Source organism: Streptomyces venetus, assembly GCF_039540295.1.
GTDB lineage: Bacteria > Actinomycetota > Actinomycetes > Streptomycetales > Streptomycetaceae > Streptomyces > Streptomyces venetus.
In genome coordinates, this window is the sequence record NZ_BAABET010000005.1 from 395,136 (window position 1) to 452,468 (window position 57,333).

General features: G+C 71.8%; 48 protein-coding genes and 2 pseudogenes (1 of these 50 cut by a window edge). 18 read left to right on the top strand and 32 right to left on the bottom strand.

The window, feature by feature from the left end; all coding sequences use genetic code 11:
- Window positions 1-453: 453 nt before the first annotated feature.
- Window positions 454-930, top strand: coding sequence for an HIT family protein (locus tag ABEA82_RS18895; RefSeq protein ID WP_345662719.1), 477 nt, complete (start codon window positions 454-456; stop codon window positions 928-930).
- Window positions 931-994: 64 nt separating this feature from the next.
- On the opposite strand, the gene ABEA82_RS18900 is transcribed toward ABEA82_RS18895, so the two are convergent.
- Entirely contained in the window at window positions 995-2,095 is a 1,101-nt protein-coding gene (locus ABEA82_RS18900) for a citrate synthase 2 (protein ID WP_345662720.1), read from the bottom strand.
- Between the two features lie 286 nt (window positions 2,096-2,381).
- Here ABEA82_RS18900 and pdxH point away from each other — a divergent pair, with 286 nt between their 5' ends.
- Window positions 2,382-3,050, top strand: a complete 669-nt coding sequence (pdxH, locus tag ABEA82_RS18905) for a pyridoxamine 5'-phosphate oxidase (RefSeq protein ID WP_345662721.1) — start codon at window positions 2,382-2,384, stop codon at window positions 3,048-3,050.
- Window positions 3,051-3,089: 39 nt separating this feature from the next.
- Here the strand turns inward: pdxH and ABEA82_RS18910 are convergent, their stop codons facing one another.
- From ABEA82_RS18910 to ABEA82_RS18945, 8 genes are read right to left on the bottom strand one after another with little or no spacing between them, the layout of a single operon-like run.
- Window positions 3,090-3,701 (bottom strand): TetR/AcrR family transcriptional regulator, encoded by a 612-nt coding sequence (locus tag ABEA82_RS18910; RefSeq protein WP_345662722.1) that lies wholly within the window; start codon window positions 3,699-3,701, stop codon window positions 3,090-3,092.
- Window positions 3,689-4,423, bottom strand: a complete 735-nt coding sequence (locus ABEA82_RS18915; protein ID WP_345662723.1) for an enoyl-CoA hydratase family protein — start codon at window positions 4,421-4,423, stop codon at window positions 3,689-3,691. The genes ABEA82_RS18910 and ABEA82_RS18915 overlap by 13 nt, the downstream gene beginning before the upstream one ends.
- Window positions 4,420-5,988, bottom strand: coding sequence for a 4-coumarate--CoA ligase family protein (locus ABEA82_RS18920; protein ID WP_345662724.1), 1,569 nt, complete (start codon window positions 5,986-5,988; stop codon window positions 4,420-4,422). Before ABEA82_RS18920 ends, ABEA82_RS18915 begins: the two co-directional genes overlap by 4 nt.
- Window positions 5,989-6,013: 25 nt before the next feature.
- Complete coding sequence (locus ABEA82_RS18925; RefSeq protein ID WP_345662725.1) at window positions 6,014-7,150, bottom strand: acyl-CoA dehydrogenase family protein; 1,137 nt, start codon at window positions 7,148-7,150, stop codon at window positions 6,014-6,016.
- A gap of 42 nt (window positions 7,151-7,192) precedes the next feature.
- Window positions 7,193-9,043, bottom strand: coding sequence for an acetyl/propionyl/methylcrotonyl-CoA carboxylase subunit alpha (locus ABEA82_RS18930; RefSeq protein ID WP_345662726.1), 1,851 nt, complete (start codon window positions 9,041-9,043; stop codon window positions 7,193-7,195).
- 8 nt (window positions 9,044-9,051) lie between these two features.
- Window positions 9,052-10,650: an acyl-CoA carboxylase subunit beta gene (locus ABEA82_RS18935; RefSeq protein WP_345662727.1), complete on the bottom strand. Its 1,599-nt coding sequence runs from the start codon at window positions 10,648-10,650 to the stop codon at window positions 9,052-9,054.
- A complete protein-coding gene (locus ABEA82_RS18940; RefSeq protein ID WP_345662728.1) occupies window positions 10,647-12,314 on the bottom strand; it encodes an acyclic terpene utilization AtuA family protein in 1,668 nt (555 codons plus the stop codon). Before ABEA82_RS18940 ends, ABEA82_RS18935 begins: the two co-directional genes overlap by 4 nt.
- Complete coding sequence (locus ABEA82_RS18945; protein ID WP_345662729.1) at window positions 12,311-13,105, bottom strand: TIGR03084 family metal-binding protein; 795 nt, start codon at window positions 13,103-13,105, stop codon at window positions 12,311-12,313. Before ABEA82_RS18945 ends, ABEA82_RS18940 begins: the two co-directional genes overlap by 4 nt.
- Window positions 13,106-13,379: 274 nt before the next feature.
- Here ABEA82_RS18945 and ABEA82_RS18950 point away from each other — a divergent pair, with 274 nt between their 5' ends.
- Window positions 13,380-14,327 (top strand): aldo/keto reductase, encoded by a 948-nt coding sequence (locus ABEA82_RS18950; RefSeq protein ID WP_345662730.1) that lies wholly within the window; start codon window positions 13,380-13,382, stop codon window positions 14,325-14,327.
- Between the two features lie 24 nt (window positions 14,328-14,351).
- Here the strand turns inward: ABEA82_RS18950 and ABEA82_RS18955 are convergent, their stop codons facing one another.
- Window positions 14,352-14,810 (bottom strand): TIGR03618 family F420-dependent PPOX class oxidoreductase, encoded by a 459-nt coding sequence (locus tag ABEA82_RS18955; RefSeq protein ID WP_345662731.1) that lies wholly within the window; start codon window positions 14,808-14,810, stop codon window positions 14,352-14,354.
- 168 nt (window positions 14,811-14,978) lie between these two features.
- On the opposite strand from ABEA82_RS18955, the gene ABEA82_RS18960 reads away from it, so the two are divergent.
- The gene (locus tag ABEA82_RS18960) at window positions 14,979-15,359 is read left to right on the top strand and encodes a VOC family protein (protein WP_345662732.1); all 381 of its coding nucleotides are present in this window, start codon (window positions 14,979-14,981) and stop codon (window positions 15,357-15,359) included.
- Window positions 15,360-15,419: 60 nt separating this feature from the next.
- Here the strand turns inward: ABEA82_RS18960 and ABEA82_RS18965 are convergent, their stop codons facing one another.
- From ABEA82_RS18965 to ABEA82_RS18995, 7 genes are all read right to left on the bottom strand, one after another.
- Entirely contained in the window at window positions 15,420-16,397 is a 978-nt protein-coding gene (locus tag ABEA82_RS18965) for an EamA family transporter (protein ID WP_345662733.1), read from the bottom strand.
- Between the two features lie 176 nt (window positions 16,398-16,573).
- A complete protein-coding gene (locus ABEA82_RS18970) occupies window positions 16,574-17,710 on the bottom strand; it encodes a lipid II:glycine glycyltransferase FemX (protein WP_345662936.1) in 1,137 nt (378 codons plus the stop codon).
- Window positions 17,711-17,837: 127 nt separating this feature from the next.
- Window positions 17,838-20,717, bottom strand: a complete 2,880-nt coding sequence (locus ABEA82_RS18975) for an FAD-binding and (Fe-S)-binding domain-containing protein (protein WP_345662734.1) — start codon at window positions 20,715-20,717, stop codon at window positions 17,838-17,840.
- Window positions 20,718-20,740: 23 nt separating this feature from the next.
- On the bottom strand, window positions 20,741-21,583 hold the full coding sequence (locus tag ABEA82_RS18980) for a carbohydrate ABC transporter permease (protein ID WP_345662735.1): 843 nt from the start codon (window positions 21,581-21,583) through the stop codon (window positions 20,741-20,743).
- 6 nt (window positions 21,584-21,589) lie between these two features.
- Window positions 21,590-22,591, bottom strand: a complete 1,002-nt coding sequence (locus tag ABEA82_RS18985) for a carbohydrate ABC transporter permease (protein WP_345662736.1) — start codon at window positions 22,589-22,591, stop codon at window positions 21,590-21,592.
- Between the two features lie 101 nt (window positions 22,592-22,692).
- Window positions 22,693-24,036 (bottom strand): ABC transporter substrate-binding protein, encoded by a 1,344-nt coding sequence (locus ABEA82_RS18990; protein WP_345662737.1) that lies wholly within the window; start codon window positions 24,034-24,036, stop codon window positions 22,693-22,695.
- Window positions 24,037-24,115: 79 nt separating this feature from the next.
- Window positions 24,116-25,135 (bottom strand): LacI family DNA-binding transcriptional regulator, encoded by a 1,020-nt coding sequence (locus ABEA82_RS18995; protein WP_345662738.1) that lies wholly within the window; start codon window positions 25,133-25,135, stop codon window positions 24,116-24,118.
- Window positions 25,136-25,345: 210 nt separating this feature from the next.
- Between ABEA82_RS18995 and ABEA82_RS19000 the strand changes: the two genes are divergently transcribed.
- Complete coding sequence (locus ABEA82_RS19000; RefSeq protein ID WP_345662739.1) at window positions 25,346-26,695, top strand: glycoside hydrolase family protein; 1,350 nt, start codon at window positions 25,346-25,348, stop codon at window positions 26,693-26,695.
- A 74-nt stretch (window positions 26,696-26,769) separates the two neighbouring features.
- Complete coding sequence (gene serC / locus ABEA82_RS19005; RefSeq protein WP_345662740.1) at window positions 26,770-27,888, top strand: phosphoserine transaminase; 1,119 nt, start codon at window positions 26,770-26,772, stop codon at window positions 27,886-27,888.
- Between the two features lie 94 nt (window positions 27,889-27,982).
- Here serC and ABEA82_RS19010 read toward each other — a convergent pair whose 3' ends face one another.
- The 4 genes and pseudogenes from ABEA82_RS19010 to ABEA82_RS19025 form a co-directional block, all read right to left on the bottom strand.
- On the bottom strand, window positions 27,983-29,587 hold the full coding sequence (locus ABEA82_RS19010) for an alpha/beta hydrolase (protein ID WP_345662741.1): 1,605 nt from the start codon (window positions 29,585-29,587) through the stop codon (window positions 27,983-27,985).
- Between the two features lie 240 nt (window positions 29,588-29,827).
- Complete coding sequence (locus ABEA82_RS19015) at window positions 29,828-31,357, bottom strand: cellulase family glycosylhydrolase (protein ID WP_345662742.1); 1,530 nt, start codon at window positions 31,355-31,357, stop codon at window positions 29,828-29,830.
- Between the two features lie 156 nt (window positions 31,358-31,513).
- Window positions 31,514-31,699: pseudogene (locus ABEA82_RS19020) on the bottom strand (ABC transporter permease); the annotation flags it as partial.
- Between the two features lie 39 nt (window positions 31,700-31,738).
- Entirely contained in the window at window positions 31,739-32,716 is a 978-nt protein-coding gene (locus ABEA82_RS19025; protein WP_345662743.1) for a WD40 repeat domain-containing protein, read from the bottom strand.
- Between the two features lie 114 nt (window positions 32,717-32,830).
- Here ABEA82_RS19025 and ABEA82_RS19030 point away from each other — a divergent pair, with 114 nt between their 5' ends.
- Complete coding sequence (locus tag ABEA82_RS19030; RefSeq protein WP_345662744.1) at window positions 32,831-33,505, top strand: SGNH/GDSL hydrolase family protein; 675 nt, start codon at window positions 32,831-32,833, stop codon at window positions 33,503-33,505.
- Here the strand turns inward: ABEA82_RS19030 and ABEA82_RS19035 are convergent.
- Entirely contained in the window at window positions 33,493-34,251 is a 759-nt protein-coding gene (locus ABEA82_RS19035) for an aminoglycoside adenylyltransferase family protein (RefSeq protein ID WP_425588535.1), read from the bottom strand. The two genes, ABEA82_RS19030 and ABEA82_RS19035, sit on opposite strands and share 13 nt — an antisense overlap.
- Before the next feature lie 48 nt (window positions 34,252-34,299).
- Here ABEA82_RS19035 and ABEA82_RS19040 point away from each other — a divergent pair, with 48 nt between their 5' ends.
- A complete protein-coding gene (locus tag ABEA82_RS19040; RefSeq protein WP_345662745.1) occupies window positions 34,300-35,292 on the top strand; it encodes an aldo/keto reductase in 993 nt (330 codons plus the stop codon).
- 237 nt (window positions 35,293-35,529) lie between these two features.
- Here the strand turns inward: ABEA82_RS19040 and thpR are convergent, their stop codons facing one another.
- Window positions 35,530-36,102: an RNA 2',3'-cyclic phosphodiesterase gene (gene thpR / locus ABEA82_RS19045; protein ID WP_345662746.1), complete on the bottom strand. Its 573-nt coding sequence runs from the start codon at window positions 36,100-36,102 to the stop codon at window positions 35,530-35,532.
- Between the two features lie 219 nt (window positions 36,103-36,321).
- Here thpR and ABEA82_RS19050 point away from each other — a divergent pair.
- Window positions 36,322-36,784 (top strand): annotated as a pseudogene (locus ABEA82_RS19050) (Uma2 family endonuclease).
- 6 nt (window positions 36,785-36,790) lie between these two features.
- Here ABEA82_RS19050 and ABEA82_RS19055 read toward each other — a convergent pair.
- Window positions 36,791-38,173, bottom strand: coding sequence for an MFS transporter (locus ABEA82_RS19055; protein ID WP_345662747.1), 1,383 nt, complete (start codon window positions 38,171-38,173; stop codon window positions 36,791-36,793).
- A gap of 27 nt (window positions 38,174-38,200) precedes the next feature.
- A complete protein-coding gene (locus ABEA82_RS19060) occupies window positions 38,201-38,638 on the bottom strand; it encodes a MarR family winged helix-turn-helix transcriptional regulator (RefSeq protein WP_345662748.1) in 438 nt (145 codons plus the stop codon).
- 154 nt (window positions 38,639-38,792) lie between these two features.
- Here ABEA82_RS19060 and ABEA82_RS19065 point away from each other — a divergent pair, with 154 nt between their 5' ends.
- Window positions 38,793-38,975, top strand: coding sequence for a ribbon-helix-helix protein, CopG family (locus ABEA82_RS19065; RefSeq protein ID WP_345662749.1), 183 nt, complete (start codon window positions 38,793-38,795; stop codon window positions 38,973-38,975).
- Window positions 38,976-38,988: 13 nt separating this feature from the next.
- Here the strand turns inward: ABEA82_RS19065 and ABEA82_RS19070 are convergent, their stop codons facing one another.
- On the bottom strand, window positions 38,989-40,440 hold the full coding sequence (locus ABEA82_RS19070) for an NCS2 family permease (RefSeq protein WP_345662750.1): 1,452 nt from the start codon (window positions 40,438-40,440) through the stop codon (window positions 38,989-38,991).
- A gap of 117 nt (window positions 40,441-40,557) precedes the next feature.
- Between ABEA82_RS19070 and ABEA82_RS19075 the strand changes: the two genes are divergently transcribed.
- Together ABEA82_RS19075 and ABEA82_RS19080 are read left to right on the top strand one after the other, a co-directional pair.
- Window positions 40,558-40,842 carry a DUF2530 domain-containing protein gene (locus ABEA82_RS19075; RefSeq protein WP_345662751.1) on the top strand — a complete coding sequence of 95 codons (285 nt, stop codon included), beginning with the start codon at window positions 40,558-40,560 and terminating at the stop codon, window positions 40,840-40,842.
- Window positions 40,843-41,356: 514 nt separating this feature from the next.
- Window positions 41,357-43,750: an HAD-IC family P-type ATPase gene (locus tag ABEA82_RS19080; RefSeq protein ID WP_345662752.1), complete on the top strand. Its 2,394-nt coding sequence runs from the start codon at window positions 41,357-41,359 to the stop codon at window positions 43,748-43,750.
- A 25-nt stretch (window positions 43,751-43,775) separates the two neighbouring features.
- Here ABEA82_RS19080 and ABEA82_RS19085 read toward each other — a convergent pair whose 3' ends face one another.
- The 3 genes from ABEA82_RS19085 to ABEA82_RS19095 form a co-directional block, all read right to left on the bottom strand.
- A complete protein-coding gene (locus ABEA82_RS19085; protein WP_345662753.1) occupies window positions 43,776-44,534 on the bottom strand; it encodes a calcium-binding protein in 759 nt (252 codons plus the stop codon).
- Window positions 44,535-44,692: 158 nt separating this feature from the next.
- Window positions 44,693-47,839 carry a sacsin N-terminal ATP-binding-like domain-containing protein gene (locus ABEA82_RS19090; RefSeq protein ID WP_345662754.1) on the bottom strand — a complete coding sequence of 1,049 codons (3,147 nt, stop codon included), beginning with the start codon at window positions 47,837-47,839 and terminating at the stop codon, window positions 44,693-44,695.
- Between the two features lie 103 nt (window positions 47,840-47,942).
- The gene (locus tag ABEA82_RS19095) at window positions 47,943-48,869 is read right to left on the bottom strand and encodes a DUF3027 domain-containing protein (RefSeq protein WP_345662755.1); all 927 of its coding nucleotides are present in this window, start codon (window positions 48,867-48,869) and stop codon (window positions 47,943-47,945) included.
- A gap of 252 nt (window positions 48,870-49,121) precedes the next feature.
- On the opposite strand from ABEA82_RS19095, the gene ABEA82_RS19100 reads away from it, so the two are divergent.
- From ABEA82_RS19100 to ABEA82_RS19115, 4 genes are all read left to right on the top strand, one after another.
- Entirely contained in the window at window positions 49,122-50,555 is a 1,434-nt protein-coding gene (locus ABEA82_RS19100) for an MFS transporter (RefSeq protein WP_345662756.1), read from the top strand.
- Between the two features lie 111 nt (window positions 50,556-50,666).
- Window positions 50,667-51,164 (top strand): DUF2771 domain-containing protein, encoded by a 498-nt coding sequence (locus ABEA82_RS19105; protein WP_345662757.1) that lies wholly within the window; start codon window positions 50,667-50,669, stop codon window positions 51,162-51,164.
- Window positions 51,134-51,967, top strand: coding sequence for a futalosine hydrolase (locus ABEA82_RS19110; protein ID WP_345662939.1), 834 nt, complete (start codon window positions 51,134-51,136; stop codon window positions 51,965-51,967). The genes ABEA82_RS19105 and ABEA82_RS19110 overlap by 31 nt, the downstream gene beginning before the upstream one ends.
- A complete protein-coding gene (locus ABEA82_RS19115) occupies window positions 51,957-52,805 on the top strand; it encodes a 1,4-dihydroxy-6-naphtoate synthase (protein WP_345662758.1) in 849 nt (282 codons plus the stop codon). Before ABEA82_RS19110 ends, ABEA82_RS19115 begins: the two co-directional genes overlap by 11 nt.
- Before the next feature lie 17 nt (window positions 52,806-52,822).
- Here ABEA82_RS19115 and ABEA82_RS19120 read toward each other — a convergent pair whose 3' ends face one another.
- Window positions 52,823-53,206, bottom strand: a complete 384-nt coding sequence (locus ABEA82_RS19120) for a cold-shock protein (protein ID WP_003991106.1) — start codon at window positions 53,204-53,206, stop codon at window positions 52,823-52,825.
- Window positions 53,207-53,369: 163 nt separating this feature from the next.
- Here ABEA82_RS19120 and ABEA82_RS19125 point away from each other — a divergent pair, with 163 nt between their 5' ends.
- Window positions 53,370-53,618, top strand: coding sequence for a hypothetical protein (locus tag ABEA82_RS19125; RefSeq protein WP_039932946.1), 249 nt, complete (start codon window positions 53,370-53,372; stop codon window positions 53,616-53,618).
- Here the strand turns inward: ABEA82_RS19125 and ABEA82_RS19130 are convergent.
- On the bottom strand, window positions 53,597-54,211 hold the full coding sequence (locus ABEA82_RS19130) for an HAD family hydrolase (RefSeq protein ID WP_345662759.1): 615 nt from the start codon (window positions 54,209-54,211) through the stop codon (window positions 53,597-53,599). The two genes, ABEA82_RS19125 and ABEA82_RS19130, sit on opposite strands and share 22 nt — an antisense overlap.
- Window positions 54,212-54,443: 232 nt before the next feature.
- Entirely contained in the window at window positions 54,444-55,484 is a 1,041-nt protein-coding gene (locus ABEA82_RS19135; protein WP_345662760.1) for a hypothetical protein, read from the bottom strand.
- 201 nt (window positions 55,485-55,685) lie between these two features.
- Here ABEA82_RS19135 and ABEA82_RS19140 point away from each other — a divergent pair, with 201 nt between their 5' ends.
- A protein-coding gene (locus ABEA82_RS19140) for a helicase-associated domain-containing protein (protein ID WP_345662761.1) crosses the window boundary here: on the top strand, window positions 55,686-57,333 show its 5' portion. 890 nt of this gene lie beyond the right edge of the window; the window shows 1,648 of its 2,538 coding nt (coding positions 1-1,648); it begins with the start codon at window positions 55,686-55,688; its stop codon lies beyond the right edge, outside the window.

A 57,333-nucleotide genomic window follows, 5' to 3' on the forward strand; every position in this document is an offset into this window, starting at 1 on the left:
GTGACCCAGCGCACACCGAGTTCCCACAACATTGAAAGAATCGTTGTACGGAGCGATCCCCACGTCAACGTCCCGGACCCCGCTCCCCGCCCCCGCTGCCCCGCCGCGCGTACACCTCGCTGTTTCGCAGCCGGACCGCTGAGAATCGCCCGCCGCTGCGTCGGGGAGTCACGATCTCAAAAAAACGGTTGATGCGAGGCCCAACGGCTTCCTAAGGTTCCAGGTACACGAGAAGGGAGGTGGTTCGGCAGATGTATGAGAACCGGACGCGTGAGGTGGCTGCGGGCTAGCGGCCCGACACCACACACAGTGCGGTGCCGGACCAGCGCGTGAGCGAAACGCGCAGCCGGCCCAATCTCCAGCAGTCACCCGACCCGCGAGCCGCCGGTACGTCCGGCCGGCCCTCCTCCGGAGGACCAGGCTCGCGGGTCGTCTGCGTTTCCAGGGGGGGCGATGGCGGCGGACGAATGGCGCGAGGACCGGATCGGCAGCGCCCTGCGGGGTGAGAATCCTGCGGTGGTGCGGAGGCTGGACGCCGGGTTCGCGGTGATCGGGGATGTGCAGTTCCTGCCCGGTTACTCGGTGCTGCTGACGGACGACCCCGATGTCCAGCGGTTGTCCGAGTTGCCGCGGAGCAGGCGGCTGGCGTTCCTGGCCGACATGGACCGGCTGGGAGAGGCCGTGGAGCGGGCCTGCCGGCGGGTGGAGACCGGGTTCCGGCGGGTCAATCTGGAGATTCTTGGGAACGCCGACGGGTTTCTGCACGCGCATGTGTGGCCGCGGTACAACTGGGAGTCGGAGGACCTCGTGCGGCTGCCGGTGTGGCTCTATCCGCGGGAGTGGTGGAGCGAGGAGCGGTATGCGCTCGGGCCTCGGCACGACCGGATGCGGGAGGCTCTCGGGGAGGAGCTGGACCGACTCGCGGGGTGAGGGCCGTGCGGGCGGCAGCGTGCGATGCCTGGGGGCTTCGCGCGCTGCCGCCCGGGGGATGGGATCAGTGGGAGATGTCCTCGTAGCCCTCGATCTCGCGGGGGTCGCGGGAGCCGGGGCCGGTGTAGCGGGCCGAGGGGCGGACCAGGCGGCCGGTGCGCTTCTGTTCGAGGATGTGGGCGGACCAGCCGGCCGTGCGGGCGCAGGTGAACATGGACGTGAACATGTGGGCCGGGACCTCGGCGAAGTCCAGGACGATGGCCGCCCAGAACTCGACGTTCGTCGCGAGGACGCGGTCGGGGCGGCGGGCGTGGAGCTCGGCCAGGGCCGCCTTCTCCAGGGCCTCGGCGACCTCGAAGCGGGGGGCGCCGAGTTCGCGGGCGGTGCGGCGCAGGACCCGGGCGCGGGGGTCCTCGGCGCGGTAGACGCGGTGGCCGAAGCCCATGAGGCGTTCGCCCTTGTCGAGCGCGTTCTTCACGTAGGCCTCGGCGTCGCCCGTGCGTTCGATCTCCTCGATCATGCCGAGGACCCGGGAGGGGGCGCCGCCGTGGAGCGGGCCGGACATGGCGCCGACGGCTCCGGAGAGCGCCGCCGCCACGTCCGCGCCGGTCGAGGCGATCACGCGTGCGGTGAAGGTGGACGCGTTCATGCCGTGCTCGGCGGCGCTGGTCCAGTAGGCGTCGACCGCCGCCACGTGCTTCGGGTCCGGTTCGCCGCGCCAGCGGATCATGAAGCGTTCGACGACGGAGTGGGCCTTGTCGATCTCGCGCTGCGGGACCATGGGCAGGCCCTGGCCGCGGGCCGACTGGGCCACGTAGGACAGGGCCATGACGGCGGCTCGTGCCAGGTCCTCGCGGGCTTCTTCGGCGTCGATGTCCAGGAGGGGTTTCAGGCCCCAGACGGGGGCGAGCATGGCCAGGGCCGACTGGACGTCGACGCGGATGTCGCCGGAGTGCACGGGGATCGGGAACGGCTCGGCGGGCGGCAGTCCGGGATTGAAGGCGCCGTCGACGAGCAGGCCCCAGACGTTGCCGAAGGAGACGTGGCCGACGAGGTCCTCGATGTCGACGCCCCGGTACCGGAGTGCGCCGCCTTCCTTATCCGGTTCGGCGATCTCCGTCTCGAACGCGACGACTCCTTCGAGTCCGGGTACGAAGTCGGACATCAGGCGGCTCCTCGTGATGTAAGTGACAGATGGTGTTGATGTGGGGTGAGACGTACGAACCATGTGTCAGTCAGCTTGCGAAGCGGGCTGCCGTCCGCTGGCTCCACGGTCGTGTGCGCGACTCGCGGTCCTGGCCGGTCTCCCCCTGTGATGCCCCGTTCGGTCGGCGGTCACCCAACCGGAACAGCACGAGAACGATATCCCTGAGTGCCATCGTTGGGGAGGGTTCGCGGCACTCAGTGCCACTCAGTGACGAAGGACACCGTCCATACGGCAAGATGACCGGGTGACCGACCGCGACGCCGTCCCCTTCGATCTGGCCTCGATGCGCAAGCAGTACCGGGCCGAGGGGCTCTCCGAGACCGAGCTGGCCGCCACCCCTGTCGAACAGTTCGCGCGCTGGTTCAAACAGGCCGCCACGGACGGCGGACTGTTCGAGCCGAACGCCATGGTCGTCTCGACGGCCGACGCCGAGGGGCGGCCCAGCGCCCGTACGGTGCTGCTGAAGCACTTCGACGAGCAGGGCTTCGTCTTCTACACGAACTACGACTCCCGCAAGGCGCGTGACCTGGGAGAGAACCCGTACGTCTCGCTGCTGTTCCCCTGGCACCCGATGGCCCGGCAGGTCATCGTGACCGGGATCGCGCGGCGTACCGGGCGGGACGAGACGGCGGCGTACTTCCGCACCCGCCCGCACGGCTCGCAGCTCGGCGCGTGGGCCAGTGCCCAGTCCTCGGTGATCGCCACGCGCGCCGACATCGACGGGGCGTACGCCGAGCTGGCCGCGCGCTATCCGGAGGGCGAGCAGGTGCCGGTGCCGCCGAACTGGGGCGGTTTCCGGGTGGCCCCGCGGTCCGTGGAGTTCTGGCAGGGCCGCGAGAACCGGCTGCACGACCGGTTGCGGTACACGGAGCGGTCCGACGGGAGCTGGCGGGTGGAGCGGCTCAGCCCCTGACCGCCGGAGTTCCGCCCGCCAGGCAGCGGTCGCGCGTGGTCAGCCCAGCGCCTCCTCCAGTACCCACGCCCACTGTGCCACCACCCGTTCCCGGCGGGCGGCGTCGTCGGTGAGGAGGTTGGCGAGGCCCAGGCCGCGGGCCATGTCGAGGAGGCCCTGGACGGTTTCGCGGACGCCGGGGAGGGTCTCGTCGGCGGCGAGGAGGTCGACCGCTATGCGGTGGGTCTCGCGGCCCACGCGGGATTCGAGTTCGGTGACGCGGGGGCGGAGCTGGTCCTCGTTGGAGGCGGCGACCCACAGGTGCAGGGCGGCGCGGAAGAGGGGGCCGGTGTAGAGGTCGACCAGGGCCGCGACGACGGCGCGGCGGCCTCCGGCCGCGCCCTGCGGGAACAGGGCGCGCAGGGCGGTGGAGCGTTCCTCGGCGACGTACTCGACGGCCGCGGTGAAGAGGTCCTCGCGGGTCGGGAAGTGGTGCTGGGCGGCGCCGCGGGAGACGCCGGCGCGTTCGGCGACGACGGAGACGGTGGAGCCGGCCCAGCCGTGTTCCGCGAGGCAGGACACGGCCGCTTCCAGGAGCCGCTGCCGGGTGGCCCTGCTGCGGTCCTGCTTGGGCACTCTCTCCGCCCGGTCCGCCGTACTCACACCACCCATGCCGGATCCCGTCGTTCGAGGAAGGCCGTCATCCCCTCGCGGGCCTGCGGGGAGGAGAACAGCCGGGCCGAGAGCGCGGTGAGGTCCGCCGCGTCCCGGTCGAAGGCTTCCAGCACCCTAGCCGTGAGCAGCCGTTTCGTCTCGGCCAGGGCGTCGGGGGCCGCTCTGCGCAGGCCGTCGAGGATGGGGGCCAGGGTCTCGTCCACGTCGTCGCCGTGGGTGGTGAGCAGGCCGGTCGTGGTGGCCGCGGGCGCGTCGAAGCGTTCGCCGGTGAGGTAGTAGCGGGCCAGGGCGCGTGGGTCCGTGCGCGGGAGGAGGGGGAGGGAGATGACCGCGGGGGCGACGCCGATGCGGACCTCGGTGAAGGCGAAGGTGGCCTCGGTGGCGGCGGCCGCGATGTCGCAGGCGGCCAGGAGGCCGAGGCCGCCGGCGCGGACGTGGCCGGTGATCCGGGCGACGACCGGTTTGGGCAGTTCGACGATCTGCCGCAGCAGGCCGGTCAGTGCCTCGGGGGGTGGGGGGTCCCGGAGGTCGGCACCCGCGCTGAAGGTGTTGCCGGTGTGGGTGAGGACGATCGCGCGGACGCCGGTGTCCTTGGCGGCGTCGGTGAGCGCGTCGGCCAGTTCGCCGACCAGGGCCGCGGAGAGGGCGTTGCGGTTGTCCGGTGAGTCGAGCGTCAGGGTTTCCACGGCACGCTCGCGTGTGCGGGTCACCAGGGTCATGCGCGCTCCCTGAGCTGTCGGCGGAGGATCTTGCCGGAGGCCGCCCGGGGGACGCCGTCGATGAAGGTGACGTGGCGGATCCGTTTGTAGGGGGCGACGCGTTCGGCGACGTACATCATGATCTCGGCCTCGGTGAGGCCGGTGGCGGTCGGCTGGCGGACCACGTAGGCGTGCGGGACCTCGTTGCCGTCGTCGTTGTACCTGCCGATGACGGCGGCGTCGGCGATGCCCGGGTGGGTGAGGAGGAGGGCTTCCAGTTCGGCGGGGGCCACTTGAAAGCCCTTGTACTTGATGAGTTCCTTGACGCGGTCGACGACGAACAGCCAGCCGTCCTCGTCGACGTGCCCGACGTCGCCGGTGTGCAGCCAGCCGTCGCCGTCGATCATGGCGGTGGTGGCGTCGGGGCGGCCGAGGTAGCCCTTCATGACCTGGGGGCCGCGGATGAGGATCTCGCCGGACTCGCCGGCGGGCAGGTCCTTGCCGGGGTCGTCGAGGGAGACGATGCGCATCTCGGTGCCGGCGATGAGCTTGCCGACGGTTCCGGGCGGTGCGTGGCGCATGGCGTCCAGGGGGACGACGTGGGTGCCGGGCGAGAGTTCCGTCATGCCGTAGGCCTGGCCGACGGGGGGCAGGCCGAGCCGTGCGGAGCAGGCGGCGGCGAGGCGGGCGTCCAGGGGTGCGGCGGCGCTGACGATGTACTTCAGGGACGACAGGTCGTACTGGGCGACGGCCGGGTGTTTGGCGAGGGCCAGCACGATCGGCGGGGCCACGTACAGGGCGGTGATGCGGTGGTTCTGGACGGCGGCGAGGAACTGTTCCAGGTCGAAGCGGGGCAGGACGACGACCGTGGCGCCCTGCCTGAGCGGTGCGTTCATCAGCGCCGTAAGGCCGTATATGTGAAAAAAGGGAAGAACTGCCAGGACGCGGTCGCCCGGGCCGGCGGGTATCGCCGGGTGGAGCTGGGCGAGGTTGGTGGCGATCTGCCGGTGCGTGAGCATCACGCCCTTGGGGGTGCCGGTGGTCCCGGAGGAGTACGGGAGGGCCGCGACGTCCGTGGCGGGGTCGATGGCGATCCTCGGCTCGGGGGCCGCGGAGGCCAGCATGTCGATGAGCGAGCGGTGGCCGGGCGCGCTGTCGCACACGAAGATCTCTTGTACGCCGCCCGCGAGTTCGGCGGCCCGGCGGGCCGTTTCCAGCAGGGGTGAGACGGTGACGATCCAGCGGGCCGCCGAGTCCGTCAGCTGTGTGGCGAACTCCTGGGCGGTGGCGAGCGGGTGCACGGTGGTGACGGTGGCACCCGCGCGTGTGGCGGCGTAGAACGCGGTCGGGAAGGCGATGGTGTTGGGGCTGTGCAGGGCGAGGACGTCGCCCTTGCGCACACCCGCCTCGGCGAGGGCGGCGGCGATACGCCGGTGGAACCGGTCCACCTGCTCGTAGGAGAGGGTGGTGCCGTCGGTGCCGTCGATCAGGGCCGGGGTGTCGCCGAACGCTCCGGCCCGGCCCAGGACGGCGTCGTGGATGGGCAGGTCGACGGGCGGGACGTCTGCGTACTCGCTGCGGAACACGGTTCCTCCTCGCGCGCGGGCCGTCTCAGTACGACTTGGGCAGGCCAAGGGTCTGGTGGGAGACGTAGTTGAGAATCATCTCCCGGCTCACCGGGGCGATACGAGCCACGCGCGCGGCCGTTATCAGCCGGGCGAGGCCGAACTCGCGGGTGAGGCCGTTGCCGCCGAGGGTGTGCACGGCCTGGTCCACGGCCTTCACACAGGCCTCCCCGGCCGCGTACTTCGCCATGTTGGCGGCCTCCCCGGCTCCCGTGTCGTCGCCCGCGTCGTACAGGTGGGCGGCCTTCTGCATCATCAGGCGGGCGAGTTCGAGGTCGATGTGCGCCTGGGCGAGGGGGTGGGCGATGGCCTGGTGGGCGCCGATGGGAGTGTTCCAGACCTGCCGGTCGCGGGCGTACTCGACGGCTTTCGCGAGGGCGTGGCGGCCCATGCCGATCGCGAAGGCGGCCGTCATGATGCGCTCGGGGTTGAGGCCGGCGAAGAGCTGGAGCAGGCCGGCGTCCTCGTCGCCGACGAGTGCGTCGGAGGGCAGCCGTACGTCGTCGAGGGTCAGCTCGAACTGCTTCTCCGCGGCGGCGAGTTCCATGTCGATGGCGTGGCGGGTGAAGCCGGGTGCGTCGCGCGGGACGATGAACAGGCAGGGTTTGAGGGTGCCGGTGCGGGCGTCTTCGGTGCGGCCGACGATGAGGGTGGCGTCCGCTATGTCGACGCCGGAGATGAAGACCTTGCGGCCGGTGAGGATCCAGTCTCCGGTGTCCTGGTCGCGGCGGGCGGTGGTGGTGATGCGGTGGCTGTTGGAGCCGGCGTCGGGTTCGGTGATGCCGAAGGCCATGGTGCGGGTCCCGTCCGCGAAGCCCGGGAGCCAGTGCTGTTTCTGTTCTTCCGTACCGAAGCGGGCGATGACCGTGCCGCAGATGGCGGGTGAGACGACCATCATCAGGAGCGGGCAGCCGGCCGCGCCCAGTTCTTCGAGCACGAGGGAGAGTTCGGTGATTCCGCCGCCTCCACCACCGTATGCCTCCGGCAGGTTGACGCCGAGGTAGCCGAGCTTTCCTGCCTCGGACCAGAGTGTTTCGCGGTCGTAGGTGGGGCCGTGGCGTTTGCCGAGTGCCGCTACGGCTGTTCGGAGAGCCTTGTGTTCGTCGGTTTCGATCGTGACCATGTGACTCCTTCGTCGTGGCTGGTCGCGCAGTTCCCCGCGCCCCTAAGGGGTCTCTGTCACCACTGCCAGGAGCGCGCCCGGCTCCACCTGTTGGCCTGGTGCCGCGCGCAGTTCGGTCAGGGTTCCCGTCACGGGGGCTGTGATCTTGTGTTGCATCTTCATCGCCTCCAGCCAGAGGAGGGGGTCTCCCGCCTTCACGGGGGTTCCTGCCGTCAGTCCTTCGGCCACTCGGACGACCGTGCCGGGCATGGGGGCCAGGAGGGAGCCCGGGGCGTGCTGGGTGGTGGGGTCGGGGAATCGGGGCAGGGCTGTCAGGGCGGTGGTGTTGACGTAGAGCTGGTCGCCGTGGCGGGACACCTCGAACCTTCGCCGTACGCCGTCCACTTCGAGGATGACCAGACCGGCGTCGGCGTGTACGACGCTCACCCCGTCCGCCTCCAGGCCCGTGCGGGTGTACCGGTAGTGGACCTCGTGTTCCTCGCCTGCCATCTCGTAGCGCTTGACCTGCGGCTGCGAGGGGACGTTGCGCCAGCCGCCGAAGCGGGAGCGGGGGCCGGTGTGGGCGTCGGCGAGGGCCGCGGCGAGTGGGGCGTGCGGGTCGGTGGCGGGGGTGGTCAGGTCCGGCAGGTGGCGCTCGTAGAAGCCGGTGTCCATGCGGGCCGTGATGAACTCCGGGTGGCGCAGGGAGCGGATCAGGAGGTCGCGGTTGGTGACGGGGCCGTGGATGACGGCCCGTTCCAGTGCGGTGGCGAGTTTGCGGACGGCTTCCGTGCGCGTGGGGGCGTGCGCCACGACCTTGGCGAGCATGGGGTCGTAGTGGACGCCGATGTCGTCGCCGTCGGTGTAGCCGGTGTCCAGGCGGACGCCGTCCGGTACGGCCAGGCGGTGCAGGCGGCCGGTCTGCGGGGACCAGTCGCGGGAGGGGTCCTCGGCGTAGAGGCGGGCCTCGACGGCGTGGCCACGCGCGCGTGGGGGGTCGGCGGCGAGGGTGTGGCCTTCGGCGACGCGGATCTGTTCCGCGACGAGGTCGAGCCCGAAGACGGCTTCCGTGACGGGGTGTTCGACCTGGAGGCGGGTGTTCATCTCCAGGAAGTGGGCCTTGCCGTCGGCGGCGAGGAACTCGACCGTGCCGGCGCCCACGTAGTCGACGGCCCGGGCGGCCCGTACGGCGAGGGCGCGCACCTCGTCGTCGAGTTCCGGGGAGAGGCCGGGGGCGGGGGCCTCCTCGATCACCTTCTGGTGGCGGCGCTGGAGGGAGCAGTCGCGGGTGCCCAGCGGCCAGACGGTGCCGTGGGTGTCGGCGAGGATCTGCACCTCGACGTGGCGGCCGTTCTCGACGTACGGCTCGACGAAGACCTCGCCGTCGCCGAAGGCGCTCGCGGCCTCGGCGCGGGCGGCGGCCAGTTCGGTGTCCAGGTCCGCGAGGCGGCGTACGACGCGCATGCCGCGTCCGCCGCCGCCCGCCGCCGCCTTCACCAGCACGGGCAGGTCGGCCTCGGTGACGTCGGTGAGGGGCTGGATGCCCATGAGCTGCTTGGCGCGGGTCTTGGAGGCCATGGCCTCGATCGCGCCCGGGGGCGGGCCGATCCAGACCAGGCCCGCGTCCTGGACGGCCCGGGCGAAGTCGGCGTTCTCGGAGAGGAAGCCGTAGCCGGGGTGCACGGCGTCCGCGCCGGCGGCGACGGCGGCCTTCACGATCAGGTCGCCGCGCAGGTAGGTGTCGGCGGGCGCGGCCCCCGGCAGTCGTACGCTCGCGTCGGCCACGCGCGCGTGGAGGGCGCCCGCGTCGGCGTCCGAGTGCACGGCGACGGTGCGGATGCCCAGGTCACGGCAGGTTCGGAAGACGCGGCACGCGATCTCGCCGCGGCCCGCGACCAGCAGGGTGGAAATCATCTGTCGCCTCACATCCGGAAGACGCCGAAGCCGCCGCGCGCGCCCTCGTAGGGGGCGGTGTGGATCGCGGACAGGCACAGGCCGAGGACGGTTCGGGTGTCGCGCGGGTCGATGACGCCGTCGTCGTAGAGCCGCCCGGACAGGAACATCGGCAGGGACTCGGACTCGATCTGCTGCTCCACCATGGCGCGCAGCGCGGCGTCGCCCTCCTCGTCGTACGGCTGCCCCTTGGCGGCCGCCGACTGGCGGGCGACGATCGAGAGCACGCCGGCGAGCTGCTGGGGGCCCATGACGGCGGACTTGGCGCTGGGCCAGGCGAACAGGAAGCGGGGGTCGTAGGCGCGGCCGCACATGCCGTAGTGGCCGGCGCCGTAGGAGGCGCCCATGAGGACGGAGAGGTGGGGGACGCGGCTGTTGCTGACCGCGTTGATCATCATCGCGCCGTGTTTGATGATGCCGCCCTGCTCGTACTCCTTGCCGACCATGTAGCCGGTGGTGTTGTGCAGGAAGAGCAGGGGGATGTCGCGCTGGTTGGCGAGCTGGATGAACTGGGCGGCCTTCTGCGACTCCTCGCTGAACAGCACGCCTCGGGCGTTCGCCAGCACGCCGACGGGATAGCCGTGGAGCGTGGCCCAGCCGGTGGTCAGGCTCGTCCCGTACAGCGGTTTGAACTCGTCGAAGTCGGAGGCGTCGACGATACGGGCGACGACCTCGCGCGGGTCGAAGGGGCTCTTGAGGTCGCCGGGGACGAGGCCCAGCAGCTCCTCCGCGTCGTACTTGGGCGGCTCGGCGGGCCCCGGATCCTCGTACGCCTTGCGGTGGTTGAGGCGGGCGACCACGCGCCGGGCCTGGCGGAGCGCGTCGTGCTCGTCGACGGCGAAGTGGTCGGCGAGGCCGGACACGCGCGCGTGCATCTCGGCGCCGCCCAGGGACTCGTCGTCGCTCTCCTCCCCGGTGGCCATCTTCACCAGCGGCGGGCCGCCGAGGAACACCTTGGCCCGCTCCTTGACCATGATCACGTGGTCGGACATGCCGGGGACGTAGGCGCCTCCGGCGGTGGAGTTGCCGAAGACGACCGCGAGGGTGGGGATGCCGGCGGCGGACAGCCGGGTCAGGTCGCGGAAGACGGCGCCGCCCGGGATGAAGATCTCCTTCTGCGACGGCAGGTCGGCGCCGCCCGACTCCACCAGGCTGATGCAGGGCAGCCGGTTGGTGAGCGCGATGTCGTTGGCGCGCAGGGCCTTCTTCAGCGACCAGGGGTTGCTCGCTCCGCCGCGCACGGTGGGATCGTTGGCGGTGATCAGGCATTCGACGCCCTCGACGACGCCGATGCCGGTGACGAGGGAGGCGCCGACGGTGTGGTCGCTGCCCCAGGCGGCCAGCGGGGACAGCTCCAGGAAGGGCGTGTCCGCATCGAGGAGCAGCTCGATGCGCTCGCGGGCGAGGAGCTTGCCGCGCCCCCGGTGCCGTTCGACGTACTTCTCGCCGCCGCCGGCGAGGGCCTTGGCGTGTTCGGCGTCCAGCTCGGCCAGCTTGGCGAGCATCGCCTCGCGGTTGGCCCGGTACTCGGGGCCGCCGGTGTCGAGCGCGGAGGTCAGGACGGTCACAGGAGGGCCTCCGGTAGGTCCAGGTGGCGGGAGCGCAGCCATTCGCCGAGGGCCTTGGCCTGCGGATCGAAGCGGTGCTGCGCGGCGACACCGGCGCCGAGGATGCCCTCGACGACGAAGTTGAGGGCGCGCAGGTCGGGCAGGACGTGCCGGGTCACCTTCAGCCCGCGGCTCTCGGGTATCAGCTCCCGGAACCGGTCGGCCGTCAGCCCGTGTGCGAGCCAGCGCCAGGCGTCGTCCGAGCGCGCCCACACACCGACGTTGGCGTCGCCGCCCTTGTCCCCGCTGCGGGCACCGGCGACGAGGCCGAGGGGGGCGTGCCGGGTGGGCCCGGGTGGCAGCGGCTCGGGCAGCGGCGGCTCCGGCACCTCCTCCAGTACGGCGGTGTCATGGGCCGGCGGTACGGAGATCCGGCGTCCGTCATCGAGGACCGCCACATGGTCGACGGCCCCATGGGGGACGTACACATCCTCGAAGACCCCATAGGGCGAGCCCTTTCCGGGTGGCGCCAGCACATGGAAGCCGGGGTAGCTGGCGAGTGCCAGCTCCACGGCCGCCCCGCTCAGCGCCCGCCCGACGACCTCCTGGTCCGGGTCGCGTACGACGAGCCGGAGCAGCGCGCTCGCCGTCTCCTCGCTGGGGGCGTCCGGCCGGTCGGTACGGACCAGTTCGAAGCGCACGTCGGCGGCCTTGCCGAGGGCGGGTTCCAGCTGCTCGCGCACCAGGGCGGCCTTGGCCTCGATGTCGAGGCCGGTGAGCACGAAGACGACCTCGTTGCGGTAGCCGCCGAGCTTGCTGAGGCCGACCTTGAGCGTCGGGGGCGGGGCCTCGCCGCGCACCCCCTCGATCCGGACGCGGTCGGGGCCGTCCTGGGTGAGCCGGACCGTGTCGAGCCGGGCCGTGACGTCGGGGCCGGCGTACCGGGCGCCCTGGGTCTCGTAGAGGAGCTGGGCGGTCACGGTCCCGACGTCGACGAAGCCGCCGGTGCCGGGGTGCTTGGTGATGACGCAGCCGCCGTCCTCGTGGAGCTCGGCGAGCGGGAAGCCGGGGCGGCGCACGTCGCCGTCCCGGAAGAAGGCGTAGTTGCCGCCGGTGGCCTGCGCCCCGCACTCCAGCACGTGCCCGGCGACGACGGCCCCCGCGAGCCGGTCGTGGTCGCCGGGCTGCCATCCGAAATGGGCGGCGGCGGGCCCGGTGACCAGGGCGGCGTCCGTCACGCGTCCGGTGACGACGACGTCCGCGCCCTCGCGCAGGCAGGCCGCGATGCCGAAGCCGCCGAGGTAGGCGTGGGCGGCCAGGGAGCCGGGGTGGGCGGCGGTGAGGTCGTCGCCCTCGACGTGGGCCACGCGTACCGGGATGCCGAGCCGGTCGGCCAGGGCGCGTACGGCGTCGGCGAGTCCGGCGGGGTTGAGTCCGCCGGCGTTGGTGACGATCCTGACGCCCCGTTCCCGGGCCAGTCCCAGGCAGTCCTCCAACTGCCGCAGGAAGGTACGGGCGTATCCGGCGGTGGGGTCCTTCAGCCGGTCCCGGCCGAGGATGAGCATGGTCAGCTCGGCGAGGTAGTCGCCGGTGAGGACGTCCAGCTCTCCGCCGGTGAGCATCTCGCGCAGGGCGTCGAAGCGGTCGCCGTAGAAGCCGGAGGCGTTGCCTATGCGGAGGGTCACGCCGTCCCTCCCCCCGGCTTGCGGCCGCTTCCCGGCGGTCCCGCGAACGCCTGGGCGATGTCCAGCCAGCGGTCGGCGTCGGGCCCTTCGGCGTGCAGGGCGAGGTCGGAGCGGTGGGCGCGCTGGGTGACGAGGAGGCAGAAGTCGAGGGCGGGGCCGGTGACCCGCTGCGGGGCGTCCTCGGGACCGTAGACCCACGAGTCGCCCGAGGGCCCGTGGAGTTCGACGCGGAAGGGGTCGGCGGGCGGGGTCAGCCCGTGTGCCCCGTAGGCGAAGTCCCGGGACCGCACCCCGAGCCAGGCCACATGCCGCAGCCGGTCGGTGGGTGGGCGCACCACACCCAGGGCGTCGGCCACGTCCTGGCCGTGGGCCCAGGTCTCCATGAGTCGGGCCGTCGCCATGGAGGCGGCCGACATGGGTGGGCCGTACCAGGGGAAGCGCGCCTTGGGCGGGGCGGCCCGCAGCGCCCTCTCCAGCGCCGCACGCCCGTCACGCCACCGCGCGAGCAGCTCGGCGGGCGGCAGTCCGGCGTCCTCCTCGGCGCCCTCGTCGACGAAGGAACCCGGTGCCGTAAGGGCCTTCTCGACCAGGGCGTGGAAGCCCTCGGCGTCCGTGACGGCGAGCAAGGCCGAGCGGTCCGTCCAGGCGAGGTGGGCGATCTGGTGGGCCACGGTCCAGCCGGGCGCGGGCGTCGCGAGCGCCCAGTGCTCCGCGCTCGACCCGGCCACGAGGCGGTCGAGTTCCTCGCTCTCCTCGCGCAGATCGTCGATCACGGTCGTCGGATCGGACACGGGCGCTCCCCTCGGGGCACGGCGGTGTGCGGGGTGATGAAGGGTGGTGCGGCGTGCTGAGGAGCATGGCAGTGGCGCCAGAAACAATCAAGCGTGCTTGCATGAAAACTCATGCGGACGCAGGAGCTGCGCAGCTCGTGGGGCTCGCCGGAACCTCCCGCGCCGGTCGAGGACGAACAACCTCCTTGCCTTGGAGCGCACTTCAATTGCCAGGATGCCCAGCGCGCACCGCGCGTCCGCGCCGTGCGTCATTCGTCAGGGAGGGACCTGCGCCATGCCCGAGGTGAACTTCGCGCTGGGAACGATGAAATTCGGCACCACGGTGGACGCCGCCACGTCCTTACACCTGCTCGACCGGTTCGCGGACGCCGGCGGGACGATCCTCGACACGGCCGACTGCTACGCCTTCTGGTCCGACGCGGACAACCGCGGCGGTCAGAGCGAGGAGGTCATCGGGCGGTGGCTGGCCCGCCGTCCCGGCCGGCGCGACCAGATGTTCCTCAGCACCAAGGTGGGTGCCCAGCCCGTCGGCCCCGGCGACTGGCCGGCCAACCGTGAGGGCCTGTCGGCACGGGCGGTCAAGGCCGCTGTCGAGGGCAGTCTGCGACGGCTGGGAACCGACCGGATCGACCTGTACTGGGCCCATATGGAGGACCGCGCGGTCCCTCTGGCCGAGTCCGCCGAGGCGTTCGGCGCACTCGTCTCCGACGGGACGGTGGGCCGGCTGGGCTGCTCCAACCACCCGGTGTGGCGCGTGGAGCGGGCCCGGCAGACCGCCAGGGACAACGGCTGGGCCGGATACACCGCGCTCCAGCTGCGCCACTCCTACCTCCAGCCCCGCCCCGGCGTACCCGTGCCGGGTCAGGACCATCGGTTCGGCTGGGTGACCGAGGAAGTCATCGACTACGTGGACAGCGAACCGGACCTGTCCCTGTGGGTGTACACCGCTCTGTTGCACGGTCTCTACAGCCGCCCGGACCAGCCGCTGCCCGATGCCTACGACCACCCCGGCACCTCCCGGCGGCTCGCGGCCCTGGACAAGGTGGCCGGGGATCTCGGGGTGAGCCGGAACCAGGTCGTGTTGTCCTGGCTGACCGGCGGTGAGCCGGCCGCCACCCCGATCGTCGGTGTCAGCACACCGGAGCAACTCGACGAAGCACTCGCCGGGGCTCGTCTGCGGCTGCCCGCCGAGCACCGGCGCCTGCTCGACGAGACCGTCTGACAGCCGGGCACCGGTCGTCGAGTGCTACCCGTCGATGTCGAGGGCCGTCCCGTACAGCCGGTCCACCTTCAGCCGGACGACCACCCGGCGTTCGGCGACCAGCTGCTCCAGGAACGCGTCCTCGTCCTCCGGCCGCGCCTCCTCCGGGACGATCCCGAGCAGTTCCCGCCCGACCTCGTCACCGGGAACCGTCGTGACGTCGGAGACCTCGGCCTCGCCCTCCGCGACGGCGAACGACCAGACGTTCCCGCCCTGCACGTGCAGGGCGGCTTTCGGGTCGTGCCGCAGCTGCCTGACCTTGACGCGGTCGGCTGTCGTCGAGAACCGTACGACGCGCGCCTCGGGGTCCCAGCTGTAGAGCATGGTGGTCAGATGGGGACGCCCGTTCCGCTTGACGGTGGCGAGGGTGCCGAACCGCTGCGCGCCGAGCAGCTGGGAGAGGGCTTCGTCGGACAGGGGGCGGGGGCCCGGAGCTTGAGTCATGAGCAGGGCAACTCGGTTGCCGGCTCGGATATTTCGACGACGCGCCCCTTCGCGTCGTGTGCTCCGGGCGCCCGGGGAAATTCCGTGGCCCACGCCCGCCCCGCCCAGTACGGTCTCGAGGGTGTGCCCGCTGCCGGGCCGTTCCCACACTGAGAGTAGGTTTCGTCGATGGCATGTCGGATCAGTGAACTCGTGCTCGGATGCCGCGACCCTCAGATGCTGGCGCGGTTCTGGTGCGAGGTCCTGGACTTCGTGGTGCTCGACAGCGAGGGGAACGAGTACTTCGAGATCGGGCCGCGCGAAGGGTTCGGCGGCCCGCAGCCGACGATCATCCTCAGCCGCAGGGACGAGCCGGAGCCCGGGAAGGCCCGGCTGCACATCGATGTCAACGCCACCGACCGTGATCAGGACGCCGAGCTCGAACGCCTCCTGAAGCTCGGGGCGCGCCCGGCCGACATCGGCCAGACGGGCGAGGAGCAGTGGCACGTTCTCGCCGACCCCGAGGGCAACGAGTTCTGCCTGCTCAAGGCCCGCCTCAACCCGCTCTGACGGTTCTGTCCCGGCGCGGCAGAGCCTCAGGGGCCGCAGGGCCCCTGAACCTCAGGGGCCCTAGCCCTCCAGGCCCGTGCCCTCCAGGGCCGCCGTCTTCTTGCGGCCGCCGCCCACCTGGGTCCGCACCGCGCCCATGCTCGCCGCGATGACCAGGGCGATGGCGGCGGCCTGCATGGCCGTGAGGGCCTGGTCGAGGACGAGGAAGCCGGCCGTCGCGGCGATGGCCGGTTCGAGGCTCATCAGGATCGCGAAGGTGGAGGCGGGCAGGCGGCGCAGGGCGAGGAGTTCGAGGGTGTAGGGCAGTACCGAGGACAGCAGGGCCACGGCCGCACCCAGCCCCAGCGTCACCGGGTCGACCAGCTTCGTCCCCGACTCGGCGATGCCCAGGGGCAGGAAGAGCACCGCGCCCACCGCCATCGCCAGGGCCAGGCCGTCCGCCTGCGGGAAGCGACGCCCCGTACGGGCGCTGAAGACGATGTATGCCGCCCACATGGCGCCGGCGCCCAGGGCGAAGGCCGCCCCTGCGGGGTCGAGGCTGCTGAAGCCTCCGCCGCCGAGGAGGAAGACACCGGCGAGGGCGAGCGCCGCCCAGACGACGTTGATCGCGCGGCGGGACGCCAGAACCGAGAGGGCGAGCGGGCCGAGAACCTCCAGGGTGACCGCGGGACCCAGCGGGATGCGGTCGACGGCCTGGTAGAAGAGGCCGTTCATCCCGGCCATGGTGATGCCGAAGACGACGACCGTGCCCCAGTCGGTGCGCGAGTGGCCGCGCAGCCGAGGACGGCAGACCAGCAGCAGGACGACCGCCGCCACGAACAGGCGCAGCGCCACCACCCCGAGGGCGCCGGCCCGCGGCATCAGCGTCACCGCCAGCGCGCCGCCGAACTGCACCGAGATCCCGCCCGCGAGCACCAGGCCCACAGGCCCGAGGGACCCCGGTGACCCGAGGGGGCCGAGGCGGCGTGACGCACCGGCCGATGCCGGGGCGACGGAGGTCGCGGGCTGGGACGTGGTGGCGCTGCCGGGGGTGGTCACGGGGCGGTCCTGTGCTCGGTTCGGATGCGTACTCGGTTCAGATGCGTGCTTGGTTCACATGCGCACGTACACCGTGTTGCACGATGACGTGCATCCAGATGTACTGTCAAGTCCAGAGTAATGGACTCGGTCAGGTGCGTAAACCGTTTATGCCACTGTCTCGGAATGCGGGCTTCTCAGCGCCGCGCCAGGTACAGGTTCAGCGCCTTGTAGAGCAGCCGGTTGAGCGGGAAGTCCCATTCGCCGAGGTACTCGACGGCCTCGCCGCCGGTGCCGACCTTGAACCGGAGCAGGCCCAGCAGGTGACTGGACTCCTCCAGGGTGTCGGTGATGCCGCGCAGGTCGTAGACGGCGGCGCCGAGTTCATGCGCGTCGCTCATCATGCGCCACTGCACGGCGCTGCTCGCCTGGACCTCGCGTCGGCGGCCGGTGGAGGCGCCGTAGGAGTACCAGACGTGGTCGCCGACGGTCAGCATGGTCGCGGCGGCGAGCACCTCGCCGTCGTGGGACGCGAGATAGAGCCGCATGCGGTCCGGGTGCTCGGCGGTGAGCGCGTGCCACATGCGCTGGAAGTAGGGAAGCGGGCGCGGGAGGAAGCGGTCCCGCTCGGCGGTCTCGGTGTACAGCTCGTGGAAGGCCGGCAGGTCCTCGTAGTCGCCGCGTACGACCTTCACCCCGGCCTTCTCCGCCTTGCCGATGTTGCGCCGCCACTGCTGGTTCAGACCGCCGCGGATGTCGTCCAGCGAGCGTCCGGCGAACGGCACCTGGAAGACGTACCGGGGCTGTCCCGCGGCGAAGCCGTCCTCACCGCCGGGTTCGGCCCGCCGCCAGCCCATCCGGCGCAGGGCGTCGGCGACCTGGTCCGCGCCGGGTTCGCACGCCGTCGGCCGGACGTCACTCAGCCGCCGGGCCGACGGATCCGCGATCCCGGCCTTGACCGCCTCGGCGTCCCAGCGGCGCGCCACCACCGGCGGGCCCGTACGGACCGCGAAGACACCGCGCCGCCGCAGATGTTCGAGCATCGGCCGCAGCAGAAGATCCAGGCCGGGCGAGTGCCAGTCGATCAGCGGGCCCTCGGGCAGGTAGGCGAGGTACCGCCGCAGGCCGGGCAGGCTCGGTCCGGGCAGCGGGCGCAGCAGGGCCAGGCCCGCGCCGACGAGCTGCCCGCTCTCGTCGAACCAGCCCAGGCTCTCCGCCCTCCAGTCGGGCTTCACCTCGCCCCAGGACGGCACCTGGGTGTGGCTGGCGGAGGGGCGGGCGTTGACGAACGCGAGGTGCTCGTCGCGGGGGATCGGCTGGACGCGGACGTTCATGGGCGGCATGGGTGGCATGGGTGACATGGGCGGCTCCTTCGCTCGGCTGGTGCGCAGAGCCTAGGAGCGGCTCCGGCCCTCCTCCGGCCGAGACACTCGCGTCCGCCCGTCCGGTGGCCCGAACGCCTCAAGCGTCCGGCCGCCCCGCCTCCAACGCGTCCGCGAGCACCTCCGCCAGGTGCCTCCCGCGCACGCCCGCCAGCTGCTCCAGCTGCGTACGGCAGGAGTAGCCGTCCGCCAGGACCACCGTGCCGTCCGGGGCGTCCCGTACCGACGGGAGGAGCTGGTCCTCCGCGCACGCGGCGGACACCTCGTAGTGGCCCTTCTCGAAGCCGAAGTTCCCCGCGAGCCCGCAGCAGCCGCCGCTGAGTTCACCGCTGAGGTGAGCGGACCCGCGCAGCCGGCGGTCGGCGGCGTCGCCCAGCACCGCGTGCTGGTGGCAGTGGGTCTGACCGGCCACCGGGCGGTCCACACGCGGCGGTGTCCAGTCCGGCGCGTGGCGTTCCAGCGCCTGGGCGAAGGTGAGGACCTTCGCGGCGAGGCGGGCCGCGCGCGGGTCGTCGTGCAGCAGCTCGGGGACGTCGGTGCGCAGGGCCGCGGCGCAGCTCGGCTCCAGCACCACCACCGGGGCGCCGGTCTCCAGCACCGGCTCCATCAGGTCCAGCGTGCGGCGCATGACGGCCCGGGCCTGGTCCAGCTGGCCCGTCGACACGTACGTCAGCCCGCAGCAGACCCGGCCCCGGCCCCGCAGCAGGGACAGCGGGTCGAGGGCGACCGTCCTGCCGTCGCCCACCGGCGGTTTCGCCAGACGCAGGGTCGGCGGCAGCGCCACCCGCAGCCCGGCCGCCTCCAGCACCCGCACGGCGGCCTGCCCGACGGAGGGCGAGAGATGCTCGGTGAAGGTGTCGGGCCACAGGATCACCAGGTCCCCGCGAGGCCCCTCCCCCGTGCCCCGCCGCCGCTCCCACCACCTGCTGAACGTCCGCGTCGCCACCCGCGGGATCTCCCGCTCGGGCGCGATGCCACCCAGCCGTTTCGCCGTCCACGCGAGGGGGCGTGTCCGGGCGAGCAGGTTGACCAGCGCCGCCGTGCGTGTGCGGGAGACGGCACGGAGCCACTGCGGCAGCCGGCCCATCGCGTAGTGCGCGGCCGGGCGGCGGCGGCCGGCGTAGTGGTGGTGGAGGAACTCCGCCTTGTACGTGGCCATGTCGACCTCGACCGGGCAGTCCGACCGGCAGCCCTTGCAGGACAGGCACAGGTCCAGGGCGTCGCGCACCTCGGTCGAGCGCCAGCCGTCGGCCACGACCTCACCGGCGAGCATCTCGTGCAGCAGCCGGGCCCGCCCGCGCGTGGAGTGCTGCTCCTCTCCGGTCGCCCGGAAGGACGGGCACATGACGGCGGAGCCCGACACCGAGGTCGTACGGCACTTGGCGACGCCCACGCAGCGCCGCACCGCCGCCGAGAAGTCACCACCGTCGGCGGGGTAGCCGAAGGCGACGTCGACCGGCTCGCGCGGCAGGACGGAGAAGCGGAGGCCGGCGTCGAGCGGCGCGGGGCGTACGAGCATCCCGGGGTTCAGCAGGTCGTCCGGGTCCCACACCCCCTTCACCCGCTCGAAGAGGCCGACCATCTCCGGCCCGTACATCCTGGGCAGCAGTTCCGCCCGCGCCTGCCCGTCCCCGTGCTCCCCGGACAGGGAACCGCCGTGCGCCACCACCAGCTCCGCGAGCTCCTCCGAGAAGCGGCGGAAACGGGCGACACCCGGCTCCGTCAGCAGGTCGAAGTCGATCCGCACGTGGATGCAGCCGTCCCCGAAGTGCCCGTACGGCGTGCCGCGCAGCCCGTGCGCGGTGAGCAGCCCCCTGAAGTCCCGCAGATACGCCCCGAGCCGGGCGGGCGGCACCGCGCAGTCCTCCCACCCCGGCCACGCCTCTGTGCCGTCGGGCATCCGCGTCGCCGTACCGCTCGCGTCCTCCCGGATCCGCCACAGCGCCCGCTGCCCCGCCGGGTCGGTGACCACGAGGGCGTCCACGACGTCGGCCGCCCGCACGATCGCCTCCGCACGCGCGCGTGCCTCCCCGGCCGACTCCCCGCCGGTCTCCACGAACAGCCAGGCACCGCCCCGCGGCAGCGCCGCAGCGGACGGCACCAGGTCCGCCGCCATGCCCTCCACCGTCAGCGGCCCGAACGGCAGCAGCCCGGCGGCGGCCTCCGCCGCCGCGCTCTCGTCGGTGTACGCCAGCACGGCCAGCGCACGCGCGCGTGGCGCCTCGACCAGGCGTACGACGGCCCCCGTCAGGACGCCGAGCGTGCCCTCGGAGCCGCAGAAGGAGCGGGCCACGTCGGCGCCGTTCTCCGGCAGCAGGGCGTCCAGCGCGTAACCGGAGATGCGGCGGGGCAGGTCCGGGAAGCCGGTGCGCAGGCGCGCCAGTTCCCCCTCGGCCAGGGCCCGCAGCCCGTCCGGCGCCCCGGCCCAGTCCTGCCCGAGTCGCAGGCGCTCGCCGCGTGCGGTGACGACGTCCAGTTCCCGCACGCTGTCCGCGGTCGTCCCCCACGCCACGGAGTGCGAGCCGCAGGAGTTGTTGCCGATCATGCCGCCGAGCGTGCAACGGCTGTGGGTGGAGGGGTCGGGGCCGAACCGCAGGCCGTGCGGGGCGGCGGCGTCCTGGAGCCGGTCGAGGACGAGGCCGGGCTGAACGACGGCGGTGCGGGTGTCCGGATCGAGCGACAGCAGCCGGTTCATGTGCCGGGTGAAGTCCAGGACGACACCGGTGCCGGTGGCCTGCCCGGCAATGGAGGTGCCTCCGCCCCGGGCGACCACGGGCACGCCGTGCTCCCGGCACACCGCCAGCGCCGCCGCCACGTCGTCGGCGTCGCGCGGAGCGACCACGCCCGCCGGGACCCGCCGGTAGTTGGACGCGTCCATGGTCGTCAGCGCCCGGGACGTGACGTCGAACCCGACCTCGCCCCGGACGACGGCACGCAGCCGCGCTTCGAGTTCCGTCATGCGTCCAGCATGCCCCCGGGGCCTCAGCCCTTGACCGCTGAGCTGGCCACACCCTCGACGAACCAGCGCTGGAAGAACGCGAAGACGACCAGCACGGGCAGCACCAGCAGCACGCCGAAGGCGAGGATCTGGCCCCAGTCCGGGGGCTGCTGTCCCTGGAAGACGCTCATCTCCAGCGGGAGGGGACGCACCGACGGGTCGGACACCATCAGCACCGGCCACAGGAAGGAGCCCCACTGGATGAGGAAGGTGAGGATCGCGACCGAGGCGAACACGGGCCGGGACATCGGCACGATGATCGCGAAGAAGGTGCGCCAGGGCCCCGCGCCGTCCAGCCGGGCCGCCTCCTCGATGCTCGTCGGGATCTTCCGGAAGAAGGTGTGGAACTGGTAGACGGCGAAGGCGTTGGCGACGAACGGCAGCGCCTGGATGAAGATCGTGTTGCGCTGCCCGTTGAACATGTAGAACAGCGGCACCGCCACCGACTCGAACGGGATCAGCATCAGCAGCAGGACGAGGGTGAACACCGCGTTCTGCCCCCGCCACTTCAGCCGGGTCAGCCCGTACGCCGCCATCGAGTTGACGATCAGCCCGCCCGCGACGACCACGAACGCGAGCAGCACCGACACGCCCATGAACTGCCAGAAGTAGCCGGTGCTGTCGGAGTTCAGGCTGTCGAGGACGGCGGTGTAGTTGTCGAAGGAGAGGTGGGTGGGCAGGAAGCCGGACAGGCCGTTCAGGACCTCGTCGGACGGCTTGAGGCTGCCGAGGAAGAGGTAGAGCGCGGGGAGGGCGAAGACGAACGCCAGGACGCTCAGGACGGTGTAGTCGAGGACGCGGCGTACGGGCGTACGGGTCATGGCCATGGTGGGTCAGTCCTCGTTGTCGGGCCGGACGACGCGGCGCTGGACGATCGTCAGGGCGACGACGATCAGGAAGAACACCACCGTGATGGCCGAGGCCTGGCCGATGTTGTTCTGGTCGAAGGCCGTGGTGACGGCCTGGTACATCACGGTGCGGGTGGCGTCCTCGTCCAGGCCGCCGCCGCGGATGAGGATGTACACCTGGTCGAAGACCCGGAAGGACAGCACCGAGGTCAGCATCGCGACGAACACCAGGGTGCCCCGGATGCCGGGCAGGGTGACGTGCCGGAACTGCTGCCAGCGCGACGCCCGGTCCAGCTGGGATGCCTCGTAGAGCTCGCCCGGGATCTGCTGGAGCCCGGCCAGCAGGATGACCATCTGGAAGCCGACACCCTGCCACACCGACAGCACGATGATCGAGCCCATCGCGGTGAGGCCGTCGCCGAGCCAGTCGAAGGCACCCCAGTTTCCGAAACTCACCGCGTCCAGCAGGGAGTTGAGCATGCCCTGCTCGCTGCGGGCGAGGATCAGCCGCCAGATCACGGCGACCAGCGCCATCGGGAAGACCACCGGCATGAAGAAGAAGGACCGGAACACGCCGATGGCCTTCAGCTTGCGGTTGAGCAGGATCGCCAGCGCCAGCGCCAGACCCGTCTGGAGCGGTACGACGACGACGGCGAAGGTCAGGTTGTTCAGCAGTGCCCGCAGGAACGGGCCGGACAGGTCGGGGTCGGTGAACAGCCGTCGGTAGTGCTCCACGCCGAAGAAGGCGGGCTCCAGCGGCGATCCGAGGCGGACGTTGTAGAAGGAGAGCACCACGGCGTAGCCGAACGGGATGCCGACGAAGGCGAGCAGACCGACGACCGCCGGGGCGGACATCAGCAGCCCGTGCAGCCAGTCGCGGTTGCCGCGCGAGCCACGCACGGGTTTCGCGGAGGGCGCGGACGACGCGGCCTGCGCCCGGCCAGGGGCCGCGGGGTGCGCGGAGTGCGCGGGTTCCACGGTTTTCACGGGGGGGTCCTCTTCCCGGCGGGGCGGGCTCGGCCGGTGCGGGGCCGCGTCGTCGCGCGGCAGGTCACCGACGGCCCGCCCGGGCCGATGCGTCCTGCGGGTTACGGGATCTCGTAGCCGGCGTTGTCGGTGAAGTCCCGGTCGATGGCGCGGGCGGCCTTCTGCAGGGCTTCCTTGGGGTCGGCACCGCCGTAGATCGAGTTCAGGGCCGTGTTGAACTTCGCCGTGACCGTGGGGTATCCGGCGGTCACGGGGCGGGTGACGGCGACGCAGGATGCGCTGATGTCGCTGTCGCCGCACGGCTTGGCCAGCTGGTCGGCGAAGAGCTGGAGCGGGCCGCCCTTCTTGTACAGCTCGCTCTTGGCGAGGGCCGACTTGGTGGCGGGCACCGCGCCGTTGGCCTTCGTCATCGCGCCGACGTTCTCGTCGTTCAGCAGGTAGTCCAGGAAGGTGCCGGCGGCCTTGCCGTTCTTGCTGTCGGCGCCGATGCCCCAGGCCCACGAACCCTGGCCGGTCTTGGGGCCGTTGCCGAAGTCCGGCAGCGGCAGGACGGCGAGGTCATCGCCGAGCGCCTCGCTGTAGGCGGGGTAGTTCCAGTGGCCGACCCAGCTCAGCGCCACCTTGCCCTTGGCGAAGGCGTTGCCGTCGGTGTTGGCGTCGACGTACGGCTTCCAGGACTGGAAGGTCTTCAGCGCGGAGACGGCCTTCGGGCTGTCCAGGGTGCCCTCCGCCTTGCCGTCCTTCAGCAGGCCGCCGCCGGCCGACCAGACGATCGGGGAGAAGCCGAAGGTGCCCCACTCGGAGGCCAGGCCGTACTGCTCCGATATGTCGAGGACCTTGCCGTCGGAGTCCTTGCCCTTCAGCGCCGCGAGGGCCTTGCCGAACTCCTCGGCCGTCCAGGCGTCGTCCAGGCTCGTCGGGTACTTCACGCCGGCCGCGTCCAGCAGCTTCTTGTTGGCGTACATGCCGAGCCCGGCGTCGAACATGCCCAGGCCGTAGTGCTTGCCGTCGATCTCGCCCTGCGCCTTGATCGCGTCGGTGGCGTTGTCGAGGGTCTTGGCGGAGACGTGGCCGTCGACCGGGGCGAGCTTGCTGTTGTAGACGAAGTTGGCCATCGTCGGCCCGTCGAACTCCAGCACGTCCGGCAGTTCGGAGGCGTCGGTGGTGGTGATGGTCTTCGTGTAGTCCTTCTCGGGGATGAGCTTCAGCTCGGCCTTGATGGCGCTCTGCGAGGAGTTGAAGGACTTCACCGCGTTCTGTAGCGCGGTCGCCTCGCTCGCCTGGCCCTGGTGGGCCCAGACGCTGATGGTGCCCTTGCCGCTGCCCTGTTCGGCGGAGGTGTCCTTGCCGCCGCCACCCCCGCCGCAGGCGGCCAGCGCGGCCAGGGGAAGCAGGGCGAGGGCGGTCAGGCCCGTACGACGGTGTTTTCTGTGGCCGTTGATCATGGAGGTGCCTCCGTGCGGGTGTGCGGGGACGGGGTGAGAGGTCAGAGGAGGGGGATCGCAGAGGGGGAGGGCGAGGGGGCTACCGCTGCCGGCCGCTGTGCGGAGGAGCGGTGGTCTCGCGGAGGACGAAACGGATGGGCATCTCGACGGGGTGCGGCGGCCCGGCGTCCGGATCGTCCAGCCTGGTCAGGAGCAGCCGGGCCGCCTCCCGGCCCTGGGCCGCGACCGGCTGGGCCACGGTGGTCAGCCCGACCACCTCGGACAGCTCGTGATCGTCGAAACCGACGACGGACACGTCCTCCGGAACCCTCAGCCGGTGCCTGCGCAGGGCGCGCAGGGCGCCCATCGCCATCTCGTCGGACTGGGCGAACACGGCGGTCGGCGGATGGCGCAGCGCCAGCAGCTCGGTCATGGCCCGCTCGCCGCCCTCGACCGTGTAACCGCCGTCCGCCTCCAGGGCGGGATCGAGTTCGATCCCGGCGTCGGCCAGCACGTCCAGGTAGCCCTGCCGGCGGTCCAGGGGCGTGGTCCAGTGCAGCGGCTCGCTGGCCCCGGAGATCATGCCGATCCGCCGGTGGCCGAGGTTCACCAGATGCCGTACGGCGCTTTCCGCCCCGCCCCGGTCGTCGATGCCGACCACCGTGAAGCCGGGCCGGGCGCCGCCGACCGTGGTCGCCAGCGGCACGTCGAGGGACCGCAGGGCGGCGGCCTCCTCCAGGTCCGGGATCAGCAGGGACAGCACGGCGTCGACCCGCTTGCGGATCGGCAGCTTGGTGAAGAAGCGCTTGCGGGCCTCCGGTGAGCCGAGGTTGTACAGCAGGACGTCGTAACCGGCGGCGCTGAAGACCTTCTCGGCGGCGTCCAGCACGGTGCCGAAGAACCAGCGGCCCACGTACGGGACGACGACACCGATGGTGTAGGTGCGCCCGCTGGCCAGGCTGGACGCCGAGCGCGAGGCGGTGTAGCCCAGCTCGGCGGCGACCGCCACGATCCTGGCCCGCATCTCCTCCGACACGCCGGGACGGCCGCGCAGGGCGCGGGACACGGTGGACGCCGAGACCCCGGTGGCCTCGGCGACATCGGTGATGCTGACCGTCACGGGACGCTCCTTGGTGGGATGCACGCCGCGTGCCCGAGTCCGTCCGGAACACGTCGGCGTGTGGGGGAGTGACGAGACCGTAAACCCGCCCATGCGGTTGCGCAAGCGTTTGCGTTCGGGTTTTACTTCGGCTGACTCCCAGAGAAACTCTCGCCAGTCAGAACACAGCGCACACGTTTGAGTGCCGCTGCCGGCAGACAGGACCTGTCCATGCGATACGCGCCGCCCGGCCTCTGCGTGAACGACTTCGACCTCCTGCGCCACACGGACGGCACCTACTCCGTGCTGCACCTCCAGGGCCCGTGGACGGCCGAGTTCGATCACCTGCGCATGGAGACCTCGTACGGCCGGGCCACCTCCACCGACCTGGTCCACTGGGAGCCGCAGGGCACCGCCTTCGGCAACGGCCTGCCGGGCCGCTTCGACCAGCAGGCGGTGTGGACCATGCACGCCTTCCCGCACGGCACCGGCATGGCGATGCTCTACACCGCCGTCTCCGGACTCACCTCCGGCGGCTGGCCCCTGCAGTCGGTCGGCCTGGCGTACTCCGACCGCACCGACGGCACCGGCTGGCGGCGCCACGGCACCAGGCCGGTCGCCGAGGCCGACCCGCGCTGGTACCGCACGGGCGAACGCATGGGCTGGCGCGACCCCTTCGTCGTACGCGACGACGAGTCCGACGGTTGGGTCATGCTGATCTGCGCCGCCGACGCCGCCCTGCCGGTCGAGGTCAGCGGCTGCGTCGCCTGGGCCACCTCCGACGACCTGGAGCACTGGACCGTCCACCCGCCGCTCCTCTCCCCCGGCGACGTCGACGAACTGGAATGCCCGGTCCTGGAACGCCTCGACGACGGGAGCTGGCTGCTGCTCGGCTCCATCGGCGCCACCCGGGGTTTCGAGGCGTGGACCGCCCCGCGCCTGCGCGGCCCCTGGACCCGCCGCGGCCCGCTCGGCCCGACCGGCGCGTACGCCCCGCGCGTCGTCGCCGCCCCCGACGGCTCCCGCGTCGTGCTGCACACCACCCCGCGCCGCGTCGGCCTCACCGACACCGGCGACCGCTGCCGCGGCATGCTCGCCCAGCCCAAGTCCCTCGTGGTGCCACAGGACGCGGCACCCCGCCTGGAATGGTGGCCGGGCCTGGACCCCTGGCTCGGCGAGGAGACGTACGACGCCTCCCTGCACGCGGTCGGGGACGTCGCCCTCTCCGGCCGCACCGAGATCACCCTGCGCACGCACGACTCCGACAGCGACCGGCCCGCGCTCACGGTCACCTGCGACGGCAAGAACCTCCAGGTCACCGGCCCTGAGGGCGCTCCGCTCGGTGAGGCCCTCCTGCCGGAACCCGCCGCCGGCTTGCGCATCCTCACCGTCGGGGAGTACGTCGAGGTCTACGCCGACGGCGTCTTCGTCCTCACCACCCTGTGCTACTCCGGCCGCCCCGCCCCCTGGACGGCCCGCGCGAAGGGCCGCGTCCGCCCCGTCCCCGTCCGCCCGGTCCGGCTGCCCGCGCCGCACCGCGACGACGCCTCGGCCGTCTGGCCCGGCCCGTCGCCGCGGTGACGGCGGCCGGAACTCCGTCTCACCCGACGGACGACGTTTCGCCCAGGTTTCCGGAAACGGCTACCCTCCCCTTCGTGGCTGAGATCCAGATTCCCGCTGACATCAAGCCCGCCGACGGACGTTTCGGCGCGGGCCCCTCCAAGGTGCGGACGGAAGCGCTGGACGCGCTGGCCGCCACCGGCACCTCTCTCATGGGCACCTCCCACCGCCAGGCACCCGTCAAGAACCTGGTCGGCAAGGTGCGCGAGGGCATCCGTGAGCTGTTCCAGCTCCCCGACGGCTACGAGGTCGTCCTCGGCAACGGCGGCTCCACCGCGTTCTGGGACGTCGCGACGCACGGCCTGATCGAGAACAAGTCGCAGCACCTCAGCTTCGGCGAGTTCTCCTCCAAGTTCGCCAAGGCCGCGAAGCTCGCGCCGTGGCTGGCCGAGCCGGACGTCATCTCCAGCGACCCGGGCACCCACCCCGAGCCGGTCGCCGAGGCGGGCGTCGACGTCTACGCCTTCACGCACAACGAGACCTCCACCGGTGTCGCCATGCCGATCAAGCGCGTGGCCGGCGCCGACGACGGCGCCCTGGTCCTGGTGGACGCCACCTCGGGCGCCGGCGGTCTGCCCGTCGACATCGCCGAGACGGACGTCTACTACTTCGCCCCCCAGAAGTCCTTCGCCTCCGACGGCGGCCTCTGGATCGGTGTCTTCTCCCCGGCCGCGATCGAGCGCGCCGAGCGCGTCCACGCCTCCGGCCGGCACGTCCCGGAGTTCTTCTCGCTGCCGACGGCGATCGACAACTCCCGCAAGAACCAGACGTACAACACCCCGGCCCTCGCCACGCTGTTCCTCCTCAACGAGCAGCTGGAGTGGATCAACGGCCAGGGCGGCCTGGACTGGTCGGTCCGCCGCACCGCCACCTCCGCGCGGACGCTGTACGGCTGGGCCGAGGACGTCAAGTTCGCGAACCCGTTCGTCACCGACCCCGCCAAGCGCTCGGCGGTCATCGGCACGATCGACTTCACGGACGAGGTCGACGCCGCCGCCGTCGCCAAGGTCCTGCGCGCCAACGGCATCGTCGACACCGAGCCCTACCGCAAGCTCGGCCGCAACCAGCTCCGCGTCGCGATGTTCCCGGCGATCGACCCGGCGGACGTCGAGGCGCTCACGAAGTGCGTCGACTACGTGATCGAGAAGCTCTGATCTTCTCCCGCACGTGACCGACACGTGACGGAGGGCGCCCCGCACACGCGGGGCGCCCTCTCTCATGTTCGGGCGAGGGCCAGGAGAGGCACCCTCACCGGCCGGACGCCAGGATCCCGCGCAGACTGTCACCGACCGTCGCGACGGCCGGCTGCTGCGTGCTCGGCGTCTTCTCCGCCGCCGCCTGCGGCTTCGGATCGGCGGTCTTCTTGCACACCGCGTCGGCCACACCGCTGCCGTGCGGGACCTTGCCGTTGGTCAGGTACGTGGCGAGGTGCTTGTCGAGGCAGGCGTTGCCGCTCAGCGTGATGCCGTGGTTGCCGCCGCCCTGCTCGACCACGAGGCTGGAGCCCTTCAGCAGCCGGTGCATGGTGACACCGCCCTCGTAGGGGGTGGCCGCGTCGTCCGTCGCCTGGAACAGCAGCACCGGCGGGAGCTTGGCGTTGGAGACGTTCACCGGCTTCAGCGACTTCGTCGGCCAGAACGCGCACGGCGCGTTGTACCAGGCGTTGTTCCAGGCCATGAACGGAGCCTTCTCGTACACCGCCCAGTTGTCCTTGCGCCACTGCTTCCAGTCGCGCGGCCAGGACGCGTCACGGCACTGCACCGCGGTGTAGACGCTGTAGCCGTTGTCGCCGGAGGCGTCGATGGCGGCGATGTCCCCGTACGCCTTGACCAGCGCGGCGGTGTCGTGGTCGTTGACGTACGCCGCGAACGTCTGCGCGAGGGTGGGCCAGTAGGCGTTGTTGTAGCCGCCGGGTATGAAGATGTCCTCCAGCTCGGAGGCGCCCACCTTGCCGCCCGCCGGCTTCTTGGCGAGGGCCGCGCGCATGGCGTACCACTTGGCCTCGACCGCGGCCGGGTTCTTGCCGAGCTTGTAGGTGGAGTCGTACTTGGCGATCCACGCCATGAGCGCCTTGTGGCGCTTGTCGAAGGCGTAGTCCTGCTGGATGTTGTCGTCGTACCAGACGCCGGTCGGGTCGACGATCGAGTCCAGCACCAGGCGCCGCACCCGCTCGGGGTACAGCTTGGCGTAGACCGCGCCGAGGTAGGTGCCGTACGAGTAGCCGAAGTAGTTGATCTTCGACGCGCCGAGGGCCTTGCGGATCGAGTCCATGTCCTTCACGGCGCTGACCGTGTCGATGTACGGCAGGACGTCCTTGTACTTCCTGCCGCAGGCCTGCGCGAAGGACTTGGCGCGGGCGACGTTGGCGCTCTCCAGCGCCGGGGTGCTGGGCACGGAGTCGGGGCGCACCGGGTCGAAGTGGCCCGGCTTGCAGTCCAGGGCGGGCTGGCTCTTGCCCACGCCGCGCGGGTCGAAGCCGATGACGTCGTACTGGGCGGCCACCTCCTTGGGCAGGGAGGACGCGACGAACCCGGCCAGGGACAGGCCGCTGCCGCCGGGGCCGCCGGGGTTGACGAGCAGCGGGCCCTGGGACTTCGACGCGGTGTGCGGCACGCGGGACAGCGCGAGCGTGATCTGCTTCCCCCGCGGCTTGGCGTGGTCGAGCGGCACCTTCACCGACGCGCACTGGAGCGTCGGGACGTCGTCCGTACCGCACTTCTTCCAGGTGACCTTCGCGGCGGCGGTCCGGGCGGGTTTCGCGGAGTGCGACGCGCTGGCGCTGGCGGGGACGGCGGTGAGCGTCCCGGCCAGCACGACGGTCGCACCGCACAGTACGGCTGCGCTTCTTCTCATGGAGTTCTCTCAGAACGGTGAGGGGGGTCAGACCCGCGAGTGACACGGGCCGTGCCGCATCGTTTCGGAAGAGCGCGCCACACACGTACGTTTTCGACCAAGACTTGACCGAATCGAGTCATAGTCCGCTCTCACACTCCCCTCAGACAGGGGGAGTTCTGGCATTTCACAACAATGCGGACGACAACGCCGCCGTGGGGGCGTCCGGCGAGCACCGGGCGCCCCCATGTCAGCCCGCGATCAGGTCGCCGCGCAACTCACACTCGGCACGCTCCCGCCACCGGGCGCACCGCCGAGGCCGAAGCTCGCCGAACCTCCCACCGGCACGCTCCCGTTGTGCGCCGCGTTCACCGCCGTGACGGTGGCCCCGCTCTGGGTGTGCGACGCGTTCCACATGCTCGTGACCTTCTGGGAGCCGCTCCACGTCCAGGTCACCTTCCAGGACTTCAGCGGAACAGCGCCCGTGTTGGTCACCTTCACCTCGGCGTTGAAGCCGCCGCCCCAGTCGCTGCTGACGGCGTACGCGGCGGCGCAGGCTGCCGTACCGCCGCCCGGGTCACCTGGATCCCCGGGGTCGCCCGGACCCGGGCCGGAGCCGCCGCCCCCGAAGCCCGGGGCCTTGATGCTCGCCAGGTACCCGTCCTTCACCGTGTCCACGGTCTGCCAGTCGTCCTTCAGGATGCCGCCCGTGTCACCGGAGTTGGGATTCCAGGACCAGAAGGTCCACTGGAAGCTGTCGGCCCCGTACGCGGAGGTCGAGCGCAGGTACTTCACCAGCTCCGCCAGCCACTTCTGGTCCACCGCCGGCTGGAGCGTCGTGCCGAACTCGCCGAGCCACACCGGGGCGATGTTCTGCTTGAAGACGTAGCCCCAGTACTTGTCCCAGATCCCCGGCAGGTTGGACGGGAAGGCCGGGTCGCTGAACCACGCCTGCTGGGCCACCGACGTGGCGTAGTCGTGGGCCGAGTACACCAGCCGGTTCGGGACGTCGAGCTGGACCGGGTACTGGGCGACGCCCATCAGGTTGCCGCCCCACCAGCCGTTCGTGCCGTTGTACGACTGCACACCCTCGACCATGATCAGCAGCTCGGGGTTGACGGAGAGCACCGCGTTGCCCGCGCGCTGGGCGGCCAGGCGCCAGTCCCGGGTGGTGTCGCCGCAGCCCCAGCAGGCGGGGTCGTGGGGCTCGTTGTGCAGGTCGATGCCGACGACGGTGGGGTTGCCCTTGTAACGCGCCGCCAGGGACTTGAGGTTGGTGATCCACGTCGACTCGGGGACCGACGCCGTGTACCAGAGCGCGGACTGGCCCGCCGAGTCCGGGCGGTGCCGGTCGAGGACGATCTTGAGTCCGGCCTGCCCGGCGTACGCCACGATCCGGTCCAGGACCTGGAGGGACGTCAGCCCGCGCAGGTCGGTGTTCTTGCCGTCGTGGTTGACGCTTTCGGGCATGGTGCCGGACTTGAGGATGTCGTCGCTGTAGGGCATCCGGATGGTGTTGTAGCCCAGCGACTTCATCTGGTCGATCATGCTCTTGTAGTCGCGGGCCCACAGGCCGTGGACGACGTGATTGGTGGTCTCGAAGCCGAACCAGTTGATGCCGGCGATACGGACCGGCTGCCCGGCCGCGTCCAGGATCTGCCGGCCGCTGGTGTGCCAGTAGCCGGCACCGGCGGCCTTCGTGCCCACGTCGGCCCGTGCCGACTGCACACCGGCCAGCGGTAACAGGAGCGCCGCGGCAACACACAGCGCTCTGCGCAGGATGCGGAACATGTGGCTGCTTCCTCTCGGGTTCCTCCGGGGAGGGGGGAGGCGTGGCACCGGAACCGATATGGGAGCGCTCCCATAATGCCGCGCACCTCCCAGGAAACTGACGCACCATGAGCACGTCAAGCCTCTGGGAGGTGCGGGTCCGCGTCCTGCTCGCCAACGGCTCAGCCGCTGGAACCGCCGTACCGCGAGCGGCAGGAAGATCGCGGTCAGAATCACCGGCCACACCCAGGCCATCAGCTGCGCGTGCTGCTCGACCCACGAGTCGCCACCGCCGACCGGCGTCCCGAACAGGTCGCGGGCCGCCGCCGTGGAGGAGATCGGGTTCCAGGCCGCGACCCGGCCCGCGCGGCCTCGGACCGGTAGGCCGGCTCGCCCTGGTGGCTACCTCCGGCGCCGCAGCCCGCGCAGACCGAGCAGGGCGACGCAGGCGACGGCCACGGCGATGGCGCCGGTCTTGAGGTTGCCGCTCAGTCCGTCGCCGCTGTCGCCGCCGTCCTGCGCGGCCGAACTGCCGCTGCCGGACGAGGCGTTCCCGCCGCCCCCGGGCGCGTCCTGCCCCTCCACGGAGCTGTCGGCTCCCTCGGCGCCGTACATGAGCCGCTTGCCGTCGGCGGTGTAGGTGACGGACTCGCCCTGCCCGAGGAACGGCACCCCGAGCCGCTTCTCGCGCTTGATCTTCCCGCCGTTCCAGTCGTACGCGATCGCGCCGAAGTAGCTGCGTACGACGAGGTGTTCGCCGTCCGGGGAGAGCGTGGCGTCGGTGGCCTCCAGGTCGGGGACGGCCGCGACGGGCTTGAAGACGTTGGTCCCGGAGGCGGAGAGCTCGGCCGGCCCCTCGTACAGGTGTCCGCCCTTCTCGTTCTTGTCGACGATGTAGGCGCGGCCGGTCTTCGGGTGCACGACGAGGGACTCGGCGTCACGGGCCCCGTCGGAGTACTTCACGACGTACTGCGTGGCCCGGATCGTCTGGTCCTTCAGCGTCTTCGGCTCGGGCAGTTCGTAGATCCACACGTGGGGCCAGCCACCGCCGAGGTTGTCGCCGATGTCGCCGACGTAGATCCGGTTGCCCGGGCCGATGGAGATGGCCTCGACGTCCCGGGGCGTACCGACACCGGTGAGGGTGAGGCGGGCGACGGTCTCGCCGGTCCTGCTGTCGACGGCGTAGAGGTAGGGGCCGTCGTCACTGTCGTTGTGCGTCCAGTAGATGCCGGGGTGCAGGCGGGAGGCGGCCAGTCCGCTGGACTCCGTGATGCGCGGGTCCTTGATGGTGAAGTCCTCGTCGGCGTCTGCGGCGGAGGCGGGCACGGCGAAGGCGCCCACGAGGAGGGCCCCGGCGAGGAGGGCGAAGGGTCTGCGCATGCCCCAAGCCTGCCATCCCGCTCGGCGGTTCAGCGGGCGTGGCGCGGAGGGCGGGCCACCGCGCGTGGCCCGACTCACACCCCATCCGGCGCCCTGATCCAGCATCATGAGCGGATGCTCAGGTTCATGCCCGTCGGTGACTCCATGACGATCGGAAGCGCGGGCGAACACACATGGCGGTACCGGCTGTGGCAGCACCTGTCCCGGTCCTACGGCGGCCCCTGCACCCTCGTCGGCCCGCGCGAGACGCTCTACGACAAGCTCGCCGAGGCCCCGGAGTCGTACGCGTACGCCGAACCCGACTTCCCGCGCGCCCACCTGGCCGGCTGGGGCGAGGGCTGGCTGCACATGGCGCCGCTGATCGGCGAGGCGGTGCGGAAGTACCGCGCGGACATCCTGCTGGTCTCCCTCGGCCTGATCGACCTGGGCTTCTACACGAACGCCGAGCAGACCGCCGACAACGTCCGGGCCTTCGTGGCCGAGGCGCGGGCGGCGAACCGGCGGGTGCGGATGGTGTGGCTGCCGGTGATACCGAACGTGCGTGCCCAGACGGACACGCCTTTCGCCACCGAGGTCGCCCGCTTCAACGAACTGCTGGCGAAGACGGCCGCCGACCTCGACGAGCCCGGCTCCCCCATCCTCCTCGCCTCGCTCCCGCCGTCGTACGCCGTCCACACCGACACCTATGACGGCACCCACCCCAGCGCGAGCGGCGAACACAAGATCGCGGCGGCCTTCGCGGAGGCGATGTACCAGGCCTGGGACCTGGCCGAGCCCTACGAGGAGTGACTCGCGGCGATCGCCCGGGCCAGGAACTCCGCGCAGGCCCGGGGCGCCGGACCGTCCCAGCGTTCTTCCTCCTCGCCCAGGTAGACGGCCCGGGCATGGGCCAGAGCGGGCCGGTGCCCGGCGGGAAGCCGGTCCGCCGCCCACTTGGCGGCGGCGTCCTTCGACCGGATGCCCCCGGTCTCGAGCGTGGTCCACACCCGGGCGAGGGTGAGCAGCACGTTGCGCGTGTCGGTCTCCACCTCCGCCATGAGCTCCGGCACCCCGGCGACGATGGCCCGCCGCAGATCGGCGACCGGCACGGGGTCGAGCAGCTCGGCGGGCCGGGGGCCGTACAGCGGGGCGTCGGCGAGCAGGACCATGGTGAGGACGGGCGCGAGATCGGGGTTGGGCTCGGGGGCGGGGGTCACCCCGTGCTCGAACTCCTCGCGCAGCCACTCTCCGTAGAGGAACTCGCAGCTGGGCGGGTACCGCCAGGGCCGCACGTCGTCCTGCACGACCAGGGTCGTCTCGACGGGCCGCCGCCCCTCCCCCAGCCCCGACACCTTGAGCAACTCCTCGACGAGGTGACGGCGTTGCCCGTGCGTCGTGCGCTCGCGCACCACCGCCAGGACGTCCACGTCACTGTGCGGGCGCAGGCCGCCGAGGGTGGCGGAGCCGTGCAGACAGACGCCGAGGAGGGAGTCCCCGAGGGTGCTGATCAGAAGCTGGACGAGGTGCTCGGTGTCGAACTGGCCTGTCATGTCCATGGGAATACCCCTTGCTTGGAGCGCACTCCAAGACGTTGGCTTGGCGGCATGAAGTACACGCAGCTCGGACGCACGGGACTCAAGGTCAGCCGGCTCGTCCTCGGCACCATGAACTTCGGCCCGCAGACCGACGAGGCCGACAGCCACGCCATCATGGACGCGGCGCTGGACGCGGGCATCAACTTCTTCGACACCGCCAACGTGTACGGCTGGGGCGAGAACAAGGGCCGTACCGAAAGCATCATCGGCAACTGGTTCGCCAAGGGCGAGGGACGGCGCGACAAGGTCGTCCTCGCCACCAAGGTGTACGGCAACATGGGCGCCGACGGCCCGGCCTGGCCCAACCACGACAAGCTCTCCGCGGTCAACATCCGGCGGGCCGTGGACGCCAGCCTGAAGCGGCTCCAGACGGACCACATCGACGTCTACCAGTTCCACCACATCGACCGGAACACCCCCTTCGACGAGATCTGGCAGGCGATCGACGTCCTGGTCCAGCAGGGCAAGATCCTTTACGTCGGATCGTCGAACTTCCCCGGCTACAAGATCGCCCAGGCCAACGAGATCGCCGCCCGGCGCGGCGGGACCATCGGCCTGGTCAGCGAGCAGTGCCTGTACAACCTCGCCGAGCGGCGCGCCGAGATGGAGATCATCCCGGCCGCGCAGGAGTACGGGCTGGGCGTCATCCCGTGGTCGCCGCTGCACGGCGGTCTGCTGGGCGGTGTCCTCAAGAAGGAGGTCGAGGGCGGCCGCCGCGCCTCCGGCCGCGCGGCCGACGCACTCGCCGACCCCGCCACCCGCGCACAGATCCAGTCCTACGAGGACCTGCTCGACAAGCACGGCATCGAGCCCGGCGAGGCCGCCCTGGCCTGGCTGCTGACCCGCCCCGGCGTGACCGGCCCGATCGTCGGCCCCCGCACCGCCGAACAGCTCGCCTCCGCTGTCCGCGCCTCCGAGCTGGAACTCTCCGAGGAGCTCCTGACCGGCCTGGACGAGATCTTCCCGGGCCCGGGCCCGAGCCCGGAGGCTTTTGCCTGGTAGGTCGCCCCTTCAGGGGCGCGAGCCGGTGTCTCGATGTCCGCGGTTCCCCCGCCGCCCCCCAGGGGCGCGGGGAACTGCGCGACAAGCCCCCACCGGCCCTCAGCCGGAACACGACCGACCGCGCTCCCTCGCCCCCGCTACTTCCCGATCACGGAAGCGAGGGCGACGACGAGAAACATCAGCACGAGCACACCGGCCATGATCCGGTTGCGGGTTTTCGGGTCCACGCCATCGAGCCTAACCGGCACCCCCGAGTGCCCAGCGCCCGACCGCCTGGTACCGGGGCTGCTCGCCCGGAACCCCCGAGGTCGGCAGGTTGCTGCGCACCAGCGCCAGCTCGTCCACGGTCCAGGTCCGGCCGGCGAACTGGTCGAGAGCGTCCAGGAAGGCCCGGACATTCCCCGACTCCCGCCGACGGGCCACGGTCAGATGGGCCTTGTACCGCCGGTGCTCCCCCATCGGCACCCCCGCCTTGCGCGCCGCCGCCTCCGCCCGCTCGGCGAGCAGCCGCAGGGTCGCCAGATCACCCTCGGCCCCGGCCCACAGCGCCTTGCCCCGCCCGAACTGACCACCGCCCCGCAGTGCCAGCGGGAACGGCCCGGTACGGTGCGCGGCCCGCTCCAGCCGGGCCGACAGCTCGGGCACGAGGGCCTCGTCGACCTCGCCGTAGAAGGCCAGCGTGAAGTGCCACCCGGGGCGGCCGGTCCAGCGCATCCCGTCGGCGCCAGGGAGCCCGCGCAACTCATCGACCACGGTGCCGAGTTCACGGCACACCTCGTCCGGTGGCAGCACGGCCGCGAAGAGTCTCATGGGTCCAGCCTGGCACCATGAGCCCATACGGATCACCATCCGGGACGGCGGTCCCGACGTCGACGGCGTCCCCGCAGGCACCCTCACCCTCACCGGTTCGCCGGGCGCCCACCGCAGGTGTGGACGGCCTCCAGGCCCGGGCGTGTCCCGGTCACCGTGCGTACCGTTGTACTGCGCGGCCGGACCCATCCAAGGGTGCGGCCGGGGAGGAACGCCACGATGACCGTCCTTGACGACAGGATCGAGATGGCCGACAGCAGTGGCGAACTCACCCTCGACATGATGTTCGAGTGGGTGGAGACGATGCCGGTCCCCGAGGGGTACAAGGTCGAGATCGTCGGGGGGAACATCTTCACGGCGCCTCAGCGGGACACCCACTGGGACATCATCGCGGACATCTACGACCAGCTGCGCACCAAGTATCCGCGCAAGCGCGTGAAGTCCGACGTCCGCGTCGACTACCCGGGCCACAGACTACGGCCCCAAGAAGGACGCCTACGCCACGGCCGGCGTCCCGGTGTACCTGATCGTGGATCCGTACACCGGCCGCTGGCACCTGCACACCAAGCCCAAGGACGGCGAGTACCGAGGTGAGCTGAGTCTCGACTTCGGGGACGAGGTCGACCTGACCGGCACCGTGGTCGGCCTCGTCCTCAAGACCGACGAGTTCCCCCGCGACTGACCTCCGCTACGCCGCCGGAGCCAGTGCCGGCTCCTGCTCCTGCTCCCGGGGTACGAACCGCACCCGCGGGTGGCCGCGGTGCCAGCCGACCGACAGGCGGAGGTTGCCCACACGGGCCAGGATCAGGCCGATGACGGCCGCCGCCACGGCAGCCACCGCACCGCCGGTCGCGAGACCCACCCGGGCGCCGTACGTGTCGGTGATCCAGCCGACGATCGGGGCGCCGACCGGGGAGCCGCCGAGGAAGACCATCATGTAGAGGGCCATGACGCGGCCGCGCATCGCCGGGTCCGTGGACATCTGGATGCTGGTGTTCGTCGTCACGTTGACCGTCATGCCGAACAGGCCCAGCGGGACCATGAGCAGCGCGAACATCCACAGCGTCGGGGTCGTGGCCGCCAGGATCTCCAGGGTGCCGAAGGCCATGGCCGCCACGATCAGCAGGCGCAGCCGGGCCGTGCCCCGCCGGGCCGCGAGCAGTGCTCCCACGACCGAGCCGACCGCCATCAGCGTGTTGAACATGCTGTACGCGCCCGCGCCCGCGTGGAACACGTCGTCCGCGAAGGCCGAGAGGTAGACGGGGAAGTTGAAGGCGAACGTGCCGACGAAGCCGACCAGGACGATCGGCCAGATCAGTTCGGGCCGTCCGGTGACGTAGCGCACGCCCTCCCGCAGCTGCCCCTTGCCGCGTGGGGCCCGCTCGACGACGTGCAGGTCGCGGGCCCGCATCAGCAGCAGGCCGGCGAGCGGCGCGACGAAGGACAGGCCGTTGAAGAGGAACGCCCAGCCGGTGCCGACGCCGGTGATCAGCAGGCCCGCGACGGCGGGGCCGACCAGGCGGGCGGACTGGAAGTTGGCCGAGTTCAGGCTGACCGCGTTCTGCAGCTGCCCGGGGCCGACCAGCTCGGAGACGAAGGACTGCCGGGCCGGGTTGTCGACGACCGTGGCGAGGCCGACGGCGAAGGCGGCCACGTACACGTGCCACACCTGGACCTGGCCGGTGAGGGTCAGGACGGCGAGGGCGATCGCGGTGACGCCCATCGACGACTGCGTCACGAGCAGCGTGGGCCGCTTGCGCAGCCGGTCGACGAGGACACCGCCGTAGAGGCCGAAGAGCAGCATCGGCAGGAACTGCAGCGCGGTCGTGATGCCGACGGCGGCGGAGGAGCCGGTGAGGCTGAGCACCAGCCAGTCCTGGGCGATGCGCTGCATCCAGGTGCCGATGTTGGAGACGACCTGCCCCAAGAAGAACAGGCGGTAGTTCCTGACCTTCAGGGAGGAGAACATCGAGGACTTGCGCGCGGGGCGGGCGGCGGGTGCGTCGGAGGCGGGCGGGGAATCGTGGGGGTCAGGTGCGGGGGCGGAAGCTGCTCCGGGTCCCGAACTCAAATGTGTCGCCTCCTTGCAACGGCCTTCTTACAGATGCGCGAGCTTCTCCAGCACGGGGGCGGCGGCGCGGAGTTTCGCCCACTCGTCCTCGTCGAGGTTCTCCACCAGCGAGGCCAGGAACGCGTTCCGCTTGCGGCGGCTCTCCTCGAGCATGACCTCGGCCTGCTCGGTGCGCGTCACGACCTTCTGGCGCCGGTCCTCGGGGTGCGGCTCCAGGCGGACCAGTCCCTTGGACTCCAGCAGCGCCACGATGCGGGTCATCGACGGCGGCTGGACATGCTCCTTACGGGCGAGCTCGCCCGGTGTGGCGCTGCCGCACAGAGACAGGGTGCCGAGCACCGACATCTCGGTGGGGCTGAGCGACTCGTCGACCCGCTGGTGCTTGAGCCGACGGGACAGCCGCATCACGGCGGATCGGAGGGAGTTCACGGCGGCTACATCGCCGCCATGGCTGAGGTCCGGCATGTTCTTTAGAGTAACTCATTACTCTAACTAAAGACCAACCGGGACGCACAGAACGCCCGTGACGTCGGCCACTGAACCGTGACACCACTCATACGGGTGATCCGGCGCCCGAACCGGACACACCACACCGAAGAGTGCCGCGACCCTCGTGGTCATGGGGACCAGCGTGCTCAGTCTGCGCATAGACCACGACCTGCTCGAACGGCTCCGGCACCATGCCGCCAAAAGAGGAACGAGCGTCCAGGACTACGTCGTCCGGACGCTCGTTCGAGATGACTTCGACCAACGGTTCCAGGCCGCCGTCGAAGAGACAGAGAAGTTCTACGACCTCACCTGAGGGACTCGGCGGATCACGTGAGACCGAGGGCCGGCATCAGGTAGTAGAAGGCGAACACCGCCGCCACCGCGTACATCGCCACCGGCACCTCCCGGCCCCGCCCGGCCGCAAGGCGCAGCACCACGAAGGTGACGAAGCCCATGCCGATGCCGTTGGTGATCGAGTACGTGAACGGCATCATCAGCATCGTCACGAACGCCGGGATGGCGATCGTGTAGTCCGCCCAGTCGATCTCCTTGACCGAGCCGGCCATGATCAGGAAGCCGACCGCGAGCAGGGCCGGGGTGGCCGCCTGGGACGGCACCATCGTGGCGACCGGGGTCAGGAAGAGGGCGACGGCGAAGAGTCCGCCGGTTACGACGTTCGCGAGGCCGGTGCGGGCCCCCTCGCCGACGCCGGCCGTGGACTCGACGAAGGCGGTGGTGGCGGAGGAGGAGCTGGCACCACCGGCGGCGACCGCGAGGCCGTCGACGAACAGCACCTTGTTGATGCCGGGCATCTGGCCCTGCGCGTCCGTCAGCTTCGCCTCGTCGGAGACGCCCATGATCGTGCCCATCGCGTCGAAGAAGCACGACAGCAGCACGGTGAAGACGAAGAGCACACCGGTCAGCAGGCCGACCTTGCCGAAGCCGCCGAACAGGCTGACCTGGCCGACCAGGCCGAAGTCGGGGCTGGCCACCGGATTGCCGGGCCACTTCGGAGTGGTGAGGCCCCAGCTCGGCACGTTGGCCATCGCCTCGATGACCACGGCGACGACGGTCATGGCGACGATCGAGATCAGGATCGCGCCGGACACCTTGCGCACGATGAGGGCGAGGGTGAGCAACACACCCAGGATGAAGACCAGGACCGGCCAGCCATTGAGGTGACCGTCGCCACCGAGCTGGAGCGGGACGGTGGTGTGGGCGGCGTCCGGGATCCGGGAGACGAAGCCGGAGTCGACGAGGCCGATCAGCATGATGAACAGGCCGATGCCGATGGAGATGGCTTTGCGCAGCCCGTACGGGACGGCGTTCATGACGCGCTCGCGCAGTCCGGTGGCGACCAGCAGCATGACGACGAACCCGGCGAGGACCACCATGCCCATCGCGTCCGGCCAGGACATGCGCGGGGCGAGCTGGAGGGCGACGACGGAGTTCACGCCGAGACCGGCGGCCAGCGCGATCGGCACGTTGCCGATGACGCCCATGAGCAGGGTGGTGAGCGCGGCGGTGAGGGCCGTCGCGGTGACGAGCTGCCCGTTGTCGAGCTGGTGGCCGTACATGTCCTTCGCGCTGCCGAGGATGATCGGGTTCAGCACGATGATGTAGGCCATCGCGAAGAAGGTGGCAAGGCCACCCCGGACCTCTCGGGACAGGGTGCTGCCCCGCTCGGAGATCCGGAAGAAGCGGTCGAGTGCGCCGTACGTGGGCCCGGCTCCCCCTCGTTCAGGGGCGGGGGCCTTGGCGGGAGCCGAGGACGACATGTGTTTGGTGTTTCCTACGAAGAGAAGTGGTCAGACACAAACCGTTTCAGTATGAACATATAAACTCCCAATAGGCCATCTCCGCGCGTAGACCTGATCGCCTCGTAAGCTGTCCCCATGGCGAAATGGACCCCCAGACACGAGGCGCCGGAGCCCCTGGAGGGCCCCGTGGTCGCCACGATCACCGGCGGCACGATCCTCTGGTTCGTCCTCTTCCTGGTCCAGATCCCCTTCTACGGCTGGTTCGACGACCACGGCCATACCTGGTGGCTGTGGACCTGCCTGGCCGGGGGTGGGCTCGGCTTCATCGGCATCTGGTACGTCCGCAAGCGCGATGCCGCGATCAAGCGGGCCGCCGAGCAGGACACGACGGCGACCGACCCGACACCCTCGGCCCAGTAAGCCCGACGTTTGCGCTGGGGTCGGGGCGTTGCGCAACTCGGCGCCGCGGGGTGCCGCTGCGCCCACCCTCCCCCAAGCTCTCGGCTTCGCTCGAGCAGGGGGGACCCCCATCGCCCCTAGCGGCACGCATGCCCGATGCACCGGTGCGAGGTGCTCGGCGTCGGTGCCCGGGGCGGGGCGTTGCGCAGCCCGGCGTGGCGGGGTGCCGCTGCGCCCACCCGTGCCGCCCCAGCGGCACGACTGCCCGCAGCGGGGTACGTGCGCAAGGGGCCGTGTCGGGGGGTGTCCGCCCGCAGTGGGCGGCGCGTGTGACGCCAGTGAGCCGGTAGGTGACCTGGTCGCGCCGTTCCGAGGACGGACACCCCCCGGCGCGGCCCCGACCCACCCACCCACGCGCGCCGGCGCGCCGGCGTACAACCGCCGTACGACCAGGGCACGACGACCGTCCTCCCCAGGTCGGATCTTCTCCGCATTCGGCAGGTGACGCGGCAAATCCGCACGTACCGTCGAATGCATGACGCATCTCGACGCGGGTGCCCGGCTCGACTCCACACGGCCGGGGTCGGTCACCTCGCGCGTGACCGGCCTGACCGGTGCTCAGGTCGCCGAACGGGTGAAGCGCGGACAGGTCAACGACGTGCCGGTGCGCAGCAGCCGCTCCACCGTCGACATCGTCCGCGCGAACGTCTTCACCCGCTTCAACGCGATCATCGGCCTTCTCTGGCTGATCATGCTGGTCGTCGCACCGATCCAGGACAGCCTGTTCGGCTTCGTGATCCTCGCCAACACGGGCATCGGGATCGTCCAGGAGTGGCGCGCGAAGAAGACGCTGGACTCCCTCGCGCTGATCGGCGAAGCGCGGCCCACCGTCCGCCGGGACGGGACCTCCGGACAGGTCGGCACCTCCGAGATCGTCCTCGACGACCTGATCGAGATCGGCCCGGGCGACAAGGTCGTCGTCGACGGCGTCTGTGTCGAGGCCGACGGCCTGGAGATCGACGAGTCGCTGCTCACCGGCGAGGCCGACCCGGTCGTCAAACGCCCCGGCGACCAGGTGATGTCCGGCAGCTTCGTGGTGGCGGGCGGCGGCGCCTTCCAGGCCACGAAGGTCGGGCGGGAGGCGTACGCCGCGCAGCTCGCCGAGGAGGCGTCCCGCTTCACCCTGGTCCACTCCGAGCTGCGCTCCGGTATCTCCACGATTCTCAAGTACGTGACGTGGATGATGGTCCCGACCGCGATCGGCCTGATCATCAGCCAGCTGTTCGTGAAGAACAACGACTTCAAGGACTCGGTCGCGAGGACGGTCGGCGGGATCGTCCCGATGGTCCCCGAGGGACTGGTGCTGCTCACCTCCGTCGCCTTCGCCATCGGCGTCATCCGGCTGGGCCGCAAGCAGTGCCTCGTCCAGGAACTGCCCGCGATCGAGGGGCTGGCCCGGGTCGACACGGTCTGCCTCGACAAGACCGGCACCCTCACCGAGGGCGGCATGGACGTCACCGAGCTGCGGGCCCTCCAGGGCGCCGACGAGACGTACGTCCGCAAGGTGCTCGGCGCCCTCGGCGAGTCGGACCCGCGGCCGAACGGCTCCCTGAAGGCGATCATCGACAGCTACCCGGCCGTAGAGGGCTGGCGCTGCACCCAGGCGCTGCCCTTCTCCTCGGCGCGCAAGTACAGCGGCGCCGCGTTCAGCGAGGGCGACGGGCAGAGCGCCACGTGGCTGCTGGGCGCGCCGGACGTACTGCTGCCCGGCGACGACCCGGCCCTCACCGAGACCGAGCGGCTGAACGAGCAGGGCCTCCGGGTGCTGCTGCTCGCCCGGGTTGACCGGGACCTCGACGACCCCGAGGTGACCAAGGGGGCGCGCCCCACCGCCCTGGTCGTGCTGGAACAGCGGTTGCGGCCGGACGCGGCCGACACGCTGCGCTACTTCGCCGACCAGAACGTGGCCGCCAAGGTCATCTCCGGCGACAACGCCGTGTCGGTCGGCGCGGTCGCCGCCAAGCTGGGCCTGGCCGGAACCACCGTCGACGCCCGTCGGCTGCCCGCCGAGCAGGACCGCATGGCGCGGTCGCTCGACGAGGCCACGGTGTTCGGCCGGGTCACGCCGCAGCAGAAGCGGAACATGGTGGGCGCGTTGCAGTCGCGCGGGCACACGGTCGCGATGACGGGCGACGGGGTGAACGACGTCCTCGCCCTGAAGGACGCCGACATCGGCGTCGCGATGGGCTCCGGCTCGGAGGCGACCCGGGCGGTCGCGCAGATCGTGCTGATGAACAACAGCTTCGCGACGCTGCCGTCGGTGGTGGCCGAGGGGCGCCGCGTCATCGGCAACATCACGCGGGTCGCGACGCTGTTCCTGGTGAAGACGGTCTACTCGGTGCTGCTGGCGGTCCTGGTGGTCTGCTCACAGGTCGAGTACCCGTTCCTGCCGCGCCACCTGACCCTGCTGTCCACGCTGACGATCGGTATCCCGGCGTTCTTCCTCGCGCTCGCGCCCAACACGGAGCGCGCGAAGCCGCAGTTCGTGCGGCGGGTGATGCGGTACGCGATCCCGGGCGGGGTCGTGGCCGCGGTGGCGACCTTCGTGACGTACCTGGTCGCCCGGGAGCACTACACGGGCCCGGGCGCCCTGGACGCGGAGACCAGCGTCGCGACGCTCACGCTGTTCCTCATCTCCATGTGGGTCCTGGCGATCATCGCCCGCCCGTACACCTGGTGGCGGGTCGGCCTGGTCGCCGCGATGGGCGGGGCGTTCCTGGTGGTGCTGATGGTGCCGTCGCTCCAGCACTTCTTCGCGCTGAAGCTGGTGGGGGTCACCATGCCGTGGTTGGGGGTGGGTGTCGCGGCGGTGGCGGCGGTCGCCCTGGAACTCGTTTGGAGGTGGGTGGACCGCCGCGCTTCCGTCTGACTGCGGCGCCGTCGTGGGACGCGTTCTACTGCACGTCGACGAAGTCGCCCGCGGCGTTGATCGCCGGAGTGGTGCTCGTGCCCGCGAACGAGTAGCGGTAGTAGCCGTCCGTGGAGGCCGTGACCGTGGTGCTCAGGTTGCCCGTCGAGTTGGTCTTGACCGTCTTCAGCGTGCTGTAGGTGTTGGAGTCCTTCTTGCGGAACTGGAGCTGCACCGACTGGCCGGTGTAACCGGCGTACTTGAGGGTCTCCCAGTTGGCCCGGGCGAGCTTGCCGGTGACCGTGATGGTCCTGCCCTTCTTCACGGGCTCGGGCGAGGCGTTGACCGTGAGCTGCGAGGCGCGCTGGAACTGGAAGGAACCCGCCTTGTCCATCCAGATGTAGTCGTCGTCGTTGGCGTCGATCCAGGCGCTGACGTACCAGGTGCCGGCGTTGGAGTTGCTGAGCATGTCCACCTTCGGGTCCACCAGCACCGAGGCGGTGCAGGTCGAGGTGGTGGAGCTCGACGCCTTGCAGGTGGGCTTGCCGGTCGAGAAGTACCCGTAGTCGGGGCCCTCCAGGGAGAACTCCTCGGCGCCCAGGATGCCCGAGTCGTCGGTCGCGGTCACGCTGACACTGATCGTCTTCGGGCTCGATATGCCCACGGAGACCTTGTTGTCGCCGTCGACGACGACCTTGGTGATCCGGGTGTCGCCGAATCCGCCGTCGGCCTGCGCGGCCGGCACGGCGAGGGCGGAAAGGGCCAGGGCGCCGGTGACGGCGGCCACGGTGGCTCGAATGCGCATGCGTTCCCCAGGTGGAGAGGGGCCCCGGTACTCTTCGTCGGCTCTCGGGGCCCAGATGATCGTGGAGTCTGGTGACTCACGCGATCAGATCCACAAGGCGGTGGAAAGGTTGTACGGGAGGTGAATAATTCGTGTGAAGATCTCGCACGACCTCGCCGTCAGTCGAACCACCGGTCCCGCGCCAGCTCCTCGGTCCGCGACGGATCCTCCAGCAGGGCCGCCACCTCGAACCGCCGCGGCCACTGCCCCGCCGCCCAGGCGAGCCCTGCGGCGACGCCCTCCAGGGTGGCGGCGTGCAGGACGCCGTCGTCCGTCAGACGCCAGTCGATCTCCACACCGTCGACGACGAGTTCCTCGTGCTCGACGTAGGAGGACGGGGTCAGTCGGCCCAGGAGCACGCGAACCGGCTCCGGCACATCGTGCTCCACCCCCTCGGACGTGACCTCCCCCGTCACCGACTCGCTCAGCCGCCGCACCTGGAACAGCTCGGCCAGTTCGGCGGCGCGGGAGGGGCGGACCGGGAGGAGGGGCACCCCGGAGGTGAAGGGCAGCAGGTCCGGGGAGTCGCACACGACGGCCTCCGCCGCGTCCACGACCTCGACCCGCCCGTCGACGACCGCGCGCAGGTCGTCCGGCAGGGTCACCTGCTCCGGGTCCAGCTCGGCCAAGGCCCCGTACAGCGCGTGCAGCTGCGCGTCCGTCACCTCGCGCTCGGGGTCGGCGAGGTGGTCGAGGAGTTCGGCGGCTCCGCCGGGCTCGTCGAGCAGCGCGGCGACGGACGTCCGGACGCCCAGCGCCCGCAGCACCTGTTCGTCTTCGAACCCGGTGGCGTCGGCCTCGTCGTAGAGACCGCGCAGGAGGGGGTCGCCGCCTGCCGAGCGGAGGCCCGCGGGACGGCGGCCGTCGAGGACCGGGTTCCCGCGCAGCCACCAGGCGGTGTACGGGCGGACGGTCTCGTGCGTGCCGTCGTGCAGCAGGATCCGCACCGGCTGGACGATCGCGTCCCGCAGGGGCGGCCGCGACAGCAGGGACAGGGCCTCGGGCCACTTGTCCTCGTCGACCAGGTCGAGATCGCGGACGGCGATGATCTCGGTGGCGACCGGCGGTACCGGGCTGTCCGGGAAACGGTCGAGGACGTCCTCCGCCCACACGTCGACCGCGTCCAGCAGGCCCGGGTCGTCGGGCTCCGCGAAGTCGCCCTCGCGGGGCTCCAGTTCGTCGGGGTCGAGGACGACATCGGTGGCCCGGACGAGCGCGAAGGTCACCAGCACCCCGCAGGCCGCCAGCGGCTGCTCGCCCCACTTGCCGGCCAGTTCGGCGTCCACCGCGGCCAGTTCGCCCTCACGCATGACCTGGGCGAAGGGGCCGCCGGGGTAGACGAGTTCGCAGGCCGGGGCCGGTTCGCCGTCCTCGTCGGGCAGGGCGAGCGCGCCGAGCCAGGGCTCGTCACCGGGCTCCAGACCCGCGTCCCGCACCAGCGCGAGCACGGTGTCGGCCAGCTCCTCGGCGTCGAGCGCGTCCTCCTCCCAGCTCACGCCGCCCTCGTCGTCGAGCGACGCGGCGACGGCGGCCCGCACCTGCGGGGTGGTGAGGACGGCCCGTGGGGTGGCGGGCAGGGCGCCCAGCTTCTCCAGGATCGGGTGCGCGGCGTCCGGGTGCGCGACCTTCAGGCCGAGTCGGGCCAGCACCTCCGGGTCGATCCGGGCGGCCTCCGGACTGGGCAGGAGCACCTGCCGGGGCCCGATCGTCGTACGGCCGTCCGCGAGCGGCACGGGCAGCCCGGACAGCCGGTCCGGGTCCACTCCGGCCAGGCTGTCGTAGAGCCGCCGCCACCAGCCGGGCTCCTTCTCCAGCCCGGCCAGCCGGTCGATGGCGTCGGTCAGCGGGACGCGTGCCACGCCCAGCGTGCGCAGCTCCGCGCGCCGTTCCAGCCCGGCGGGCAGCAGGGTGGGCAGCACCTCGGCGAGCACTCGCACGGTGTCCGCGCCCGCGCCCTCGACGATCTCGGCGTCCCGGGGCCGCAGGGACTCAGGGAGTTCGTCGTCACCCTCGTGGGCGGCGGGCGGGAGAAACGCCGGGTGGGCGGGCGGGAGAAACGCCGTGCGCGGCAGCCGCTCCAGGATCGCCTGGCGCAGGACGCCGTCCAGCTCGCCCTGGCCGAGCGGGCCGGGCACGAGGTCGATGAGTCCCGCGGTCACCGGCCGCCAGCCGCCGAGCAGTTCGGCGTACGCGTCGGCCGCGCGCTGGACCAGGAAGTCGGTCAGCGGACCGGGGGCGGCGTGCCGGCGGGTGGAGTCCAGCGGGAACGAGGCGATGAGCAGGGCGGGGACACCGAGCGGCTCGTCGCTGGGGGTGGGGGCGTGCACGACCGGGCTGGTGCGGGGCCGGGCGGGGCTGCCGTCGGCGTCGACGGGCACGGCCCAGGTGACGGACCAGTGGGGGCGCAGCCGCTCCTCGACGGGCCGGCCGGCGAGCAGGTCGGGGGTGAGGGGGCCGTGCGCGGCGGAGGTGCGCCAGTGGGTGACGCCGCCCAGGGAGTCGTCGACGACGGTGAAGGGACCGTCCGTGCGGCGGGAGATCGTCCGGGGGCTCTCGTCGTGGATCTCCACGACGACCTCTTCGAGGCCGGGGAGGGCGAGCAGCAGGGCGTCGTCCACGGCCCGCAGCAGGCGTTCGGCGAGGTCGGCGGCGGGGGTGTCGCGCAGGGGGAGGATGACGGCGGTGTCGTACGGGCCGGGCGCGGAGCCCTCGGCGGCGAACGGCAGCCGCAGCAGGGGTACGTGCCCGTCGCGCCGCCGGATCTCGTCTCCGAGGCCGGGGCTGTGCCGGGCGGTGTCGGCGGCCAGTTCCCGGGCCTCGGCGAGGGACCAGCGGACCCCGCCGTGCCGGCCGACGAGGGCGGGCTCGTCGGTGACGGACAGGACGGCGGCGAAGCCGACGCCGAAACGTCCGACGGCGTGCTCGTTGGTCTCGCGCTTCGCCGACGCCCGCAGGGTGGACAGCGACTCGACCCCGGCCGCGTCCAGCGGCGCCCCGGTGTTGGCGGCGACGAGAACGCCCTCCCGCAGGGTGAGCCGCAACCGCCCCGGCACCCCGGCGCGGGCCGCGGCGTCGGCGGCGTTCTGGGCGAGCTCGACGACGAGCCGGTCCCGGTAGCCGCCGAGGACGAGGTCCTCCTCGGCGTTGGCGTCCTCACGGAACCGGGCGGGGCTGGTGGCCCAGGCGTCGAGGACACCGCGCCGCAGGCGGGCCGTACCGAACGGGTCGGCCCCCTCGGCGGCGGGCCGCACGAACTTGCTGCTCACGTTCCGGTCCTCTTCCTCGTCGGCGTGAGGACGAAGGTACCGCTTGGGGAGCGGGGGGTGTCCGCCACGTCCCCGGGAGTGGCCCAGTTCCTCGGTGCCCTCCCTAGGAGTGGCCCAGTTCCTCGGTGTCCTCGTCCGACGTCGCCGGCACCGAACCCGAGTCGGGCGCCGGGCGCAGGGGGAACGGGTCCACCCGGGTCTCGTCGATCACCGGCGGGGCCGGCTGCGGGGGCCGGGGCATGACCGCGGCCTCGGAGTGGCCGCCGCAGCCGTAGGACAGGGAGACGAGGCGGCCGTCGGCCGGGGAGAACTCGTTGGCGCAGACGCCGAAGGCCTGGCCCAGGGAGCCGCCGATGGGGACGAGGAAGCCGCAGGTGACGCAGGCCGCGGGGGCCGACTGGGCCATGGGGGTCTTGGCGCCGAACGCCTCCTCCCAGCGGTCGGCGGCGGTGTGCAGGCCGTAGCGGGAGAGCACCCGGGCGCGGCGCATGCCCAGTTCCTCCGCCACGGCCGCGATCGAACCGCGGGACGGGGTGAGGGGAAGGCGCGCCGGCGGGCCGGAGGTGACGTCCGCGTCCTCCGCCTCCACCAGGTCGGCCATCTCGTGCGACACGGCCGAGTTCGGCGCCGGCTCGTCCTCACCGGAGAAGCCCGGCTCCAGCCGGAGGTCCTCCGCGTCGGTGGGCAGCAGATCCCCCGGGCCCATGTCGCCCGGGCGCAACCGCTCGCTCCACGGCACCCACTCGGGGGCGAGCACCGCGTCCGGGCCGGGCAGCAGCACCGCCTCGTCCACGGTGACGATCTTCGCGCGGGACGCCCGGGCCACCGTCACCGCCCAGCGCCAGCCCCGGTACCCGAGCTCCCGGCACTCGAAGAAGTGCGTGACAACGCGGTCTCCCTCGGAGACCAGACCCACGTGCTCGCCGACCACACCGGGCGCGGCGGCCTCCTCGGCGGCGCCGCGTGCGAGGTCGACGGCCTCGGCGCACAGACGGTCAGGGGTGCGGCTTCGCGTTGTCGCTGCGCTCACAGGTATCGCTTCTCTCCATACGCCGTCTCACGAGTGCGCCACTCCCAGCGCCAGGGCGGACGGAGCGGACCAGGGGACCGCGTCGACGTCCTTCATCCATTCTGCGGGATGGCCGAGATACGCACGCTACCCTTCCGCCCCACTTCACGTACACCGACGGTGCCATGACCCGACCAATCGGACAGTCACCCCACAGGCCCTATACAAGCGGTAACGGCACTACCCACGGCCTTCACGGGGCACTATGACGACGTGGCAGCCGCGAAGACGCCTCCGGGCGCCACCGGGACCGGTGGGTCGAAAGGGGTCAAGGGAAACAGCCGACTGAGCGGAACGGGCCGTCTGGGCGGCTCCTTCCGCCGGGTCGGCCGTGCCCTGCACTTCCCGGTGACCGGGACCGCCCGCGGCATCCGCAAGGCCACCCACGCCCACGGCGCCGGCGAGTCCGGCCTCGGCAAGCTGATCGAGCTGCACGGTGTGAACGGCGCCGGCGACATGATGATCACCGTCGCCCTCGCGTCGACCGTGTTCTTCTCCGTACCGACCGACGAGGCCCGCGGCCGGGTCGCGCTGTACCTCGCCATCACCATGGCGCCCTTCACCCTCCTCGCGCCGGTGATCGGCCCCCTCCTCGACCGCATCCCGCACGGCCGCCGCGCGGCGATGGCCTGCGCGATGCTCGCCCGGGCGCTGCTCGCGATCGTCCTGTCCGGCGCGGTCGTCAGCGGCAGCATCGAGCTGTACCCGGCGGCACTGGGCGTCCTCGTCGCCTCGAAGGCGTACGGGGTGGTCAGAAGCGCCGTCGTGCCCCGGCTGCTGCCGCCCCGCTTCTCCCTGGTGAAGGCCAACTCCCGGGTCACCCTCGGCGGGCTCCTCGCCACCGGCATCGCCGCGCCGGTCGGCGCCGGCCTCCAGCAGATCGGGCCGCGCTGGCCCCTCTACGGCGCCTTCGCGATCTTCGTGGCAGGGACGTTCCTGTCGTTCAGGCTGCCGCCGAAGGTCGACTCCGCCAAGGGCGAGGACCGAGCCCTGCTGGCCGCCGACGAAGAGCACCTGCACGGACCGCACCGCCGGCCCGTCAAGCGCCCCGGGCTGCGCACGGTCGGCCCCGCCGTCACCCATGCCCTGGCCGTCAACGCCTCCATCCGCTGTCTCACCGGCTTCCTGATCTTCTTCCTCGCCTTCCTGCTCCGCGAGCACCCGATCTCCGGCCAGAGCGCCGCCGTGTCCCTGGGGATAGTCGGCGTCTCGGCGGGCGCGGGCAACGCGCTCGGCACGGCCGTCGGGGCCTGGCTGCGGTCCCGGGCGCCGGAGATCATCATCGTGACGGTCGTGGCGTGCGTGTTCGGTGTGGCGATCCTGGCGGCGTTGTTCTTCAGTGCCGTCCTGGTGGCCGGCCTGGCCGCGATGGCCGGGTTCGCGCAGGCCCTGGCCAAGCTGTCCCTGGACGCGCTGATCCAGCGGGACGTGCCCGAGCTGGTCCGTACGTCGGCCTTCGCCCGCTCCGAGACACTGCTCCAGATGTCCTGGGTGCTGGGCGGGGCGATCGGCATCGTGATGCCGCTCAACGGCACGGCCGGACTGGCGGTGGGCGCGGCCATCGTCGGCGCGGGCTGGGTGACGACCGTGCGGGGGCTGATCGACTCGGCCCGGCGCGGTGGCACGACGCGGACGCGGGTGGCGTAGCGGCCTTCTGGCGGATCTCCTGGTGGGTCTCCCGGTGGGTCTCCCGGTGGATCTTTGTCGAGCCGCACCCCGCGTGGGCGGTCCGACCCGCGTGCCCGATAGCCTTCGCCCATGACCAGGTTGCCCCGCGGCGAAGCCGCTGATGGATTCCGTGCTGAGCGACGCCGCCGCGCCGTCGCCGCCGCCGGCGTCGTATCCGCCGGACTGCTCGTCCTGTCCGCCTGTGACCAGCCGACCCCGATCGCCACGGTCACCGTGGGTCAGGACTCGGTGAACTCAGAGGCCACCTGTGGCGGCGAGGGCGACACCCTGAAGCCATCCGACCTCACGCAGTGCCTGAAGGACAAGGGCATCAAGACCATCTCGGTCGACCCGGACGAGACCGTGCGCTTCGGCGTCGACCCGGAGATCGCCGACAAGGGCTGGACGATCCTGATGAACGGTCAGCCGCTGACCGACTCCAGCACGAAGACGTACCGCACGATTCCGGGCAGCGTGTTCTTCAACGCGCAGTACGGGGCCCAGGGCAACTCGACGCTGGTGTCCATCAAGGAGGGCGAGAAGGACACCTCCGGGCTCTGGAACTTCAAGCTCAAGAAGGACGCCTGATCGCTGCCGCTGGGGTTGGTCGGGTGCTTGTCGCCACCGCTGTTCCTGTGGAGAGGGATGCGGTGGGGGAGGTTCTTGGCGGGTTGTCGCCGGGGCCCGATGAGGGGGTACTCGGCGTCGCGGGCCGTGCCCACCCTCCCCCAAGCTCTCGGCTTCGCTCGCGCAGGGGGGACCCCCATCGTCCCAGCGGAACGACTGCCCACGGCGGGAACAGGGTCGACGTGATCGTCGCGGGGGTCGGGCCCGGGCTTGCTGGTGCCTGCACCGCCTCTGCTCTCACCGCTGCCGCCCTCGAAGGGGCCCCCTACGGCCTCGTCGTCTCCGCCGGGATCGGTGGGGGGTTTCTGCCCGAGGCGCCCGTCGGGTCGCTCGTGGTCGCCGATGAGATCGTCGCGGCCGATCTGGGGGCCGAGACCGAGGACGGGTTTCTGTCGGTCACCGAGCTCGGGTTCGGGACGGTCAGGCATCAGCCGCCCGGGGACCTCGTTCGGCTGGTCGCCGACGCGGCCGGAGCCCGTGCCGGTGCCGTGCTCACCGTGTCGACCGTGACCGGGACCGCGGCCCGTGCCGCCGCGCTCCGCGAGCGGCACCCCACCGCGCTCGCCGAGGCGATGGAGGGGTTCGGGGTCGCCGAGGCCGCCGTCGCGCACGGGGTGCCCGTGCTGGAGGTCCGGGCGATCTCCAATCCCGTCGGCCCCCGGGATCGTGCCGCCTGGCGCATCGGGGACGCCCTGGCCGCTTTGACCCAGGGTTTCGGGAAGCTCGTGCCCGTACTGGAGAGTTGGAACAGGCATGACGGTTGAGCAGCTGCAGATCGCGTACTCCCCCTGCCCGAACGACACCTTCGTCTTCGACGCCCTGGCTCACGGCCGCGTCCCCGGTGCCCCCGCGCTGGACGTGACCTTCGCCGACATCGACGTCACCAACGGCATGGCCGAGCGCGGCGAGTTCGACGTGCTGAAGGTGTCCTACGCCGTGCTGCCGTACGTCCTCGACGACTACGCGCTGCTGCCCTGCGGAGGTGCGCTGGGGCGGGGCTGCGGGCCGCTGGTGCTGACACGGGAGGCGGACGTCGACCTGGCCGGCCGGACCGTCGCCGTGCCCAGCGAGAGGTCCACCGCCTACCTGCTGTTCCGGTTGTGGGCCGCGGACACCCTGGAGGGCGGGGTCGGCGAGATCGTCGTCATGCCGTTCCACGAGATCATGCCGGCCGTGCGGGACGGGAAGGTCGACGCGGGGCTCGTCATCCACGAGGCGCGCTTCACGTACCGGAACTACGGGCTGCACAAGCTCGCCGACATGGGCGAGCACTGGGAGGACACCACCGGGCTGCCCATCCCGCTGGGCGCGATCATCGCCAAGCGGTCGCTGGGCGAGCAGAAGCTGCGGCTGCTGGCCGACTCGATCCGGACGTCCGTGCGGGCCGCCTGGGACGACCCCGAGGTGTCCCGCCCGTACGTCATGGAACACGCCCAGGAGATGGACCCGGCCGTCGCCGACCAGCACATCGGGCTGTACGTCAACGAGTTCACCGCCGACCTCGGCGAGGACGGCTACGCCGCCGTACGCGGGCTGCTGACCCGCGCGGCGGCCGAGGGGCTGGTACCGCCCCTCGGCCCGAACGGGCTGCGTTTCCCGTAGGAGGCTCTCCGGCGTCCTCAGACGTCCAGCTGGTCGGCGACCGCGCGCAGCAAGCCGGCGATCTTCTTGCCGGCGGTCTTCTCGGGGTAGCGGCCCCGCTCCAGCATCGGCGTGATGTTCTCCAGGAGCGTCGTCAGATCCTGGACGATGGAGGCCAGCTCGTCCGGCTTCTTGCGGGTCGCGGCGGCCACGGACGGGGTCGGGTCCAGGATCGCCAGGGACAGCGCCTGGTCGCCGCGCTGTCCGGCGACGACACCGAACTCCACCCGCTGGCCCGGCTTGAGCGTCTCGACTCCGGCGGGGAGGACCGAGGAATGGACGAAGACGTCACCGCCGTCGTCGCGGGAGAGAAAGCCGAAGCCCTTCTCGCTGTTGAACCACTTGACCTTGCCGGTAGGCACGTCTGTCCTCGTCCTCGTACTCGTCGGAAAACTGCTTCTGAAACGGCTCTTGATAGCACTCGGGCGGGTCGTACGGACCCGCCGGTACCAAGGCTAATGCTCTTGCAGCCGGTGACAAGACGTCACCCGGTTGTTCCTTCGCGCTGGGAACTACCCTGGTCGGGTGCGTGACAAAACCCAAACGAATTCCGCCGCTCCCGGTGACCGTCTGGTCCGTGCCGGAGCCGTCGTGTTCTTCATCGGTGCCGTGGCCACACTGGTCACGGTCGCCCCGCTGTTCCTCGGAACGACGCCCTTTCCGACGTACATGTTCGGATTGAGCATGCTCATGGCAGTCGGATTCCTGATGGCCGGCGCGGGAGTACTGCGTTCCGTGGCAGCCGGCCGGCGTCAGGCGCGTGCGGGACGGTAGTCCGAAAACCAGCCGGGAAATTCGGTCAGGTCCGTGAGAACGACGTCCGCGCCCGCCGCGCGCAGTTCCTCGGGCGGGCAGGGGCCGGTCGCCACGGCGACCGACAGCGCGCCGGCCGTCCGGGCGCCGCGTACGTCTCCGACGTGGTCGCCGACGTAGACGCCCGCGTCGTGCTCGCGCAGCGCCTCCGCCTTCTGCTCGGCCCACAGGTCACCGATGACCGCGTCGGGTTCGATGCCGAGGTGCGCCAGGTGCAGTTTGGCGTTCGGCTCGTACTTGGCCGTGACGACGATCGCCCGTCCGCCGGTCTCCCGTACGGCCGCTATGGCCTCCCGGGCGCCGGGCAGTGCCGGGGTCTCGGCGATGGCGATGGACGGGTACATCTCCCGGTACACGTCGGCCACCGTCGCGACCTCCTCCTCCGGGAACCAGTTGATCAGCTCCTCGGCCAGCGGCGGCCCGAGCCGCGTGACCGCCAGATCGGCGTCGATGTAGGTCCCCGTCCGCTCGGACAGTGCCTGGTAGCAAGCACGGATGCCGGGGCGGGAGTCGATGAGCGTCATGTCGAGGTCGAAGCCGACGGTAATAGCCATACGCGCATTGTGCCCGTCACCCAACTGCGGCCAGTCGTGCCGCTTGGCACGGCCCGGATGGGCGCACGGCACCCCACACCTACCCAGCTGCGGGCAGTCGTGCCGCTGGGGCGATGGGGGTCCCCCCTGCTCGAGCGAAGCCGAGAGCTTGGGGGAGGGTGGGCGCAGCGGCACCCCGCATCGCCGGGCTGCGAAACCCCCCGCCCTCAGCAACAACGCCCCGGGGCGAGCATCACCGCTGCCGCTGAGACCGCCACACCAGGAACAACGCCGAGGCCACCGCAGCCCCCCGCACCACCCACGGCCACGTCTCCGCCACCGCAGCGTTCACATGCCCCTCGGCCACCGGCGCACCCCAACGGCCGTTCATCCTCCCCCAGAGCCAGACCAGCCCCCCGCCCACGGCAAGGCTCGGCAGAATCACCACCGCCCACTTCGTCTCCGCCTGGGTCAGACGCCGAGAGGCGTACGCGATGAGCCAGCCGAGAATCAGGACGAACCAGTTGCCGAGAACGGCACCCGCGACGAGGAGACCCGCGGCGATCAGCAGGAGCGGGTTGCTCCACCCCCCGCCCGGGAGACGCGGCAACCGCCGCCGGGCTCCGGCCCTCTCCGCCACCTCGACCGCCTCAGCGGCCTCAGCCGCCTCAACCACAGGGACGGTGTCCTTCTCAGCCGCCTTCCCCGCCTCGCCCTCCACCTTCCGCTGCTGCGGCGGCTTCAGCAGGTCCGGCAGCTCCACACCCCCCACGAACCCCGGCACCTCGTCGCCCACACCGAACGGGCTGCTGTCCACCCGCCACCAGTCCGGCTGGACCACGCTGTCCCCGAGTTCGCTCGCGGCGGCCAGGTGCGGCGGGGCCGTGCCCTCGGAGGCGGCGGGGCGCGGTTCCCCGGCGGACCGCTCCGCGCGGGGACGCGGCACGACGCGCCGCAGCACCCCCTTCGGACGCTCCCCGCGCTCCTCCACCGCCGCACGCGGCTCCCGGTCGCGCTGCACGGGAACGGCGGCGGGCGCACTCTCCGGCGCGGTGCCGGTGCCGGTACGGCCCGCGGCCGCCGTCACGACGTCGTCGGGGCTGCCGATGCGGGACAGGATGCGGCGGACGGCGGCGGGCGAGTCGACGGTGGCCTTCGCGCGGCGCTTGTCGATCTCGTCGCGCAGGTCCGCGACCAGGCGCATGCGGGTGGCCGACGACAACTGCCGCTGCTGGGCCACGTCGCCGACGCGGCTCAGATACTCGTAAACGACCTGGTCGCTCTCAATCCCCACGAAGTCCCCTCCGGGGCGTGTGCGTTGGCTGACGCCGTCGGACGACGGTACCGCGAGTGCGCGCGGGTGGCACAAAAGCCCCGACACCGACCCGGCACCCGTCGCCCGGCGCTCGGCGGGCGCCACCCGGCACCCGGCACCCGCCCCCCGGCCACGCTCGGTCCGCTCACCCGCCGGAGGCGACCCGCTAACGTGGACCGGATGAGCACCGAGGACAGGCCCCCGGCCCCCCGTTCCCTCGCGGAAGCGCTCCGCGGGCGGGACGACGTGTCGCTGGGCAGGCTCCTGCGCAGCCGGCCGGATCTCATCACGCCCGTGCCGACCGACCTCACGCAGCTCGCGACCCGGGCCGGCACCAGGGCCTCGGTCGTGCGGGCCCTGGAGCGGCTGGACCGGTTCGCGCTCCAGACGGCGGAGGCGCTGGCCGTGGCGGCGGACCCGGCGACCTACGACGAGCTGCTCGGACTCATGGCCGGGGACGACGCCGACCCGGCCGTCGTCGCGGCCCTGCCGCACGCCCTGGACACCCTGCGCGAGCAGGCCCTGGTCTGGGGCGACGACGACCGGCTGCGGCTGGTGCGCACGGCCCGCGAACTGCTGGCCCCCTCGCCTCAGCACCCGTCGCCGACAGGGCTCGGCCCGACGGTCCAGGAGGCCACCGCCGGGATGTCCCCGGGGCGGATCCAGGAGATCGTCGTGGCCGCCGGGCTGCCCTCGACCCACGACTCGGTCTCCGCGGTGACCGCCCTCACCGGCCTGTTCACCCACCGGAGGCGGATGGCCGCGCTGCTCGCCGGGGCCCCGGCCGACTCCCTGGAGGTGCTGGAGCGCCTGGTGTGGGGGCCGCCGTACGGCCAGGTCACGCCCGACCCGGCGCCTCGGCTGCGCTGGCTGCTGGACCGGGGGCTGCTGCTGCCGACGGCGCCCGGGACGGTCGTGCTGCCGCGTGAGGTCGCCCTGCATCTGCGGCGCGGGCTCGCGCACCGGACGCCCGAGCCGGTGCCGCCGGTGGTCGAGGCCGCCGCCGTTCATCGTCCACAGGTTGTGGACAGCACCGCGGCCGGGCAGGCGTACACCGCGCTCGCGACCGTCGAGGAGCTGCTGAAGGACTGGGACGAGGGCGGCCCGGCGGTGCTGCGGGCCGGCGGGCTGAGCGTGCGGGACCTGAAGCGGACCGCCGTCGCCCTGGACACCTCGGAGCCGGTCGCCGCGTTCTGGGTGGAACTGGCGTACGCGGCGGGCCTGATCGCCTCGGACGGGGAGGCCGACGAGCGGTACGCCGCGACCCCGGAGTACGACGAGTGGCGGGAGCTGCCCGCCGCCGAGCGCTGGTCGCGGCTGGCCACGGCGTGGCTCGCGGCGACCCGGACGGCCGGTCTGGTGGGCGGACGGGACGCGAAGGACCGTACGTTGTCGGCGCTCGGGCAGGGCCTGGACCGTTCGGCGGCGCCCGAGGTACGGCACCGGGTGCTGGGGCTGCTGGCCGGGCTGCCCGAGGGCGCCGCGCCGGACGCCGGGTCGGTGCTCGCCCGGCTGCGCTGGGAGCGACCGCTGCGCGGCGACCGGCGCGAGGACGACCTGCGCGGCCGGCTCGCCGAGTGGACGCTGTCCGAGGCGGAGCTGCTGGGTGTCACCGGCCGGGGCGCGCTGTCGGCGCACGGCCGGGCCCTGCTGGGCGCCCCGGCGGCGCCGTCCGGCCCCGGGGAGGAACCCTCCGGTCCCGGCGACAAGCTCCCCGTGCACCACCACCGGCCCGCCCCGCCGCGCGCCCGGCTCTCCCCGGCCGAACAGGCCGTCGCCTCCGCCGCCGCGGTCCGGCTCCTGACGCCCCTGCTGCCCGAACCGCTGG

Excerpts from the sequence above, each read along its gene's own strand:
- ABEA82_RS18895 (WP_345662719.1), top strand. The coding sequence starts at position 454 with ATGGCGGCGGACGAATGGCGCGAGGACCGGATCGGCAGCGCCCTGCGG.
- ABEA82_RS18900 (WP_345662720.1), bottom strand. The coding sequence starts at position 2,095 with ATGTCCGACTTCGTACCCGGACTCGAAGGAGTCGTCGCGTTCGAGACG.
- ABEA82_RS18910 (WP_345662722.1), bottom strand. The coding sequence starts at position 3,701 with ATGGGTGGTGTGAGTACGGCGGACCGGGCGGAGAGAGTGCCCAAGCAG.
- ABEA82_RS18915 (WP_345662723.1), bottom strand. The coding sequence starts at position 4,423 with ATGACCCTGGTGACCCGCACACGCGAGCGTGCCGTGGAAACCCTGACG.
- ABEA82_RS18925 (WP_345662725.1), bottom strand. The coding sequence starts at position 7,150 with ATGGTCACGATCGAAACCGACGAACACAAGGCTCTCCGAACAGCCGTA.
- ABEA82_RS18930 (WP_345662726.1), bottom strand. The coding sequence starts at position 9,043 with ATGATTTCCACCCTGCTGGTCGCGGGCCGCGGCGAGATCGCGTGCCGC.
- ABEA82_RS18950 (WP_345662730.1), top strand. The coding sequence starts at position 13,380 with ATGCCCGAGGTGAACTTCGCGCTGGGAACGATGAAATTCGGCACCACG.
- ABEA82_RS18955 (WP_345662731.1), bottom strand. The coding sequence starts at position 14,810 with ATGACTCAAGCTCCGGGCCCCCGCCCCCTGTCCGACGAAGCCCTCTCC.
- ABEA82_RS18960 (WP_345662732.1), top strand. The coding sequence starts at position 14,979 with ATGGCATGTCGGATCAGTGAACTCGTGCTCGGATGCCGCGACCCTCAG.
- ABEA82_RS18970 (WP_345662936.1), bottom strand. The coding sequence starts at position 17,710 with ATGAACGTCCGCGTCCAGCCGATCCCCCGCGACGAGCACCTCGCGTTC.
- ABEA82_RS18975 (WP_345662734.1), bottom strand. The coding sequence starts at position 20,717 with ATGACGGAACTCGAAGCGCGGCTGCGTGCCGTCGTCCGGGGCGAGGTC.
- ABEA82_RS18980 (WP_345662735.1), bottom strand. The coding sequence starts at position 21,583 with ATGGCCATGACCCGTACGCCCGTACGCCGCGTCCTCGACTACACCGTC.
- ABEA82_RS18990 (WP_345662737.1), bottom strand. The coding sequence starts at position 24,036 with ATGATCAACGGCCACAGAAAACACCGTCGTACGGGCCTGACCGCCCTC.
- ABEA82_RS19000 (WP_345662739.1), top strand. The coding sequence starts at position 25,346 with ATGCGATACGCGCCGCCCGGCCTCTGCGTGAACGACTTCGACCTCCTG.
- ABEA82_RS19010 (WP_345662741.1), bottom strand. The coding sequence starts at position 29,587 with ATGAGAAGAAGCGCAGCCGTACTGTGCGGTGCGACCGTCGTGCTGGCC.
- ABEA82_RS19015 (WP_345662742.1), bottom strand. The coding sequence starts at position 31,357 with ATGTTCCGCATCCTGCGCAGAGCGCTGTGTGTTGCCGCGGCGCTCCTG.
- ABEA82_RS19025 (WP_345662743.1), bottom strand. The coding sequence starts at position 32,716 with ATGCGCAGACCCTTCGCCCTCCTCGCCGGGGCCCTCCTCGTGGGCGCC.
- ABEA82_RS19030 (WP_345662744.1), top strand. The coding sequence starts at position 32,831 with ATGCTCAGGTTCATGCCCGTCGGTGACTCCATGACGATCGGAAGCGCG.
- ABEA82_RS19035 (WP_425588535.1), bottom strand. The coding sequence starts at position 34,251 with ATGGACATGACAGGCCAGTTCGACACCGAGCACCTCGTCCAGCTTCTG.
- ABEA82_RS19040 (WP_345662745.1), top strand. The coding sequence starts at position 34,300 with ATGAAGTACACGCAGCTCGGACGCACGGGACTCAAGGTCAGCCGGCTC.
- thpR (WP_345662746.1), bottom strand. The coding sequence starts at position 36,102 with ATGAGACTCTTCGCGGCCGTGCTGCCACCGGACGAGGTGTGCCGTGAA.
- ABEA82_RS19060 (WP_345662748.1), bottom strand. The coding sequence starts at position 38,638 with ATGCCGGACCTCAGCCATGGCGGCGATGTAGCCGCCGTGAACTCCCTC.
- ABEA82_RS19065 (WP_345662749.1), top strand. The coding sequence starts at position 38,793 with ATGGGGACCAGCGTGCTCAGTCTGCGCATAGACCACGACCTGCTCGAA.
- ABEA82_RS19070 (WP_345662750.1), bottom strand. The coding sequence starts at position 40,440 with ATGTCGTCCTCGGCTCCCGCCAAGGCCCCCGCCCCTGAACGAGGGGGA.
- ABEA82_RS19075 (WP_345662751.1), top strand. The coding sequence starts at position 40,558 with ATGGCGAAATGGACCCCCAGACACGAGGCGCCGGAGCCCCTGGAGGGC.
- ABEA82_RS19080 (WP_345662752.1), top strand. The coding sequence starts at position 41,357 with ATGACGCATCTCGACGCGGGTGCCCGGCTCGACTCCACACGGCCGGGG.
- ABEA82_RS19085 (WP_345662753.1), bottom strand. The coding sequence starts at position 44,534 with ATGCGCATTCGAGCCACCGTGGCCGCCGTCACCGGCGCCCTGGCCCTT.
- ABEA82_RS19105 (WP_345662757.1), top strand. The coding sequence starts at position 50,667 with ATGACCAGGTTGCCCCGCGGCGAAGCCGCTGATGGATTCCGTGCTGAG.
- ABEA82_RS19115 (WP_345662758.1), top strand. The coding sequence starts at position 51,957 with ATGACGGTTGAGCAGCTGCAGATCGCGTACTCCCCCTGCCCGAACGAC.
- ABEA82_RS19130 (WP_345662759.1), bottom strand. The coding sequence starts at position 54,211 with ATGGCTATTACCGTCGGCTTCGACCTCGACATGACGCTCATCGACTCC.